Source organism: Rhizobium sp. PEPV16, assembly GCF_008919455.1.
Classification (GTDB): Bacteria; Pseudomonadota; Alphaproteobacteria; order Rhizobiales; family Rhizobiaceae; genus Rhizobium; species Rhizobium leguminosarum_Q.
Genome location: NZ_VSZV01000335.1, coordinates 1 through 52,422, shown reverse-complemented (window position 1 = coordinate 52,422; position 52,422 = coordinate 1). Strand labels below are relative to the sequence as shown.

The following is a 52,422-nucleotide window of genomic DNA, read 5'->3' as shown; positions in this document are numbered from 1 at the left end:
CATGAAACAGAGAGTATTGATCGTCGAAGATGAATTCCTGATCGCCCTGGATCTCGAGGCGACGGTGGAAGGCATGGGCATGCAGGTCGCGGGCCTTGCGAATGATCGCGAACAGGCGCTGCGGCTGGCGCCGCTGGCCGATATCGCCTTCGTCGACATCAATCTTGCCGACGGCCCGACGGGGCCTGAGATCGGTCGACAGCTGGCGCAAGAGCATGGCATTGCCGTCGTCTTCATGACCGGCAATCCCGAAGTGGTCGCCGATGGCGTCAAGGGCGCGGTCGGCGTGGTCCAGAAGCCGGTCATGCCTTCGGTTGTCGAACAGCTGGTGAAATACCTTGCCGCGCGCCGTGTCGGCATGTTCGCGGTCGTACCCTCACAAATGACGGTCTTTGCCTGATCGGACGGGCTCGATCGTAAGGGCCTGATCAGCCAGATATGGCTGCGAGCTGCGCCGGATGGCCGGCCTTTTCCGCCTCCAGCCTGCCATAGGCCTTGAGAAAGGTATGGACGGCGTTGCGCGCCGCATTTTCCAGTTCTTCATCGGTGGGCGTGCCGCCGAGAAGGATCATCATCTGCAGATCGGCATTGCCGAGCGCCACGAACTGCCTCGCGGCGACGTCGAAATCGTCGATGGCGAGCGCCCCCTTATGGGCAAGCCGTCCGAAAAGTGCGGAAAGTGCGGTGATCAGCTTGCCCGGCCCCTGCTGGCGCCAGCTTTCGAAGAGGTGCGGATATCGCTCGCCTTCGGTCTGCACCAGCTTGCGCAGGAATTTTCCGTCATGGTTGCAGATGCAGTTCTTGTTGAGGCGCACGGCAAACGCCGTCAGCTCGTCCTCCAGATTGTCGGCACGGTCCGGGAAGGTCGACAGCACGGAGAACAGCATGGCGTTGGCGCGGTTCATGACGTCTTCGACGACGGCGACGAACAGCGTTTCCTTCTCGCGATAGTGATTGTAGATCGTCTGGCGCGAGACACAGGCGACGGCGGCGATCTCGTCGATGCTGGCGCCGGCAAAACCCTGGCGGCAGAATACGTCGGCCGCGGCATCGAGGATCGACATGCGCTTGGCGCATTGTCCGCGCTGCGTATGCCCCGTCATCCGGACTGCCGGTGTCATGCGATCTTTCATGACAGCGAAGATAAGACGTCTTGACGTTTTAGACAATGGCGTCTAGTTTTACATCTGTGTCCAAATTTATTGACACTCCTGGTTCCGCCGCTGAGACATGAGCTCCCAACTTCGTCTTCGCGCGAACGATCATCATTGAACCCGCGCATCGGCCCGAAAATCGGAACCGATTTTCGGAAAGCACGATGCGTAGATTTAAAGTGTTGGAGCGTCCTTGTGCGTCCGAGAGGACGCACGGCGCTCTCAGAGCAATGCCGCGGAGCGACGATCCGGTATTTCCGCTGCGCTTTTATGAGAGATCACCATTATGACGGCTCCCTTCTTTCGCATTGCCCTCATTCTCGGCCTTCTGTCGGCCATCGGGCCTTTCGCCATCGACATGTATCTGCCTGCGCTGCCATCCATCGGACAGGACCTGCATGCTGATAACAACGTCACCCAGCTCACCCTTCTCGCCTTCTTCATCTCCTTTGCGCTCGCCCAGCTGGTCTATGGCCCGCTGTCGGATATGTGGGGCCGCAAGCTGCCGCTCTATCTTGGTATCGGCCTCTTTGCCGTCGCCTCGATCGGCTGTGCGCTGGCGACCGATATCGAAACGCTGATCGCCTTCCGTTTCGTTCAGGGTATCGGCGGTGCCGCCGGCATGGTCATTCCGCGCGCCATCGTCCGCGACATGCACACCGGGGTACAGGCCGCCCGCCTGATGTCGCTCTTGATGCTGGTCTTTTCGATCTCGCCGATCCTGGCGCCGCTGACGGGCAGCGCCGTCATCGAATTCTACGGCTGGCGCGGCGTATTCTGGGCCGTGACGATCGCAGCCTTCATCGGCCTCGTCCTGCTCGCCACCCAGCTTGACGAAACCCGTTCGGCAACCGAACGCAGCGGCAGCGGTCTGAAGAGCGCCATGGCCGCCTATCGCCTGCTGCTTGCCGACCGCAACTTCCTGACGCTGACCTTCATCGGCGGCCTCGGCATTTCCAGCTTCCTCGTCTATCTCGCCAACTCGCCCTTCGTGCTGATCCAGCATTACGGGCTGACGCCGACGCAATACAGTTTCGCCTTCTCGATCAATGCCGTGTCCTTCTTCGCGGTATCGCAGGCGACGGGTTGGCTTGGCGCGCGTTTCGGCCTCGTGCGCGTCATGCGGATTGCGGTCAGCGCTTTTGCCCTTGCCATGGTCGTCATGGCGGTGGTGATGGCCGCCGGCTTCAACCAGCTGCCTGTCCTGGCGACTTTCCTGTTCATCGGCTACGGCTTCCTCGGCCTCGTCATCCCGACGAGCGCGGTGCTCGCGCTCGAGGATCACGGCGAGATTGCCGGCACCGCCTCGTCGCTGATGGGCACGCTGCATTTCGTGATCGCCGCCGTCGCCATGGTCATATCGAGCGTCTTCTTCGACGGCACGGCCGTTCCGATGGCCGCCGGCATCGCACTTTGCGCCTTCTTGGCCTTCGTGCTGACCCAGGCAACGATCGGCCGCCGCGCCGCCGTCGCCGCCGCTGAATGATTAAAGACCGTACTCGGCTTCGGGTACGGTCACATCATCAGGGTTGCGGCTGCGAGAAAATGCCGCGCCCGATTGAATATCGGCTGGCCGCGCTATCTACCCGATCCCAAGCATGGTCATACCGGAGAATACTTATGGTCGACGAGAAGCGGCTGATCTCGAAAATCACCTGGAAGCTGATGCCGTTTCTCGGCATCCTTTATCTGATCGCCTATATCGATCGGCAGAACGTCAGTTTCGCCAAGCTGCAGATGGTCGATGCCCTTGGAATGAGCGAATATGCCTATGGTCTCGGCGCATCGCTCTTCTTCATCGGCTATTTTCTCTTCGAGGTGCCGAGCAACCTCTTCCTCGACAGGCTCGGCGCCCGTGTCTGGTTCGCGCGCATCCTCGTCTCCTGGGGTATCGTCACCATCGCGCTCGCCTTCACGCAGAACGCGACGATGTTCTATATCCTGCGCTTTCTGCTCGGTGTCTGCGAAGCCGGCTTCTTTCCCGGCGTCCTCTATCTGCTGACGCTATGGTTTCCGTCGACCTATCGCGGCAGGATGGTCGGGCTGTTCATGATCTTCAGCGCCATCGCTAATGCCGTCGGTGCGCCGCTCGGCGGTGTGCTGCTCGATCTCGACGGTCTCTACGGCTTTGCCGGCTGGGAGTGGGTCTTCCTGGCGACGGGCGTTCCGGCTGTGATCGCCGGCATCGTCACCTTCTTCTATCTCCCCGGCCGGCCTGAAAATGCAAGCTTCCTGAATGACGAGGAGAAGCAGTGGCTGGAACGGAGGCTCACTTCCGAAAACGCCGGCATGGGCGAGCATGCCGGAAACGGCTTCAAGGCGCTCATCGACCCGCGTGTCCTGCTGATGGCGCTCTGCTATATCGCCTTTCCGCTTTCGGCCTATGGCCTCAGCTATTGGCTGCCGACCATCGTAAAGGCCTTCGGCGTCAGCAACACGGTGAACGGTTTCCTCAACATCATTCCCTGGGTGCTGGTCGCGATCTCACTTTATGTCGTTCCCGCCATGGCCGACAAGGCGCAATCGAAGACGCCCTATATCGTCATTCCGGCTTTCATCGGCGCCGCCTGCCTGCTGCTCTCGGCGCTGATCCCGAACCACACTTTGCAATTCGCCTTCCTCTGCGTCGCCGCTGCCGGGATCTTCGCGCCCCAGCCGGTGTTCTGGAGCCTGCCCTCTCGGTTCCTGAAAGGCGCGGGGGCTGCGGCGGGCCTTGCCGCCATCAATTCGGTCGGAAATCTCGGCGGTTTCGTCGCCCAGAACGTCGTGCCCTGGATCAAGGAAGCGAGCGGCAGCACCATCGCGCCGATGTTCTTCCTGGCCGCCTGCCTTGCTGCCGGAGCCCTGCTGGTCTTCGTCGTCACGCGTCAGCTGTCGCACAGGGAGCATTCAGCGGCTCCGAGCCGGGTCTGATCAAAGCCGCCAAGACTATCTATGCGGCTTCAGGCCGTCAGCGTGAAGGCGTCGCTTTCGCCGGGAACGAGTTCCAGCGGCCATATCCTGTTGCGGGCGCCCTGCGGATAATGATCGGCATAGGCCGGCATGGTGGCGAGCAGGGTTTCGCCGAGCTGCGCGCCGAGATCGCGCAGCGACATGCGGAAGGAGGTCAGCGTTGGCTGCAGGAAATGCGTGCGCGGCTCCTCGCGGAAACCGACAACGGCGAGGTCGCGGCCTGGCACGATGCCGGCCTCGGCAAGCCGGCGGTAAAGCCCGATCGCCATCAGCTCGTGGATCAGGATGATCGCCGTCGGCCGCTCTTCGATCATCAGCAATTCGTGGCCGGCCTGATAACCGCCCTGTTCGCTCGACTTGACCCGGATGACGAGGGCCGGGTCGAAGGCAATACCGTGCCGTTTAAGCGCCTGGCGGTAGGCGTCGAGGAAGAGATAGCCGAGATTGATGTCGGAGGAGGGGGCGGCCACCGCGATCCGTCGGTGGCCTTTGGAAACCAGCCGGTCGACGCCGCGCGCCGCCACGCCCTCGAAATCGAGGTCCATCCAGGTGTAGCTGCCGCCTGACGCGCTACGGCCGAGCGCCACGAAGGGGATGCGGGCCTTTTCCAGAAGCTCGATGCGCCTATCGGTGCGCCGTGTCGCCGAGATGATCAGCGCGTCGACAAGCCGGCGCGCCACCATGCGCTTCAGATATTCATGGGGGTCCTCGTCATCGGGGCAGGGCAGCATGACGAGATCGAGCTTGTGGCGGGAAAAGACGCTCTGCAGCCCGTCGGTGACGCCAAGGAAGAAGTCGTCGCTGTTTTCGACCGTCTCGCGGCTCACTTCGAGCATCAGCCCGATGACGTTGGTCATGCCCTGGCGAAGGCTGCGGCCCGATTGATTGGCGACGTAACCGAGCTCTTCGGCGGCGGCGAGCACGCGCCGGCGCGTTTCGTCGTTGACGTCGGGCTTGCCGTTCAGTGCACGGGACACCGTTCCGATCGAAATGTCGAGATGCTCGGCGAGCTGGCGGATTCCCTTCATCTCAGGCGATGTTCCTCCCCATGCATGTCGCCCAAAAGTGTGCAGCGGTTTTGGGATAACGACATGCGTCAAATAAATAGTCAGCCCTTCTTGCCACAGGATGGCGCCTGCGAAAAGCCGTGGGAGAGGGTCAGGGTCTGAAGCTCTGGCGGATGACGAGCTCCGGAATGACGCGTTCGTAGCCCGGAAGCAAGCCCGGGTTTTCAAGCCGCCGCTCCATCAGCTCGACGGCGCGCTGCGCCATGGTCAACGGATCCTGGCGGAAGGTGGTCAGCCGGTAGCTCAGCCAGGAGGATTCCGGCACGTCGTCGAAGCCGATGACGGCGACGTCTTCGGGGATGCGCAGCCGCGCTTCCAGGCGCACGACATCCATCAGTCCGAAGGCAATCTGGTCGTTGGCGCAGAAAACGGCGTCTGGCTTTATTGTCTGCGAGAAGAGCGCGCGTGCGGCGGTGACGCCGCCGTCATAGTCGGAATCGCCGCCGCGTCCCACGACGACGGATGTGCCGAGCGATTCGGCTGTCGACAGGAAGGCGCTTTCGCGCTCGATGATGGAAGGCGTTCCGGTGTTGGAGCCGATGACCGCCAGCCGCCGTCTGCCGCTTTCGTAAAAGGCCGTCGCCGCCTTGCGGGAGGCCTCGGAGTTGCCGGCGCGCACATGGTCGGCATCGGGTTCCGAACGGCCGATCACCACGAGCGGCTGGCCATTTCGCTGTGCGAGTTCGAAGAAACTCGCCGGCGGCGAGCCGGACAGGATGATGATCGCCTCGGCACGATGACCGATCAGCATCTTCTGGGCGGCAAGCAGCTCGTCTTCCGTCTGGCCGGTATTGATTAGAATCGGGATGCTGCCGCGTTTGATCAGGCATGTGGCAAGCGCTGCGGCCAGATGCGCGCGAAAACCCACTTCCGGCCGGGTCGCGACGATGCCGACCAGGCGGCTCTGATTGGCAAGCACGCCGCGCGCCAGGTCGTTGACATGGTAGCCGAGCTCTTGCGCCGCCTGCAGCACCTTTTCGCGCGTTGCAGGCGCTACGCTGGTGCCCGGCGTGAAGGTACGCGAGACGGCGGAGCGCGAAACGCCCGCCAGTTGCGCCACCTGCTCGGCGCTGACGAAGCGCATGCGTTCTTTTTTTTGCGACTTGCCGCCGTTCACTGGACCATCATTCATCGGCTTTCAGCTATTGGTCGTCTCTAACAGCCGCATGACAGGCGGCCGAGGCAGCCAGAAATTTTTGCTATGGGAGTGACCGCAGGCTAACTGCATTGGCCGAGCAAAGAAAAACCGAGGCTTGCGGATGCAGCCTCGGTGATGGCGAAAATCAACGGCGACGACGAATGATCAGATCCGCGCCGATGGAAGGCGAGGTCCGCCCGCTACTCGCAGACCCGCACGGTTTCGATATGATAGCCGCCGTCATAGCGGTTGCGGACATCGCGGTCCTCATACCAGCATCTCGGCGCGGGTTCGACATAACGCGGACCATCGACGTAGCGAGGGCCGCTATTGGCGATCGCGCCACCGATCAGACCGCCGACGACGCCTGCGGCAACGCCACCAGCGATAGCCCGGCCCGTATCATCGTGGTGATGGCGATCACGCGCGGCAGCGGGCTGAATGGCCGATCCAACAAGGGCCGTTGCGATCAACAGGCTGCTAATAATTCTCTTCATAACATTCTCCTCAGTGGCACTCGTCCCCCGATAGGAAATAAATGCGGCAGCAAGGCGTTTGTTCGTTCAAACTTTGCGACAGGCATTAATGCATGTCGCCTGAGATCACGTCGCCGACTCCGCTGCCGTCGTCCCTTCCAGCACATCTTCGGGAATGTCGTCGAAGGAGGAATAGTTCAGATTGTAGAGCTTGGAATAGAGCTTGCCGTTCTTCATCAGCTGGCTGTGGTCGCCGCTTTCGATGATTTCGCCGTTCTGCAGCACGATGATGTGGTCCGCCTCGCGGATCGTCGCGAGGCGATGGGCGATGACGAGGCCGGTGCGGTTTTCGAGCAGCTTCACCAGCGCCTTCTGGATCAGCATCTCGGTATAGCTGTCGATATTGGCCGTCGCCTCGTCGAGCACGAGGATCTTCGCGTCCGCCACCAATGCGCGGGCAAAGCTCAAAAGCTGGCGCTGGCCGAGCGAAAGGTTGCCGCCGCGCTCGCCGAGAACGCTGTCGTAACCATTGGGCAGGCGCATCACGAAGTCATGCGCGCCGACGGCCTTTGCCGCCTCCATCACCTGTTCGCGCGTCGCCTCCAGCTTGTGGTAGCGGATGTTTTCGAAGACGGTGCCGGTAAAGAGGAAGGGTTCCTGCAGCACCATGGCGATCTGCGCTCCGAGCGAATCCTGCGTGAGGTCACGCACATCGTCGCCGCCGACCAGCACCTGGCCCTGCTGCACGTCGTAGAAGCGATGGATCAGCGACATGCAGCTCGATTTGCCGGACCCCGTCGGCCCGACCAGCGCCACCGTCTCGCCGGGATTGACCTTGAAGCTGACGTGCTTCAGCACCGGATGTTTCGGATTGTAGCCGAAGACGACGTCCTTGAATTCCACCGATCCGTCCATGTCGCGCGACAAGGCCTTGGCATCGGGCGCGTCCTTGATGTCGACTGGCACGTCGAGCACTTCGGTCAGCCGCTGGCCCGACGCCATGGCGCGCTGCATCACCGAATATTGCAGGGTCAGCGAACGGATCGGGTCGAAGAAGCGCTGGATGTAGAACAGGAAGGCGACGAGCACGCCGACATCGAGCGCCTGATTGAGAACGCGGGCGCCGCCGACGACAATGACGAGCGCCATCGCCACGCCGGTCAGGCTGTCGACGATCGGCACCATCACCTGCGCGTAGCGCGCCGCCGTCAGATGGGTCTTGAGGTTGGCATGCGCCTTGTCGTCGTAAAGCGTGAAGTTGACGCCCTGCCTGTCCATGCTCTGGACGGCACGCACGCCATGGATCGCTTCTGCAAGCGCACCATTCGCAACCGAATTGGTCTCGTGCGCGGCCATGAAGGATTTACGCGCCAGCGGCAGCCAGAACAGCCGGACGATAAAGAGCACCGGCAACACCGAGAGCGTCAGCAGTCCCAATTTGAAATCGAGATAGAGCATCACGAAGACGATGCCGAAGAGCAGCACGATGTCGCCGACTGACAGCACCGAGGTTTCGAGGAATTCCTGCATCGAGTTGACGTCGCCCTGCAAGCGCGACATCAGCCGGCCGACTTCGGTCTTGTCCATGAAGGACAGCGAGACGCGCTGGAGATGCGAAAACATCGCCTTGCGGATATCGAAGAGCACGTCTTCCGCGACGCCGCCGACCAGCGTCTCCTGCGCGTAGCTTGCCGCATAATTGATTGATATGGCGATGGTAAAGGCGACGATCGACCACACCAGGGCCGAATGGTTACCGCCCGGCGACATGCCATGGTCGATGGCATAGCGGATGATCAGCGGGATGGTGAGCTGCATCATCGTGAAAGTCAAAACCGCGACGACCGACCACAGGACCTGGCGGCGATAGGGGTGAACGAAAACCCAGATGCGCTTGACAATGTTGCCGTCGAAGGCCTTGCCGAACATCTCCTCCTCGACGCGATGCGAGCCGACCACCGCCCGCGGCGGGCGGCGTCCATCCTCGCGAACGTCGGGACGCTCGGTTTCCAGTTCCTCGGCCATGCCATTCCTCCCGCGGCCATCACGTCCGGTGGCCTGCACATTCAGTACTTGTCTTCTCTTCTCCCCAGCGGGGAGAAGGTGCCCGAAGGGCGGATGAGGGGGCCACACGGCACACCCTTATTTGCCCATCGCTTCCGCTCGGGGCACTCGTCGCTGCCGCTCCTCGCCCCCCATCGCCTCGCTTTGCTCGGCACTTCTCCCGCTGGGGAGAAGAGGGAGTAGGTCGCTAAGCGCTCAAGACCTCGTCGCCCGGCCGCACCTGCAGGTCGTATAGCGCCTTGTAGCGCCCGCCGAGCGAAAGCAGCGCTTCGTGCGTTCCGCGCTCGACGATCCGGCCGTCTTCGACGAACAGGATCTGGTCGGCATGCATCAGCGAACTCAGGCGGTGTGCGACAATGATCGTCACTCGGTCGGCGGCGTAGCGGCGCATGGCGCCGCGGATGCGCTGTTCGGTGGCGGCGTCGATTGCCGCCGTCGAATCGTCGAACACCATCACAGCCGGTTTCAGCATCAGCGCACGGGCGATCGAAAGACGCTGCCGCTGGCCGCCGGACAGCGAAACGCCGCGCTCGCCGACGACGGTGCCGTAACCTGTGGGCAGGCCGAGCACGTAATTGTGCAGCTGGGCGCTTTCGCTGGCGCGTTCGATCCGGCCTTCCTTCGCCCACGGGTCGCCATAGGCGATATTGTTCTCGATCGTCGTCGTGAACAGGAACGAATCCTGCTGCACGACGGCAACCGCCCGGCGCAGCGATTGCAGCGTCGCCTTGCGGATGTCCTGGCCGTCGATCGTGATCTTGCCGCCGCTGACGTCGTAGAAGCGCGGAATGAGGTGGGCGATCGTCGACTTGCCGCTGCCGGGAGGCCCGACGATGCCGATCGTCTGGCCGCGCCTGGCTTCGAAGGAGACATCGTCGAGCACGGTGCGCTTTTCCGAACCGGGATAGGCGAAGCTGACATTTTCGAAGCGCAGCACACCGTCCGTCACCGCCAATTGCTTGGCATCCGGCGCATCCTTGATCGCGATGTCGAGGTCGAGCAGGGCGAAGAGGCGCGAGCCGCAGGTGGAGGCGCGGGCAAAGGCATTGACCATCAGGCCGAGCTGGCGCACCGGCATCTGCAGGATGGTCATGAAGGTCAGGAACGAGGCCAGTGTGCCGACCGTGATTTCGCCCGACATCACCTTGCCGCCGCCGACCCAGAGCACCAGGCCCATCGCCGCGAAGAAGGAGAAGGTCATGGCGCTGGTGTTGGTCACGCGGATGCCGACGCGCTGATGCGCGAGCGCCAGCGCGCTCTTCGACGCCGCCTCGAATTTCGAAATCTCATGTTCGTGGGCGGCAAAGGCGCGCACGACGCGGATGCCGCCGAGATTCTCCTCCATGATGCGGGTCAGCACCGAAAGCCGCTCCTGCAGGTCGAGCCAGGTGGCGCGTAGCTTGAGCTGTGTCACCGAGGAGCGCCAGCCAACGAAGGGCACGAAACTCAGCGCCAGAAGGCCGAGCACGACATCGGTCGACAGCAGCATATAGGCGCCGATGCCGATCAGGATCGACAGCAGGATCATCCGGACGAGTGCCGTGGAAAAATACATGCGCACGCCTTCGAGATCGAGCAGGCCGACGGTAATCAGGTCACCGGAATGCACGGTGTCATGAAAGCTGAAGGAGAGCCGCTGGATCTTTTCGTAGCAGGCCAGCCGCAACTCGTAGCCGATGTGATGGCCGACGGCTTCGCTGTAATAGTTCTGAACCATGGTGAAGAGGCCGCGCAGCACGCTGGCGCCGAGCAGCAGCAGCGCCGTGGTTAGAAGCGCGTCCTGTGCCGCCTGGCCCGCCGCACCGCCGCTCATCGCCAGCTGCGTGTGGTCGACGGCCTGGCCGAGAAGGTGCGGGATCATCAGCTGGAAGGTGGAGGCCACAAGCGTGGCGCCGATCGCAAAGCCGGATTGCCAAGGGTGGCGGAAGGCCATCATGGTGATACGCACCAAGGTGAAGAGACCTCGGCCCCAGCCTGCCGCAGTTGCAAGCGCCATCGAAGCCGAAGGCTTCGTCGCGCGTATTAACGCATCGCTGCTCACGGTATTTTTTCCAATAGATGTGTGGTCGGACGCTGGCCCGAAAAGACGGCAAATCCATGAAGGGATTGATAGCACCTTCACTTTTGCCGATTCCATTTGGGGGTTCAAGTAAAGAATTCACCAGTTGGTTATTTTTACGTGAGGTCTCCTCGCATCCGGGCGGGAACAATCTGCGCGCGAACGGGTTGCAGCAGGCGAACGCCAACCGCCGACCGCTACCGGAGTGACCGATGCCGCTCAAAGCCCTCGCCCTCAACGCCACGCTGAAGACCAGCGACGCCAAGGACGCGTCCTCGACCGACCGGATGATCGGTCTCATCGACAAGGCGATGTCCGCACACGGGGTGGTGACCGAAGTGCTTCGGCTCGCCGATTTCAACGTCAAGCCGGGCGTCACCTCCGACGAAGGCGCCGGCGATGACTGGCCCGATATTCGCGCCAAGGTGCTGGACGCCGATATCCTGCTGATGGCGACGCCGATCTGGCTCGGTCAGCCATCCAGTGTCTGCAAGCGGGCGCTGGAGCGCATGGACGCCTTCCTCGAGGAGACCGACGATGAGGGCCGCATGGTCTCCTATGGCAGGGTTGCTGCCGTTGCCGTCGTCGGAAATGAGGACGGCGCCCACCATGTGTCGGCCGAGCTCTTCCAGGCGCTGAACGACGTCGGCTTCACCATTCCGGCCAATGCGGTCGCCTATTGGGTCGGCGAGGCAATGGGTTCCACCAATTTCGTCGATCTCGACAACGTGCCGAAGGTTGTGACGAAAGCCGTCGACATGCTGGCACGCAACACGGTGCATCTGGCAGGCCTGCTGAAGGCAAAACAATATCCGGGCGAGGGCAGCTGAGGTCGCTGCCGACCTGACTTTTTGAGATCAATTCGCAGTTCGGGGTGCAAAACCCGGCCACACTTCCACGGAACACTTCTAAATTGTGTTATATTTCAATAACTTGAAAAGATGTGGCAACAAACCTCTTGCCACCTGCGCCATTTAGCGCTTTCATACACTACCAGTTTGATAGACTATGGACGGGCGTGATTGCTCCCTAGTTCTCTTGCGGGGCCGCTGGTTCGGACCCCGATGCCGCGGCAGGTGTTTTGAATGGCCGCATGACCCTCATCAACGCGTGAACCGCTGTTTTATGCGTTGAAACCTCGATCGACCCACGGTGCGGATGAAGCCGCAAAGGAGTTGCGATGACGGTTCAGGGACTTTTTTCCGCGAGAGCCAATGCCGCGGCGCAGATATCAGCTGTGCCGCGCATTGCCATCGTCGGGCGCGGTTTTTCCGGCATGATGACGGCCATCGCGCTGATGAAGACGGTGCGCGCGCCCTTCCACCTGCAGCTGTTCGATCCGAATTCGTCCGTCAGCGGCGGGCAGGCGCTGGCCTCGGCCCACTCCTCGACGATCCTCAACACCCGCGTCCGCGATCTCTCGGTCTCGGTCGGCGACAACGACGATTTCAACGATTGGCTCTGCAGCAACGCCGCCTTCCGCGCCGCCGTACCGGCCGCCATTCCCGGATTCCGGCAGATCTTCGTGCCGAAGGAGATCTTCAGCGATTATGTCTACCAGCGCTTTTCGGAAGCACTCGCCGCGCGCAGGGATATCACGGTCCAGGTCTGCAACGATCCGGTCGTGGCGATCCGCAGGAGCCACGGCAACCGCTTCCTGCTCGAAAGCGCCAATCCCGCCAATCCGCTGTTCGACACCGTGATCCTCGCCACCGGCTACGGCCTGACGGCGCCGGATGCCGGCGGTGAGGAGGCTTCGCCGGTCAGGGCCCAGCGCCTCGTCGCGCGGCCGCATGCGGTGCTGCTCGGCAGCGGCATCCGCGTCGTCGACCAGCTGCTGCAGCTGCGCGATTCCGGTTACACGGGCCAGGTGACGATCATTTCAAGGCGCGGTTTCCTGCCCCAGAGTCATACGCCGAATTCCGCCGATCCGGTGTTCCCGGCCGAGACGCTGCCGCAGAGCCTGCCGGAGATCGTGCGCTTTATCCGTGAAGCCTGCCGCGAGGCGGAAGAATCAGGGCGAAGCTGGCAATCGGTGATGAACGGCCTCAGAAAACATGCCCGCTCGCTCTGGCGCTCGCTGCCGGCCCGCGACAAGCATCAGTTCAACCGCCATCTCAGGGCGATCTACGACAGCCATCGCAACCGCCTACCGGAGGCCATGCACCTGCGCCTGAAACGCGAGCTCGCCGAAGGCCGCACGGTGCTGCGCCGTGGCCGGGCCGGCCGCCGGGGCTTGAGCGGCCTGTTCTTCACGCCGGCCGGTTCCGCTGCCGAGGAGGTCATCCATGCCGAGCGCATCATCGATTGCCGCTGTCAGGCGCCTGATCTTTCAGCGCCGCTGATGCAGAGCCTGCTTTCCGCCGGGCTTGCCATGCCGGACGAGCTCTCGCTTGGCCTGGCGGTCAGTGCGCGCGGCGAGCCCTTTCTAGAGGACGGTTCGACGGTCGCCGGGCTCTTTGCCGTTGGCCCGCTCGGCCTCGGCAGCCTGCCCGATATCGATCTCGTCCCGGAGATCGTCTCGCAGGCCTATGCCGCTGCTGAGCGTGTCGGCGAGAGGTTCTACCCGCAGGTCAAGGCCGTCTGAAAATTTGAGGCTGTTTCTCGGAACCATCCATCCGCCGCGGCGTTATAAAGCGCTGGTGACTCAGAGGGGCCGATGGAAGCGTTGAATCGACATGATACGTCTCTTGACGAAGAGGGACGCTTTCGCCTTCTGGTCGATGCCATCACCGACTACGCCATCTATATGCTGAGCCCCGAAGGCATCGTCACCAGCTGGAATACCGGCGCCCAGCGCTTCAAAGGTTACAAGCCTTCCGAAATTCTTGGCGAGCATTTTTCCCGTTTCTATCTGGAGGAGGATCGCGCGGCGGGAGTGCCGGCGCGCGCGCTGGCCACGGCGGAGAAGCATGGCCGGTTTGAGGGAGAAGGCTGGCGCCGCCGCAAGGATGGCAGCCGCTTCTGGGCGCATGTGATCATCGATCCGATCCGCCGACCCTCCGGCGAGCTTATCGGCTATGCCAAGATCACCCGCGACCTGACCGAACGCAGGGCGGCCGAAAAGGCGATCCGCCAGAGCGAAGAACAGTTCCGCCGGCTCGTCCAGGGCGTCTCGGACTATGCGATCTACATGCTCGATCCCGAAGGCAATGTCAGCAGTTGGAATTTTGGCGCCGAGCGTATCAAGGGCTATCGGCCGCAAGAAATCATCGGCAGGCATTTCTCGACCTTCTATACCCCCGAGGACCGCGAAGCTGGCGTGCCGCAGACGGCGCTAGGCATTGCGCGCGCCGAGGGCCGGTTCGAGAGGGAAGGCTGGCGCGTCCGCAAAGACGGCACCCGTTTTTGGGCCAGCGTCGTCATCGACGTCATCCGCGACGACGAAGGCGATGTGCTCGGTTTCGCGAAGATCACCCGTGATATCACCGAGAAGATGGAGACCCAGCGGGCACTGGAGCAGGCTCGCGAAGAACTCTTCCAGTCGCAGAAAATGGAGGCGATCGGTCAATTGACCGGTGGCATCGCCCATGATTTCAACAATCTGCTGATGGCTGTGCTCGGCAGTCTCGAAATTCTCAAGAAACGCATGCCGCAAGATCTCTCGCTGACATCGCTGGTCGACAATGCCATGCAGGGCGCCCAGCGTGGCGCCGCCTTGACGCAGCGCATGCTTGCGTTTTCCCGCCGGCAGGAACTGCATATGGAGCCGATCGACGTCTCCGGCCTGGTCCGCGGCATGATGGATATGCTGAGCCGTTCGCTCGGCCCGCTCACCGTGATCGAGACCTCTTTCCCCGTCAGGCTGCCGACGATCCTGACCGATCCGAACCAGCTGGAGATGGCGATCCTGAACCTCGTCGTCAACGCCCGCGACGCCATGCCATCCGGCGGCCGGATCATGCTTCGCGCTTCCGAGGAATGGCTGCCATCAGGCAAGGGCCCGCTGTCGCCCGGCCGCTATGTCCGTATCGCGGTGATCGATGAAGGCGAGGGCATGGATGCCAAGACGCTGGAGCAGGCCATCACGCCGTTCTTCACCACCAAGGGTGTCGGCAAGGGCACCGGTCTTGGCCTTTCCATGGTGCAGGGCCTTGCGTCCCAGTCCGGCGGTCGCCTGATGATGAAGAGCAGCCTCGGCGAAGGCACGACGGCCGAATTGTGGTTTCCGGTCGCAAGTGTCGAACAGGCGACCGAGGCCGCTGCCGACCGGCAGCAACAGGAGGACAATGCAGCGCGCCGGCTGCGCATCGTCGCCGTCGATGATGATGGTCTGGTCCTGATGAATACGACACTGATGCTGGAGGATCTCGGCCATACCGTGTTCGAGGCGATGGCGGGTCCAGAGGCGCTCGACATCCTGCGCAAGCAGCAGGTCGACCTGGTGATCTGCGACCATGCCATGCCGCGCATGACGGGCGCGCAGCTCGCGGAAGCGATCCGCAGCGAATGGCCTGAGATGCCGATCATCCTCGCAACCGGTTACGCCGAGATCCCCGAAGGCGCCGGGATCGCCAATCTGCCCCGTCTCGGCAAGCCGTTCTCGCAGGCGCAGCTCGCCGATGCAATAAGCCGGGTCGCTTCATAAGGGGATCACTGCTGCATTATGCAGCAGCCCTCTCGCCGCGAAGGACGAAGACCAGCAATGCCAGCACCATCGCCGCCAGCCCGTACCAGGTGATCGCGTAGAGGAGATGGTTGTTGGGGAAAGCGATGATCGTCAGGCCGCCGACAGGCAGGCCTCCAGGATTGGCCGTGGCATCGGCATCGATGAAATAGGGCGCTGGCGCACTGACGCCGCGCTTTTCAGCGATCGCCGCGACATCGCGCGAATACCAGCGGTCGGCCGCGACGTCGTTGGATTGCAGCAGCGATCCCTTCGGCTCCGTCATCCGCATCAGCCCGGCGATCTCGACCGGGCCTGATGGTTGCCCCTCGCGCCGCGTGGCCGGGTCGCGCCTGTCGGTCGGCACGAAGCCGCGATTGACGAGGATTGATGTCCCGTCGGCAAGCGTCAGCGGCGCCATCACCCAATAACCCGGACCGAGCGCGGTCGAGGCATAGACCAGCGTTTCCTTGTCGTTCGCCAGCGTTCCGACCGCGGTCACCCGCCGATATTCGTCATCGGTGGCATTGACCTTGTCCCAGTCGGCGCGTGTCGGTGCCGGCATGGGTGCGGCATGCACACGCTGATCGACGCGGGCGACGAGATCGCGTTTCCAGGCAAGGCGCTCGACCTGCCAGGTGCCGAGTGCGGCGAGCGCCGCGGCAAGCAGCACCAGACAGACGGTGAAGGTCGCGCGTTTTACCCGATAATGCCGTCCAGCCGATTTTTCCGAGGGAGCCTGGGGGTGACGCTGCCGCCGCCCCTTCGTGACCGTCACGGCATGTTCTTCATCATCTCGGGGCTCATCGGCATCATGTTGGTGTTGAGATGATGCATGACCCAGAGCGAACCGGAGAGCGCGATGGCGACGATGATGAGGGTGAAGATCAGCGCCATGATCGTCCAGCCACCCTCGCTCCTGGTATTCATGTGCAGGAAAAACACCATATGGACGACGATCTGGATCGCGCCTAGGCCCATCACCAGCACCGCTGTCAATGCCGGGCTGTCGAAGACGCCTGACATGACCAGCCAGAAGGGAATGGCGGTCAGGATGACGGAAAGCACAAAGCCCGTCATGTAGCTGCGGAACGTGCCATGACCGGCCTGATGGCCGTGGCTGTGGCCGTGATGAGCCTCGTGGGCATCCTCATGGGCAGGTGCTTGCGGACTCATCCGAGAACTCCCAGCAGATAGACGAAGGAAAAGACGCCGATCCAGACGACGTCGAGGAAGTGCCAGAACATCGAAAGGCACATCAGGCGGCGGCGGTTGGCCTCGATCAGCCCATGCATCGACACCTGCACCATCAACGTCACCAGCCAGATGATGCCGAAGGTGACGTGCAGTCCGTGGGTGCCGACGAGCGTGAAGAAGGAGGAGAGGAAGGCGCTGCGCGTCGGCCCGGCGCCTTCGCGGATCAGGTGGATGAACTCGTAGAGTTCAAGCCCGATGAAGGCCGCGCCGAACAAGCCGGTCACACCGAGCCAGAACAGCGTTTCCGCCTTTGCGTTGCGCTCCATCTGCAGCATCGCGAAGCCGTAGGTGATCGAGGAGAAGAGCAGCATCGAGGTGTTGAGGGCAACGATCGGCAGATCGAAGAGATCGGCAGGCGAGGGGCCGGCGGCATAGTTGCGGCCGAGCACGCCATGCGTCGCGAACAGCACAGCGAAGATCAGGCAGTCGCTCATCAGATAGAGCCAGAAGCCGAGATTGGTGCTGTTCTCAGGATGATGGTCTTCCGTCAGGTAGAATTCAGGCTTTTCGGCCGTGTCGATAGTCTGATCGCTCATTGTCATCACACCTGCTCGGCAAGCAACGCGGTGCGCTTGCCTTCCGTTTCGGTCACCTCTTCGGCGGGGATGTGGAAATCACGTCTGTAGTTGAAGGTATGGCCGATCGCGACCACCAGCATGGCGACGAAGGAGACGACCACCAGCCACCACATATACCAGATCAGGCCGAAAGCGAGGGCGACGCTGATGGCCGACAGGATCGCGCCGGTGCCGGTATTCTTCGGCATATGGATCGGCCGGAAGCCTTCCAGCGGACGCGCATAACCGCGGTTCTTCATGTCGTACCAGCTGTCATGATCGTGCACCACCGGCGTGAAGGCGAAGTTGTAATCCGGCGGCGGCGAGGAGGTCGACCATTCCAGCGTGCGGCCGTCCCAGGGATCGCCGCTGTCGTCGCGCAATTCCTCGCGTTTCATGAAGCTGACGACGATCTGGATCAGGAAGGCGGCGATGCCAAGCGCGATCAGGCCGACGCCGAAGGCGGCGATGATGAACCAGATCTGCAGCGACGGATCCTCGAACTGGCTCACACGGCGGGTGACGCCCATCAGGCCGAGCACATAGAGCGGCATGAAGGCGAACCAGAAGCCGATCTGCCAGAACCAGAAGCTCATCTTGCCCCAGAAGGGATCGAGCTTGAAGCCGAATGCTTTCGGGAACCAGTAGTTCACGCCGGCGAACATGCCGAAGAGAACGCCGCCGATGATGACGTTGTGGAAGTGGGCGATGAGGAACAGCGAATTGTGCAGCACGAAGTCGGCCGGCGGCACGGCAAGCATGACGCCGGTCATGCCGCCGATGACGAAGGTCACCATGAAGCCGACCGTCCACAGCATCGGCACCTCAAAGCGGATGCGACCGCGATACATGGTGAAGAGCCAGTTGAAAATCTTCGCCCCGGTCGGGATGGAGATGATCATCGTGGTGATGCCGAAGAAGGAATTGACGCTGGCGCCCGAGCCCATCGTGAAGAAGTGGTGCAGCCAGACGATGTAGGAGAGAATCATGATCACGCACGTCGCGTAGACCATGGAGGCGTAGCCGAAGAGGCGTTTGCCGGAGAAGGTGGCGACGACTTCCGAGAAGATGCCGAAGGCCGGCAGCACGAGAATGTAGACTTCCGGATGACCCCAGATCCAGATGAGGTTGATGTACATCATCGGGTTGCCGCCGAGGTCATTGGTAAAGAAGTTCGTCCCCGCATAGCGGTCGAGCGACAGAAGCGCCAGCGTTGCCGTCAGGATCGGGAAGGAGGCGACGATCAGCACGTTGGTGCAGAGCGCCGTCCAGGTGAAGACCGGCATCTTCATGAAGGTCATGCCCGGCGCACGCATCTTGACGATGGTGGCGATCAGGTTGATGCCCGAAAGCGTCGTTCCGACACCGGCCACCTGCAGGCCCCAGATATAATAATCGACGCCGACGCCCGGACTGTAGGCTGCGCCCGACAGCGGCGGGTAGGCGAGCCAGCCAGTCTGGGCGAATTCGCCGATGAACAGCGACAGCATGATGATGATCGCGCCGGCGGTGGTCATCCAGAAAGAGAAATTGTTGAGGAAGGGGAAGGAGACGTCACGCGCGCCGATCTGCAGCGGCACCACGAAGTTCATCAGACCGGTGACGAAGGGCATCGCCACGAAGAAGATCATGATGACGCCGTGGGCGGTGAAGACCTGGTCGTAATGGTGCGGCGGCAGATAGCCCTCCGAGCCGTTGAAGGCGATCGCCTGCTGGACGCGCATCATGATCGCGTCGGAGAAGCCGCGCAGCAGCATGATGACGGCGAGGATCACATACATGATGCCGATCTTCTTGTGATCGACGCTGCAGATCCAGTCGCGCCAGAGCGGACCCCAGAACTTGAAATAGGTGATGATGCCGAGCACAGCGAGACCGCCGATGACGACGCCGATGAAGGTCACGACCAGGATCGGCTCGTGATAGGGGATGGCATCGAGGGTCAACCGGCCGAAGACGAACTTCAGGAGGTCAGGATTGGAAAACATGGAACAACCCGTTCATTATGTCTTGCGACGCAAAGCGCCAGGTTAATTGTTGTTGTTGAGCTGCGCCGGCGCCGGATCGGCGCCATTGCTCGTGCCGGGCATGGAATGACCCTCATGCTGCATGTCCATGCCGGGCATGTCGTGCTGCATGCTGTTGCCGTCGGTCCGCTCGGCAGGCTCACTGCGTGCCGGTGCCCCGGTCGCCGGCACGGTGGCGGCGGGCGCCACGATGCCTTCGTCGGCATGACGGTTGTCGTATTGCAGCTTCTCGCGGTTCTCGGCACTTTCCTTGCCGCCGCCGCCCATCATGTCGATATGCATCATCTCGTTCATGCACATCTTGCCCGGAGCGGCGCACATGTTGAGGATGGCGTTGTAAAGGTCGGCATCGGCGCCGGCATAATAACGCACTGGTTCCTTCTCGCTCGGCTTCTCGAGCTTGAGATAGGCGTCGCGGTTGAGCATCGTGCCCTGCTGCTTGACCTGCGCCACCCAGGCGTCAAAGCCCGCCTGGTCGAGGCCGTGGAACTTGAAGCGCATGTGCGAGAAGCCACTTCCGCTGTAATTGGCGGAGAAGCCCTCATATTCGCCTTGCTTGTTGATGACGGCGTGCAGCTTCGTCTCCATGCCGGGCATCGCATAGATCTGGCCGGCCAGGGCAGGGATGTAGAAGGAGTTCATCACCGAGGAGGCAGTGATCTTGAAATTGATCGGCATGTCGACCGGGGCAGCGAGTTCGTTGACGGTGGCAATGCCGAGTTCGGGATAGAAGAACAGCCACTTCCAGTCGAGCGCCACGACCTCGACGATCAGCGGCTTGGTATTGGCCGGAATGGCGCGCTCCGCATCGAGGCGGTCGAGCGGGCGATAGGGATCGAGCTTATGCGTGGAAATCCAGGTCACGGCGCCGAGCGCGATGATGATCGCAAGCGGCGCTGCCCAGATCACGATTTCGAGGCGGGTCGAATGGTGCCATTCCGGCGCGTAGGTTGCGGCCGTATTGGAGCGGCGGTAGCGCCAGGCGAAGAACAGCGTCAGGAAGATCACCGGGATGATGATCAAAAGCATCAGCACCGTCGAGATCACGATCAGATCGCGCTGTTGCGCGGCGATGTCGCCGGAGGGCGCCATGACCACCATGTTGCATCCTGCCAGGAAAAGCAGCGGCAAGACGGATAGAAGGCGGGAAAACTTCACCAGTTTTAGCACGTCTCTAAGCTCTTGTTGTTTCGTTCGTTCCGCGACTAACGCACTGAACCTGACAGCGACATGAGGTGTTTGGTCGCAGTGCAGCAATCATGCCGCACTGCGACACAAATCAGGGTGCACTACAGCTTTGGAATCCTGATGAAATCCAAGAAGGATTCTTTCGCCAGCGCATGTTTCAAATCAATATATCCGCAAGAGCCGGCCAAGCCAGCGTCCCCGGGAAAAATCGCGGTCCGGATCACGCTGTTTTTTCCGCCTAAGCCTCATTTTGAGCCGTGATGATGAACTATTTACGTCTTACGGACTTGATAAGCCTGCAGGTTTGATCAAGATCAGGCTGAGGCGCCTTGCCGAAAGCGCTTCAACGAGGGAGGCGTTTTATGGTTACAACATCGCATTACGGTCCGTCATCGTCGTCGCTGGAACGCGACGCGCGGCGCATTCACGACGACAAGCCGGTTTCGCCTGGTAGTATCGCCATCGGCGTGGTGATCGGCCGCATGTCGGAATTCTTCGATTTCTTCGTCTATGGCCTTGCCTCGGTTCTGGTCTTTCCACAGTTGATTTTTCCCTTCGCGCCGGACAGGCTGACGGGCACGCTCTATTCCTTCGCCATCTTCTCGCTTGCCTTCCTGGCTCGCCCCGTCGGCTCCGTCGTCTTCATGACGATCGACCGGCTGTACGGCCGGGGCACGAAGCTGACGATCGCGCTTTTCCTGCTTGGCGGTTCCACCGCCTCGATCGCCTTCCTGCCGGGTTACAACGAGATCGGCGTCTGGTCTATCGCCTTGCTGGCGCTCTTCCGCCTCGGCCAGGGCTTCGCGCTTGGCGGCGCCTGGGACGGCCTTGCCTCGCTGCTGGCGCTCAACGCGCCGGCCAAGCACCGCGGCTGGTATGCGATGATCCCGCAGCTCGGCGCGCCGATCGGCTTTGCGCTGGCCAGCACCCTGTTCGGTTATTTCGTCGCCAATCTTTCCAGTGAAGATTTCCTCTCCTGGGGCTGGCGTTATCCCTTCTTCGTCGCCTTCGCGATCAACGTCGTAGCGCTGTTTGCGCGTTTGCGGCTCGTCATGACCAAGGAATTCGGCACGCTGCTGGAGCAGCATGAGCTGGAAGCAGCCCCCATTCTCGACGTGCTGCGCGTTCACGGCCGCGACATTCTGATCGGCGCCTTCGTTCCGCTCGCAAGCTTCGCGATGTTCCACCTCGTCACCATTTTCCCACTCGGCTGGATGAGCCTTTACGGCAACCAGCCGATCGGCACCTTCATGGTGGTGCAGGTGATCGGCGCCGCGGTCGGCATCCTCACGATCATCGCCTCGGGCCTGATCGCCGACCGTATCGGGCGGCGCGCCCAGCTTGCCATCTGCGCCGTCATCATCGCCGTCTTCAGCTTCGTCGGGCCGAGCCTGATCGCATCCGGCAACAGCGGCCATGACGCTTTCGTCATCATCGGCTTCGGCGTGCTCGGCCTTTCCTTCGGCCAGGCGACGGGCTCGATCTCGTCCCGCTTCGGCCGCGGCTACCGCTATACCGGTGCCGCCTTCACGTCGGATCTGGCCTGGTTGATCGGCGCGGGTTTTGCGCCCCTGGTGGCGCTCAGCCTCTCCAGCCGCTTCGGCCTGACCTTCGTCGGTTACTACCTGCTGTCCGGCGCCATCTGCACGCTTGCAGCGCTTGCCTTCAGCAGGGCGCTGGAGCAGCGCGAATAGGACTTTGCGAGGAAGCCATGCCTGGGAGAGAAGTGGGACCGGATCGTGCCGAGGCTTTGCGGCGAACTCACGAGGCGGCGGCATACGAGGGATGGTTTCTCGAACGGGTCGAGGAAGCAATCCGGGAAGCCGATGATCCGAACGCTGTCTGGATCCCGCATGAAGTCATTAAGGGAGAGATGGCGCGCGAGCGTGCCGAGTTGCTTGCCTTGCTCAAGGATGAGGGCAAGTGAGGATCGTTTGGCCACCCAAATCCTATAGCTGAATCCTACTGCGCCATTTGCGGCTGCTTTGCCGCCCGGGCCGCGGTCAGCTCCGCCGTGGTGTGGTTCAGGCGGTCGGCCAGCACCCGCATGATTTCCACGGCCATCTCGGGGAAATCGCTGAGCAGCTTCAGGAAGTGCTCCTTGCTGATGCGCAGCACCTCTAGCGACGAGGTGGCGCGGACCGTTGCCGTGCGCGAGACATCGCAGAGGATGGCGATTTCGCCGACGATGGAATTGGGTTCGACGTCGGCGACCTTGATCTCGCCGGCCGGCGAAGCGACGACGATATCGGCGGTGCCAGAGAGGATGACATAGGCAGCATCACCGACGTCGCCCTGATGGAAGAGGTCCTGTCCGGCCTTGTAGGTCATGCGATCGGAGGTAAAGGCCAAAAGCTTGAGCTTTGCTGGCGCGATCCTTGAAAAGATCGGCACCCTTCGCAGCATTTCAACTTCGTCTCTCAACAGCATGAGCGTTTCAATCCCCTGACGCAGGGTCCGCGGGACCAAGCGTCTTCAAAACTCTGAGGCGCCCCGTCGGGAACGCCCATTATCGCCGCCCCTATAGAATATTACGATAACAGTTCCTTGAACATCCCGTTTTTCTCGGAAAGTTCCGGATAGTTTCCGGCTTCCGCCAATCCGCCGCGATCAAAGAGCAGTATCCGGTCGAACATCTCGGCCTGCCGGGCGTTGGAGAGCACCCAGATGATCGCCGGGCGATGGCCCTCTTCGTGCAGGCCCTCGATGATGTTGCGGGTGATTTGATCTTGAACGCGCTGGTCGAGCGCCGACAGCGGCCGGTTGAAGATGAAATAGTCCGAGCGCTTCAACAGCGCGCGGGCCAGGTTCAGCTTCTGGCGCTGCACCATGGTCAGGCGCTTGCCACCGGAGCCGACATCGAATTCGAGGCCGATCGACAGCACGTCGTCATAAAGGTCGAGCGCATCGAAGAGTTCGCCCATGATGCCGCGGATGCGGTCGGAAGCGTCGGCCTGCTGATAGGCGATACGGCCGAAGAGCACATTGTCCATCAGGCTTGCCGACGGAGTGAAACGCTCGGCGTCGTAGCGCTCGATCAGCTCGGCGAGATCGGCTGGAATATGCTCGTGGAACTGCTTGCGGGCGCTGACGATCTTGTCCATGAGCTCGTTCGGCAGCAAGCCGAAGCGATGGCGCGGCTCGATATAGGCAAAACTCAGCCGGATGATGGCCGAACGTTCTTCCGGCGTGGCGTCCTCGAAGCGGCGGCTTTGCAGCTTCTGCAGCAGCGCCTGGTAGGTCGGGATGTCGTCCGCCGTCATGAAGGTCAGCTGCTGGAAGAATGGATGGTCCGGCGGCAGGTCATGGAAGAGTTCCACGGCGTTTTCGGCGATCTCGAGGCCCATGGCGTAGAGATCGCTGCTGAGGCCGGTCTCACGGAAGAGCTGCTGGAAATAGGGATGCGCGGCCAGCCTGCGGTTGGTCATCAACGGCCGCTTCATCGTGCCGAAGAGCAGGTTCTCTCCGACCGTTGCCTGGGCGTTATAGGCATCGAAATCGAAAGGCACGACGATCGTGTCGAGCCCCTCGTCGCGCAGCCGGTCCCTGAGCGAGGCGCGTAGCGCCACGACGTGGTCGCCGAGCGCCACATGCACGTCGGTGTTGACGGTCGAGCGCAGCGCCAGATCGAGGATGTCCTGCGAGATCAGGACGGCGTCGAGCACTGGGCGGATCGCTTTCAGAATGTCCTCGGGCCCGCTGGCGCCGGCTGCCTTGTAGTCCACCCAGTCGCTGTTGAGGTCGAGCGTCGGATTGCCGGCCTTCTCCGCCTCGGCGGAATGCCATTTATACTCCAGCGCTTCGCGCTCGTCGTAAACCGGATCGGTCATCGGCGCATGTTTCAGGCCGTAGAGCAGATTGCTGGCGAGCGTGCCGTGGAAGAAGAAGGTGTCGGACGAGGCATAGGAGATCCGCCGGCCGGTGATCGATTCCGGCATGTCGAGGAGATCGCGGCCGTCGATGGTGATGCGGCCGGAGTCCGGCCAGACCATGCGGCCGAGCGCTTCGGCGAAGGCTTCCGCGCCGCTGCCGTTCGGCCCGACGATCGCCACCGTCTCGTTCGGCTTGATCTCGACGGAGACATGGTCGACGAGGCGGGCGCCGCTATCGTCGGAGAGCGACAGGTTGGTGACGACGAACGCGCCCGTCAGTGCACCGACCGGGGCGGTTGCGAGTTCCTGGATGCGGCTGTCGATCAGCGGCTCGACGTTGAACTGCTCATAGACCTGCTGGTATTTCACCTGCACGTCCTGGCGCATCTGGTCCCAGTCGATCAGTTCCTTCAGCGGGCCGGGCAAGTCCTTGTAGGCTGATATGACGGCGACGAGCTGGCCGATGTCGAGCCGGCCCTGCAGCGCCAGGTAGCCGCCGATCGCGTAAAACAGGAACGGCGTGACCTGAGCGAGGAAGTTGTTGATGAACTTCACCAGGAATTTCCACTGGTAAAGGTCGTAGCGGATCGAGAAAATCCGGCCGAGCCGCGAGGCGATGTCGGCGCGTTCGAGGTTCGACGTGTCGTTGCCGTGGATCGTGCCGATGCCCTCGACGATTTCGCCGACGCGGCCGGAGAGTTCGCGCGCCGTCAGCTGCCGCTGGCGGCCGAGTTCCAGCAGGCGCTTGCGCATGCGGGGAATGACGACCGCCTGAACGCCGACGATGCCGGCGGCGATCATGCCAAGCCAGAAATTCTGGACGATGATGAAGACGAGCGCCGTGATCGCCTGGCCGCCGAGAAGGGCAGGGGAGACGAAGGCGTCGCCGGTGAAGCCGCCCATCGGCTCCACCTCGTCCTTGATCATGGTGGCGATTTCGGCCGATTTCACCCGCTTGAAGTGAATGGGCGGGAAGCGCAGCACCCGGTCGATCAGCTCGAAGCGGATACGACGCAGCATGCGCTCGCCGAGCCGGCCCTTATAGGTGTTGATGTAGAACTTGAAGAGGCCGTTCAGCACCACCAGCGCCAGAAACACCAAGCTGAGGGCCATCAGCATCTGGAAGCGGTTGAGCTGCAACCCTTGAAAGAATTCGACATGGCCGATCAGCGGCAGGTCGTAGGCAATATGCATGAAGGTCTGCGTTGCGCCCGGACCTTCGAAGCCGTCACCTTGGATCGGTCCGTTGACGATCTGCTTCGGCAGGTCGAAGGATAGGAAGTAGGGCACCATCGATGCGGCGACGACAGCCAGAATCCACAGCTGCTGCAGCCGCGTGTTCTTCCAGATGTAGCGGGCGAGGCTTTTTTCCATGGCTAACCGTCAGCTTGCTGGGAAATTCCGGGGGCGCGATCCGGGCGCCGGGACGGGAAGGAATTTTGAGAACAGGATCATGCAGCCGGACCGCCGATATCGCAATGAAAACAAGGCGAAGCGACCGGCTGCAAAAATGCCGATTCTCGCCGGAACATTGCTTATATCACAGGAATTTTGGATTAGGCGAGGGATTCGGCAATCATGGAGCGAATGATGCCGGCGGTTTTCTCCGCCCCGTCGAGGTCGAGCAAGACCGGCCCCCGGCGCGGCGCCGCGAGCGCCTTTTCGACCGCCTCTTTCACATGGCCCGACGTCAGTCCGTTTTCCGGCAGGATATCGGCGAGGCCGAGCGCCTGCAGCCGTTCGGCGCGCACCGTCTGCTCGGTCTCGCCGCCGGCGACGAAGGGGATGAGGATCGCCCGGCATTCGGTGCGCAGCAGGTCGCCGACCGTATTGTAGCCTGCCTGCGAGATCGAGACTTTCGCACCGCGCAGCAGCGAGGGAAAATCCTTGCGGAAGCGCACCAGCGTCACATTCGGGGCCGCGTCCTCAGCCAGCGCGGCGAAATCGGCCTCCGGCAGGTTCGGGCCGGCGACCAGCAGCCAGCGAAGATTGTCCGGCAGCAACGTTGCCGCCTCTTTCGCCGCGCCGATCAGCGCGGCGCCGACCGCGCCGCCGCCCGCCGATGCGATGATGTCGAATGTCTCAGTCGGTTCCGGCGCCGGCGGGGCTGCGACGAGGCCGGTATAGCGCAGCCTGTCGGCGATCTCGGGTGTCAGCGGGAAGGTGTCCTCGAGCCTCACGAAACCGGGATCGCCGTGGACGAGCACGGCATCGAAATGGTCCTTGACCAGCGTGACGGTCTCCGCGTCGCGGCCGGCCTTGCGGTTTTCCTGCAGGATGTCGCGCACCGAGCTCAAGAGTTTCGGCCGCGGTTCGGCCTTTTCGATCGCCTCGAGCAGCGGCAGCAGTTCGAAGCGCATCTGTCGCCGGCCGAAGGGGAAGGCTTCGATGATGACGACATCCGGCCTTGCGGCATGGAAGGCGTCGAGCAGCAGCAGGCGGCGGGCATGGAGGAAATCCTCGCCGGCTGGCCGGCCATCGGCATCGGCGAGGCCGGAGAAACCGGCATTGCTGGCGACGACCGCCGGCAGGGCCACGGTCTTCACGCCCTCGCCCGGAAAGCCCGGCACCGGCAGGCCGCCGGTTACGACAGTGACGTCAAAACCGTCCGTCACCAAGGCATTGGCGATGCGGCTGGCGCGGGCTATATGGCCGATGCCGAGCAGATGCTGGACATAGAAGAAAATACGCGGTGTCGTCATGACGCCTTCTGCCATTCGGCCTCGAACAGGCCGGTGAGCTGTCTGATGCTGGAGTGATAGTCGAAATATTCGCGCACCTGGTTTTCGGCGGCATCGCCGAGGCGCTTGCGCAGCGCCGGGTCGCGGATCGCCGCTTCCAGCGCTCCGGCCAGCAGTGCCGGGTCCTCCGGCGGCACGACGAGGCCGTTTTCACCGTTCTTCAGGAGCTCCGGCACGCCGGATACGTCGGTCGAGAGACAGACGAGCCGCTGGCTGGAGGCTTCGACCAGGACGTTCGGCAAGCCGTCGCGGTCGCCGTTGGCGGCGATGCGGCAGGCAAGCGCGAAGAGGTCGGCGCGGCGGTAATGATCGAGCACGTCTTCCTGCGCCATGGCGCCCTTCCAGACGATGCGGCCGGAAATGCCGAGTTCGGTCGCCAGCGCTTTCAGTTTCGCAAGCTCCTCGCCGCCGCCGATATGGTCCATGCGCCAGTGAAGGTCGGCGGGCAAAAGCGCCAGCGCGCGCAGCAACACGTCGTAGCCCTTCTTCTCGACGGCGCGGCCGACGCTGAGGATGAAGGCCGGATCGTCGGGGTCGCTGCCGGTGCGGTCCGAACGCTCGCCGGCAAAATGGCCGAAGCGGGCGAGATCGAGACCGTGGTAACTCAGGTGCACGGCCTCCCTGCGTGATGTCAGCGTCCGCATATGGTCGTAGCCCGTCCTGGTGCAGGTGACGGTCCAGCGGGCGCTGCCGAGCTTTTCGTTCAGGTCCCAGTCTGGCGACGTCCATATGTCCTTGGCATGCGCCGAACAGGTCCAGGGCGTGCCCGTGAGGATGCTCGCATATTCCGTCACCGAGGCCGGCGTGTGGATGAAATGGGCATGCAGCCATTCGCCCTCGTCCGGCCATTCGCGCCCCAGCACCAGTGCCTGGCCGAGACGGCGGAAGCGATTGCGGGAGATGTCGCGCTTGAGATCGGCGAGGAAGCGTTTCATCAGCGCCTTGAAGCCGGGTTTAGAGAAACCGGCGATGAAGCCCTTCAGCACGCGGATCGGCTCCTCGTGCAGATATTCCGGGAGATAGACGACGCGCGCCCGGATCTCCTCATGCACGGGATGGCGCTTCCTGTCGGTCGGCCGGCGCATCGAAATCAGCGTCAGGTCGAAGCCGGCCTTTTCGAGGCCGAGCAGCTCCTGGGCGATGAAGGTTTCCGAAAGGCGGGGATAGCCTTTCAGCACGACGAGGATCTTGCGGCGTGGCGGCAAGGCTTTGCCCTATTCCGCGCCGACGAGGGAAAGGTGGCTGCCGCGGCCGTCGATCCACCGGCCGACGGTCTGCGAGATATGGTCCAGTCCTTCGAGACGCATATTGCCGCCGCTCTTCGACGGTGGCTGGCGGGAGGGCAGGCGCTTTAGCGCCTCGGCCATGATTGTGGGGTCGACCGACTGGTCCGGCAGCAGCATGTCGACGAGGCCGAGCTCGCTTGCCCGCTGGGCGCGCAGCAGCTGCTCCTCGCGCGGCTTGACACGCGGCACGATGAGGGCCGGTTTGTCGAAGGAGAGGATCTCGCAATAGGTGTTGTAGCCACCCATGGCGACGACGCCGGTGGCGCTGTCGATCAGCTCTTCCATGTGATTGTCGAACTCGATCACCTCGATATAGGGAATGGCTTCCCCCTTCTGCACCAGCTTGGAGCGCTCGGCGGCCGGCATATAGGGCCCGAGCACCACGAGCGCCTTCTGCGTCAGCGTCGGATCGGCCTCGTAGGCATTCATGACGTCGTGGACGAGATCGGAGCCGTCGCCGCCGCCGCCCGTGGTGACGAGGATGTAATTGTCCTTGCGGGCGTTGATCGAGGTCTTGCCCCTGGAGACGCTGCGCTGCAGGAAGCCGACGAAATCCATCTTCCGGCGCAGGCTGGCCGGCACGTCGAGGCCGATCAGCGGATCGTAGAAATCCGGCGGACCATAGACCCAGACACTGTCGTAATATTGGTCGATCTTCTGCATGATGCTGTTCTTCTTCCACTCGGCCTCGAGCAGATGCGGCGCGTCCATGATCTCGCGCAGGCCGAGAACCAGGACGGTGCCGCGGGCCTTGAGATAGGCGAGCGTATCCTCGACCTCGCCCTTCAGTCCCATCGGTTCCTTGTCGACGATGAAGATATCGGGCTGGAAGGTCTCGGCCGTGTGGCGAATGCTCGATTCGCGCATCTTCAGCGTCTCGTGCAGGTCGATATGGCTGGCGAGCGAGGTATATTCACCGTTGCGGAGCTTGATGACGCTCGGGATCTTCACGAAGTCGACACGGGCGCGATAGTCGAAGGCGCCGGCGATCGTGGCACCCGAAATGATCAGAATATTGAGGCCGCGATAATCCTCGACCAGCGCATGGGCGATGGCGCGGCAGCGGCGCAGATGGCCGAGACCGAAGGTATCGTGGCTGTACATGAGGATGCGCGCATCTTCGAGACGTCTGGACATGGGCATCCCTTCTGGGCTCAGCAACATAGTTAGTACCCCCACCGTCCGGAGGCCAAGAGGTGGGGGCGGTGCCGTGATGCGCCGCCGCGTTTCCTGCTATTTGTAGGGATCTGCCGCATCACGCAAGCCGTCTCCCAGAAAGTTGAACGCCAAAATGACGAGAACAACAGGAATGATCGGATAGAGCAGCCATGGATAGAAGGCGATGACGCTGACGCTTTTTGCCTCGGTCAGCAGAATGCCCCAGCTGGTGATCGGCGGACGAAGCCCAAGGCCGAGGAAGGAGAGCGCGGTCTCTCCAAGGATCATGCCGGGGATTGAAATCGTCGCCGACGCAATGAGATGTGACATGAAGCCCGGCACCAGATGGCGGCCGATGATGCGCGGCGTGCTGGCGCCCATCAGCTGTGCGGCCTGGACATAATCTTCCTCGCGCAGCGCCAGGAGTTTGGAGCGCACGGCACGCGCCAGACCCGTCCAGTCGATGATGCCGAGGATGACGGTGATGCCGAAATAGATGACGATCGGGCTCCACGTCACCGGCATGATGGCGGCCAGCGCCATCCACAGCGGCAGGCTCGGCAGCGATTGCAGCACCTCGATCAGGCGCTGGACGATGAGATCGAAAAAGCCGCCGCGATAACCGGCAAGGCCGCCGATGACGATGCCGAGCACGAAGCTGATCGAAATGCCGATCAGACCGATGGTCAGCGATATCCGCGCGCCGTAGAGGATGCGCGAGAGTACGTCGCGGCCGAGCCGGTCGGTGCCGAGCAGGAACATCTGGCCGCCGATCGCCGGGCAGACGAGATGATAGTTCGAGGCGACGAGGCCCCAGAATTTGTAGGCATCGCCGCGGCAGAAGAAACGGATCGGCTGCACGTCGTTCGGCCTGTCGGTATAGACGCGGTGCAGCGTGTCGAGATCGAGCGCCATGCTGCGGCCGTAGACGAAGGGACCGACGAAGCTGCCCTTGTCGAAGAGGTGGATCTGCTGCGGCGGCGCGTGGATGAAATCGACATTGCGCGTGTGCAGGCCATAAGGCGCCAGGAACTCGACGATCAGGATCATCAGGTAGACGACGGCGAGAAAGATGCCGGAGATCAAGGCGAGCCTGTGCTGCTTGAACTTCCACCACATCAGCTGCTTCTGCGAGGCGAGATGGATGCGCGATTGCGCCGCCGTCAAGTTTTCGGTCGCCTGGGGATCGAAGGGAGCGGTCGAGACGTAGTGCGGCAGCGGCGCGCCGGGTGCGGGAAGGGGCGACATTATTTGGTGCTCCTGCCTTGCAGACGGATACGGGGATCGAGGAAGCCGAGGGCGATGTCGGAGATCAGTACGCCGATGACGTTGAGGAAGGCCAGGAACATCAGGAAGGAGCCGGCGAGATACATGTCCTGGCTCTGCAGCGCCTTGATCAGCATCGGCCCGGTCGTTTCCAGCGACAGGACGATCGCCACGATTTCGGCGCCGGAAATGATCGACGGCAGGATCGAGCCGATATCGGCGACGAAGAAATTGAGCGCCATGCGCAGCGGATATTTGACCAAGGCCCGCATCGGATGCAGGCCCTTGGCCCGCGCGGTCGTCACATATTGCTTCTGCATCTCGTCGAGAAGATTGGCGCGCAGCCGCCGGATCATGCCGGCCGTCCCGGCAGTGCCGACGATGATAACGGGGATCCAAAGATGGCCGAGGATCGACTTCGCCTTTTCCCAGCTCATCGGCGCGTTGAGATATTGCTGGTCCATCAGATGGCCGATCGACAGACCGAACCAGACATTGGCGAAATACATCAGGATCAGCGCCAGCATGAAGTTCGGAATGGCGATGCCGAGCAGGCCGAGGAAGGTCAGCCCGTAATCACTCCAGCTGTACTGATGCGTCGCCGAATAAATGCCGATGGGAAAGGCGATCAGCCAGGTGAGCAGGATCGTCGTGAAGGAGACGAGCATCGTCAGCCACAGCCGTTCGCCGACCACGTCCGAGACCGGGAGCTGGTATTCGAAGGAATAGCCGAAATCGCCGTGCAGCATGCCGCCGACCCAATAGAAATAGCGCACGATTTCCGGCTTGTCGAAGCCGTATTGCTGGCGCATCTCTTCGATTTCCTGGAGATTGGCGGTCTCGCCGGAGGCCCGCAGCTCGGCGATCTGGCTCTCGAAGAAGTCGCCCGGCGGCAGCTCGATGATGGTGAAGACCAGCGCCGAAATGACGAAGAGCGTCGGCACCATGGCGGCGATGCGCCAGAGAATGTATCTGAGCACGCCTCAGGCCTCCTTGTACCAGAATGCATCCGGCATGTAGACGCCGAGATAGGAGGTGGGGTCGAAGCCGTAGAGCGCTCTGTCCGGCAGGTTCTGCAGCTTGGCGGCGCGAAGGATCGGCTGCGGCGTGCTGTTGATGAGGCCGATCGAGAAGACCTGCTGCGTATAGATCGACAGCATCCTGTGCCAGATCACCTGGCGTTCCTCGAACTTCGCCGTCGAGCCCCATTGGCTGAGCAGGTTGACCAGCTCGGCTGCCTCCGGCAGGTCGGGTGCGACCCCCTCCTGGCCGGCGGAGAGGTAATGCATGCCCCAGAGCGGCCATTGCAACTGATCGTCGAGTGTGGGCGCAAGGCCGGCCGGCGACATGTCGGCCGTCGGCACGCCATTGTCGAGGCCGTACCAGATCGACATCATGATCGAACCGCTCATAGCGCGATTGCGGAAGACATCGCGCTGCGAGGTCCGGGTATAGAGCGCCAGGCCGATATTGGCCCAGTGATCTCGCACCAGTTCCAGCACGTCGGTGTCCAGATTGCTCTCGCCGGCGGTCTCGACGGTGATCTCGGCGCGACGCCCGTCCGGCAGCAGCCGAATGCCGTCGTCGCCGCGTTTGGTCAAGCCGAGTTCGTCGAGCAGGCGGTTGGCCTCGTCGGGATCGAACTTCACGAAGGCATCGGCATATTCCTGCTTGAAGAGCGGGCTATCGGGCAGGACGGTATCGGCGCTCGGCGTTCCCAGACCGTAAAAAGCGACCATGTTAATCTCGTGCCGGTTTATCGCCAACGACAGCGCCCGGCGCAGGCGCACGTCGCGGAACAGGCCGCGCCACACCTCGTCGGCACAGTTGAGGTTCGGCAAGAGCGTGATGCGCGAGCCGCGCGCCAGCTTCCAGAGATTGACCTTCACCGGGAAGCGCTTCTCGGCCTCCTTCAGGAAAGTGTAGTCGTTGAAATCGATGCCGGTCGCCTGCAGGTCGGCTTCGCCGGCCCCGGCCTTGGCGGCGATGATCGACGAGGAGGAGACGTTGAGGACGAAACGGTCGAGATAAGGTAGCTGCCTGCCGGTTTCGTCGACGCGGTGGAAGAACGGGTTGCGCTCGAAGACGAATTGCTCGGCCGGCAGTGGCGTCGTGTTGCGCCAGGGATCGAGCGTCGGCAGGTTCGGATTCTCAGGACGGTACGAGCGCGCCATCTTGATGTGCAGGTCCTGCCACTTCTTGACGCGGCTGGCCTTCATCATCTGTTCCATCTTCGCTTCGTCGGACTGAAATTTCTTGTGGAACTGCTTCAGGTAATGCGCCGGCCCGACGATGACGAGCGGCAAGGGCCCCGCCAGGGTCGGCAGGAACATCGGGTTGGGCTTTTCCCAGGTGTAGCGCACCGTCAGCGGATCGAGCATCTCGAAGCGCGGCAGGCTGCCATGCGGACGAAGCTCCAGCGCGCCGCCGCCCGGCGTCAGCTTCTCGTTCAGGATGACGTCTTCCCACCAATAGCGGAAATCGTCGGCTGTGAACGGCTGGCCGTCTGACCATTTATGACCTTCGCGCAGCGTGAAAGTGAAGACCCTCTCGTCCTCGGCGTGGAAATCGGCCAGAATATCCGGCTGGAACTGCAGGTGCTTGTCATAGCCGACCAGACGGGCATAGCCGTAAATCGTCATGAACCGGATGTCGCGCTGGCCGCCGATGATGGTGCGCACCGTGCCGCCATAGGTGCCGGGCTGCAGCCCCATCTCCTTCAGGTTGACGATGCGTGGGCGAGCGGGAATGCGCTCGGCCATCGGCGGCAGGCTGCCTGATGCCAACCGCTCCTTCAGGAATTCCGGCTCGCTGTCTTGTCCGGCGCGAAGCACCGCGGGTGCGATCGCAGCACCGACAAGGCCGCCGAGAAAGATGCGACGCGTCACCATCAGCGCAACTCCTTGGCATCGGCGCCTTTGCGGGCGCGCACCAGATGGCCGTCGCCGAGGTCGGCATAGGCAAGTTCGGAAGCGTCGTCATGCTCGGCGGTGAAGGTCGCGCCCCAGTTCTGCTTGTCGGCGGCGCCGTTTTCCCTGAGCGCCTTGAAATCGAGCGGCCGGTCGAGATCGGGAAAGGGGACGGCGGCGAGCAGCGATTTCGTATAGGGGTGCACCGGATCGCGCAGGATGATCTCGCGCGGCGCAATCTCGACGATGCGGCCCTTGCACATCACCGCGATGCGGTCGGCCATGTAATCGACGACGGCGAGATTGTGCGAAATGAATAGATAGGTAAGCCCCAGTTCCTTCTGCAAGTCCTTCAACAGGTTGAGGATCTGCGCTTGCACGGAGACGTCGAGCGCCGAGACCGGCTCATCGAGGATGACGAGCTTCGGGCCGAGCGCGAGTGCGCGCGCGATGCCGATGCGCTGACGCTGGCCGCCTGAAAAACTGTGCGGGTAACGGCTGAGATAACGCTTGTCGAGGCCGATTGCCGCCATCAACCCTTCGACCTTGCGCTTGCGCTCGTCACTGTCGCCGCGGTCATGGATCTCGAGTGGTTCACTCAGGATGTTGCGCACCGTCATGCGTGGCGAGAGCGAGGAGACCGGGTCCTGGAACACCATCTGGATCTTGGTCCGCATGTCCTGCAGTTCTGAGCCTTTGACGGAGAGGACGTCGACGACCTCCTTGCCGTCATTGAACACCACCGCGCCGCTGTCCGGCGTGATGGCGCGCATCAGGATCTTGCTGAGCGTCGTCTTGCCGCAGCCGGACTCGCCCACCAGGCCGAGACATTCGCCGCGGCGGATGTCGAAGCTGACGTCGTCGACGGCGCGCAGGACGGTGGCTTCGTGCTTGCCGAAGAAACTGCGCTTGCGCGTCTTGTAGGTCTTCGAGAGATTGGCGACGGAAAGCAGGATGCCCGGCGCCTCTGCCTGGAGAGGCTTTTTCTTGCCAACCAGGGACTCGAGATTGACCGTTACATCGCGCAGCGCTTTCAGCCGCTCGCCCGGTTTCATGTCAAAATGCGGAACGGCGGCCATCAGGCCCTTGAGATAGGGATGCTGCGGATTGCGGAAGATATCCTCGACGGGTCCTGCTTCCATGATCTCGCCGTGGTAGATGACGACAACCTCGTCGGCCATGTTGGCGACGATGCCGAGATCGTGGGTAATCAGCAGCATCGCCATGCCGAGCTTCGCCTGCAGCTCGCGGAGCAGTTCCAGGATCTGCGCCTGGATCGTCACGTCGAGCGCGGTCGTCGGCTCGTCGGCAATCAATAGCGCCGGTTTGCAGATCAGCGCCATGGCGATCATCGCGCGCTGCCGCATGCCGCCGGACAGTTCGAACGGATACATGTCGTAGGTGCGATGTGGGTTAGAGAAGCCGACCAGGCCGAGCATCTCCTCGGTCTTCTCACGGGCTTCCTGCTTGTCGGCTTCGGTATGGATCAGCAGCACTTCGCTGATCTGATTGCCGATCGTATGCAGCGGCGAGAGCGAGGTCATCGGCTCCTGGAAGATCGTCGCCATGCGCCGGCCGCGCAGATCGCGCATTTCCTCGCTGTCGCGCGGAAAGGACAGGATATCAGTTGTGCTGCCGTCGAGCGGATCGGTGAAAAGGATGCTGCCCGAGGCCTTGGCCGGATTGGGCAGGATGCCCATGATCGACTGGCTGATTACCGATTTTCCCGAGCCGGATTCACCGACGAGAGCGGTGACCTTGCCCGGAAGAATGCGAAGATTTGCTTGTTTTACGACGCGTAGCCGGTCACCGAAAACCGAGAAGGAGACGTCGAGATTTTCAATACGCAACAGATCCGCTGCAGACGCCATACCAATGAAATTCCCCAGTCTTCTATGTTCCCGTTAAGGCACACTATCGTACCGTAAACAGGGTGTCTAGCTGATGACAATCATAGATAAACCAGCATGCCCCGCCGAAGTTCCCCGGGCGAGACGCGCAGATTATGACAGGGGTTGCACGCGCTTACTGGATGAACTTCTCCATGCTGGTGCGCTCGACATGTTTCTTTGCATCGCGATGCAGGAGAATGACCTGCTCGGCTTCTGAAAGTCCATTCTGCACGGCCTCGCGGAAGCTCTCGTCGACGTTGATTGCCGGCGCCGGCGCGCGCGGCTGCAGCACGGTCACCTTCTGGCGGATGCCGCGCAGCTTCTCTTCGCCGAGCGTCGTCCATTCGCCGCCGCAATAGCCGGCGAAGGCCTGGCTGGCGACGACCTCGCGGCCGTATTTCTTGGTCAGGATCTGCAGACGTTGCACCTCGTTGACCGCCGAGCCGAAGGCGGAGAAGGTCAGGCGGTCCTTGAGGCCGACATTGCCGAACATGACGTTGCCGACATGCAGGCCGATGCCGTAGCCGATCCTGGTCAAGCCCTTCTGCTCGCGGTCCCTGTTGAGTTCGGCAACCCGCGCCTGCGCCTGATGGACGGCCGAAAGAGCTGCCTCGCAGGCAATTTTCGATGGGTCCTTGTGACGTCCGCAAGGATAGACGGCGAGGAAGCCGTCGCCGAGGAAACTCAGGATCTCGCCGCCGTTACGATTGAACGGGGCGGCGATCGCGTCGAAGAACTGGTTCAGCGTGTCGATATAGGCCTGCCGGCCTTCCTTTTCGGCATACATGGTGGATTCGCGCATGTCGCCCATGACCAGCGCCGCGCGGATCGTCTCACCGTCGCCGCGGCGGATTTGGCCATTCAGCACCCGCTTGCCGGCGTCGCCGCCGAGATAGGTGGTCAGCATGTTGTTGGCGGGCTTGCCGAGTACCGCCCTCTTGGCGGCGACCGCCAGATGGTTCTGCATCCTCAGCAGCGCATCGATCATGTCGTCGGAAAAGCCGGTGTTATGGTCCGTCGACCAGGAACCCATCATGCCCTGCACGGAACCATCGCCGAAGGGCTGCACGAAGGCGAGATAGTCGGTGATGCTGTCCTTGCGCAGGTCCTCGAAAATCGGAAATTCGTTCGGCCCATCCTGCATCAGCCGGCGGCGGATGTGCTGCAGATTGTTGTCGAGCAGGTAATAATAAGGGCTCTGCAGGAAGCGGTCCGGCTTCTGCCCGGCGGGCATGCGAAAGCCCTCGATGGTGACGCCGCTGGCGCGCCGCCAGGTGAAGCTCAGCGCATCGTAGAGCGGATGCAACATCGAGAAAGAAAGATGCACGCGCGCAAGCGGCAGGCCTGCAGCCGTTAGCCTTTCGCAGAAACCGCGGACGATGTTTTCAAGCTCGTCTCCGGCCAGCGAAGAGTTCGTCAGCCATTCAGCGACCCGGTCCAACAGGATGGAGGACACGCTGGATTCGATCGTGCTCATTCTTGGTATGATCCTCATAAGGCACGCCATCCCCAAGAGTCAAAAGTCCCTCGGCCGGCACATTTTCATGCGCAGGTCACAAGGAAATCAGGATGTACGAGCGGTATTATTGTGTCAACGGATCTGCCGAAAGCCCGGCAGCGGCGCCCCTCAGCTCCCCATATCGGGAGATCGGACGGGTTGTCCTTTCCAGGTGGTTCATTATCAAAAGTCAAAATAGGGATGCTGCAAATGCGAAACAATGGGATGCGCATTTTTTTGTGCGCTCAAGTTGCAGCAAAGCCCGTCGCCGAGTCATTTCGGCCACACCCGGATAAGCATCGCAAGGGGTTGCGGCCCTATTTTCTGCTCCTGTCGTCAGCGGAGAAAAGCAGCCCGGGTTTAATTTGCCTGGAGCATGCATTAGATCAGCCTTCTCTTCCCCGTTTGAAAGATTCCGCCTTGGCCATCTCCACCTTCGATACGCTTTTGCAGAAGATCGAAACCCGCGCGGCGCGTGCCGGCATCATCGGCCTTGGCTATGTCGGCCTGCCGCTGGCGATGGCGGTGGCGCGCAGCGGCTTTGCGGTCACCGGCTTCGACATCGATCCCTCCAAGATGGTGGCTCTCGATGCCTGCCGCTCCTATATCGACGCGGTGAGCGACGAGGCGCTTTCTGCCGAGATCGATGCGGGCCGCTTCAAGGCGACGACCGATTTCGCCGGCCTTGCCGAGTGCGACGTCGTCATCATCTGCGTGCCGACGCCGCTCACCAAGCATCGCGATCCCGATCTTTCCTTCGTCGAGGCGACGTCGCGCTCCATCGCCGCGCATTTGCGCCCCGGTCAGCTCGTCGTGCTGGAATCGACCACTTATCCCGGCACGACCGATGACGTGGTGAAGGTCATTCTCGAAGACACGGGGCTGAAGTCCGGCTCGGACTTTTTCGTCGGCTTCTCGCCGGAGCGCGAGGATCCCGGCAATCAGCATTATCATACCGCCACGATTCCCAAGGTCGTCGCCGGCGACGGGGCCGAGGCGCTGGCGCTAATGAAGGCCTTCTATGGTGCGGCGGTATCGTCCGTCGTTCCGGTCTCTTCGAATGCGACGGCCGAGGCGGTGAAGCTCACCGAAAACATCTTCCGCTCGGTCAACATCGCCCTCGTCAACGAGCTGAAGACCGTCTATGCGGCGATGGGCATCGACGTCTGGGAAGTGATCGAAGCGGCCAAGACCAAGCCCTTCGGCTACATGCCCTTCTATCCCGGCCCCGGCCTCGGCGGCCATTGTATCCCGATCGATCCCTTCTATCTCACCTGGAAATCGCGCGAGTACGAGCTGCCAACCCGCTTCATCGAGCTTGCCGGCGAGATCAATTCGGCAATGCCGCGTTATGTCGTCGGCAAGCTCGCCGAAGCCCTCGACATCCGTGCCGGCAAGGCATTGAGCCGCAGCAGGGTGCTGGTGCTCGGGCTCGCCTACAAGAAGAACGTCGCGGATATCCGCGAGAGCCCGTCGCTGCGGCTGATCGAGATCATCGAGGAGCGTGGCGGACACGCAGATTACCATGATCCCTTCGTCGCCGAGATTCCGCCGACGCGCGAATACCAGGCGCTGAAAGGCCGCAAGTCGGTGACGCTGACGCCTGATACCATTGCCGGCTACGATGCGGTGCTGGTCGCGACCGACCACGATCGGGTCGATTATGCGGCGCTCGCAAAAAGCGCCTCGCTCATTGTCGACACCCGCAACGTCTTCAACCGGCTCGGCCTCTCGGCCGATCACGTCATAAAGGCGTGACGGAAACGTCACTGCATAAGTCTGCTATTCGGCAGCGACCCTCACCGAGATGGCGGGCGGGCTGATGGCCCGTACTTGACATTCCAGCAATCTGTACATATATCCGTACACTTGGTAACTAGGAGAGGATGTCGAATGGCCCATGTTCGTTTGACGGAGTTCCGGCAAAACATTGCAACCTATTTTGATCAAGTCCTCTCTTCTCGGGCTCCTCTGCTTGTGACCCGTCAAGGCTCGGAAGCAATGGTCCTGGTTGCCGAAGGCGAGTACGAGAGTATGCAAGAGACGCTACACCTGCTCTCGACGCCTGCTAATTCTGCCCGGCTACGCGAAAGTATAGGACAGCTTCGAAAGGGGCAGGTGATAGAGAGCGATCCAACTCTCTGACATGAAATTGCTATGGACCCCTAATTCCTGGGAAGAGTACGAATACTGGCAGAAAAACGACCAGAAGATGGTCGAGAAAATCAACGAACTCCTGAAGGATACAAAAAGGTCAACCTTTAAAGGTCTGGGCAAGCCAGAGCCACTGAAGGGCGATCTATCCGGATTTTGGTCAAGGCGCATACTCGGAGAGCATCGGCTCGTCTACTGCGTCACTGGCAAGGGTGCCAACCAGCAGCTGGAAATCATCCAGTGCCGATTTCACTACGAAAAATAGGTTCTTGCGCAGTGCAGTTGATCGCGACGTGCGAAAGCTTGCGCGATCATAGTGTTAAATCATGCTCGGCGCTGTAGAAAGCGATTTGCCGGTCATCCGGCTCGCGGCCACCGCATAACCGCCGGCCGCACCGTCGATGAAATGCATATGGTCGCGCGAAATTGGCGTCGGCACGAAGCAGGTCATCAGCGCCGAGGCCTGCCGATGCAGGCCGTAGCGGACAATGCCCTTGGCCCGCGCCGCTTCCAGTAGCGTCTCGATCCGTTTCAGATGTTCGGCGTCGACGTCGATCGTCATCTTCAGCCCATCATCGAACTTGCGAAAATCGGAATTGCCGGCGACGTCGCGCTTGTAGCGGCGGGCGTCGAAGCGGCCGAACGGAATGCCGAGCTTGTAGCAGACGACCGTGATGGCGAGCTGCAGGAAGATGATGAGTTTCTGCCGCAGTCGTCGGCCTGCCGGCGCGGTGGCCTTGGCTTCGCGGTTGATGCCGTGCAGCGAGAAGGCAAGGTTCGGACCATCAACTGGCACCGGATGGCTGTCCCGGTTCTGCTCGGTGGTGATGGCGACGATGCCGTTGACGAGGTCCCGGAATTCCTGCCCTGGCCGGCCTTCGCCGGGAACCGCGATGATCGAGACGATCTCGCCGTGCCTGGCCTCGATCGGGCTCCAGCGGCAGGAAAGGCCGGTGAGATCGGGGCGCGTTCCGGCAGGTGCGCGGTCAACGCCGTACCGGCCGAGCTTCATCTGTTTTTCGGCCCAGCTGGTGCCGCCGCCCCAGAACATCGCATAGGTGACATAAGGGCTTGCGGAGTAACGTGCGACGCGGACGTCCAGGCCCTCGGCGCGGGTGTCGGCGACCGGCACGATGGCGATGCGCAGCGTCAGGCCCAAATCCTCCTCGACCCAGACCTGCACGGCGGCAAGGGCGTCGCGCGCCTGCTTTTCCAGCGAACCCGGCAGCGCAATCAGCGCGCCGTCGCCGCCGAAGACGAAGGGATAATCGCCCTTGCCGACGGAATTTAGCACCGCCGATATGACGCTGGCGCCCGCCATGTTGACGTCCTTGTAACGGCCGGCGGCGATCGCCGGCGTCGAGCCGACGATGTCGGCCAGCGCCAGCACCCATCCGTCCGGCAGCGGCCGGTAGTTGCCCGGATCGGTCACGCCCTCGAAAGCGCTGAAGAGCGGCAGGGCGGCAAAGAAGTCTTCGTCGGTCACGGTTGTCATTCCCATTCAGCTTAGCACAGACCCATGTCGCTGCTGCAACGCCAATTCCCATTTACGGCAATCGACTTGGCAAGGTTCCATGTGTTAGCACGCGCTCACGATTTTTCATCACGGATACGGATTAGATGAGCCGCCTCGACAGCTTCATTCGCCGATTGACGGCTCAACGCGACATTTTGAACTCGATCATCGATCTGGTGGGGGAAACGCCAGGCCCGGTGCTGGAGTTCGGCCTCGGCAACGGGCGCACCTATGATCACCTGCGCGAGAACTTTCCCGGCCGGCGCATCGTCGCTTTCGACTGGGAAGTCCGTTCCTATTCGGCCTCGACACCAGCGGCAGAAGATATGGTGACCGGCAATATCCACGAGTCCGGCCAGGCCTTCGTCGGCATCGGTGCAGCCCTTGCCCATGCCGATATCGGCACCGGCCATGACGAGATCGACGCGGTGACGCTGACCTGGCTGCCGCAACTGATAGCCGGCGTGCTCGCCCATAACGGCATCGCCGTCAGCGGGCTGCCGCTGGAGCATCCCGAGCTGGTGGCGCTGCCGCTGCCGGACGGCATCAAGGAAGGCCGTTATTTCCTCTACCGAAGGACGTAAAGGATAGCATCGGCAGCAGTACAAAGTGCTACAGCGCCGCGCGTCTGAAAGACGCGCGGCGCTATCGTGTTTCGGTTACGCCACCAGACCCTTGGTCAGTTCCAGCGCCTGCCGTTCGAACAGCCGGCGATAGATACCGTTATTGAGCCGGATCAGCGCCTGGTGGTCGCCTTCTTCGACAATATTTCCCTTGTCGAAGACCAGCAGCCGGTCCAGTGCTCGCACCGTGGACAGCCGGTGGGCGATGACCAGCGTCGTGCGGCCGTTCATCAGGCGCTCCATCGCCTGCTGGATCTGCACTTCGCTCTCGCTGTCGAGGCTCGACGTCGCCTCGTCCAGGATCAGCACCGGCGCATCAGCCAGGAAGGCACGGGCAATGGCGACACGCTGCCGCTCGCCGCCCGACAGCTTGACGCCGCGTTCCCCGACCATCGTCTCATAGCCCTTGGGAAGCTCCATGATGAAGTCGTGGGCACTGGCCTGTTTTGCCGCCTGCTCGATCTCGCGTCGCGAGGCGTTCGGCCGGGAATAGGCGATGTTTTCCGCCAGCGTGCGGTGGAACAGGATGGGCTCCTGCTGCACGATGGCGATCTGGCCGCGCAGGCTTGATTGTTTGACCGCCGCGATATCCTGTCCGTCGATGCGGATTTCGCCCGAGTTCACGTCATAGAGCCGCTGGATGAGCTTGACGAAGGTCGTCTTGCCGGAGCCCGAATGCCCGACCAGGCCCACGCGCTCACCCGGCTTGATGGTGACCGAAAAGTCCTCATAAAGCGGGGTGGGATGCGCCCCATACTGGAAAGTGACACGATCGAAGACGATCTCGCCCTCGCCAATTTTGATCGGCTTGGCGTTGGGCTTGTCTTCGATACCGAGCGGCATCTTGTCGAGCAGCACCAGTTCTTCCATGTCGTTGACGGCACGCTGCAGATTGCGGATGTCCTGGCCGACATTGCGCAGATAGCCTTGCAGAACGAAGAACATGGCCAGCACGAAGGTGATGTCGCCAGGCGTCGCCAACCCCTGCTGCCACATGACAAGGCCCGTTCCCAGAATACCTGCCTGCATGGAAACCATCATGAAGCCCTGGATCGTGCCGCTCAAGGTGCCGCGCTTCCATGTCCGTCGCGTCCGGCTGTCCCATTTGGTCAGCACGTGGCGCAAGCGTCCCTCTTCGCGGTTTTCAGCGCCGAAGGCCTTGACCACCGAATTGCAGCTGATGGCATCTGCCAGCGCACCACCAAGCTTGGTGTCCCAGGCATTGGCAAGCCGTGCCGCCGGCGACACGAAGCCCATGGAAAGCGCCACGGTCACGCCGATATAAATCAGCGACCCCGCAGCCACGATCAGGCCCATGATTGGCCAGTAGCTGCCGAGCACGATGCTGGCGCCCACCAGCATGACGATGGACGGCAGCAGGGCGACCAGCAGCAAGTCGTTGAGCTGGTCGAGCGCCCACATGCCGCGGGTGATCTTGCGCACCGTCGAGCCGGCAAAGCTGTTGGCGTGCCAGTCGGTCGAGAACCGCTGCACCTTGTGGAAACCGTTATTGACCACATCCGCCATGGTGCGCAGCGTCAGCCGGATGATGCCGTTGAAGATGAACCAGCGCAGCACCACGCTGGTGAGGCCGAGTGTCACGACGATGGCGAAGGCGCGCAGAGCACCATCAGCCGCATTGCTGCCGGCAATGGCATCGACGATCCGGCCGGAAAACACCGGCACCATGACTTCAGCCAGGGTGCTGACGACCACCAGCACAATAATAATGGCCACCAATAGAGGCCGATGGGTCCAATGATGGAAAACAAAGCCCAGCACATGGCGATAGGCATCGGCGCGGAAATCGAGCTTCTTGCGAGTCATTTTAATCGCTCGGCGCCGTGTTCAGCAACCGGTCCTCAAAAATAGAGAGTTGGATGGCACAGCCCAAGCGGGAGACGAAATAATCCCGTTGGATCAATCGGGCTGTGAATTAAGGGAAAACCGCATGTCGGGCGCGCGAGGCGGGCCGCGAATGGAAATGACCTAGCGTCGGAACATTCCGTGCGGGAAGGTTTCGATGATTGCTGGTGTCATGCAACGCCTCCCTTATGTTCGAACTAAAGCGGTGAGCGTTTTGTACCGAAGCAATTCGCCATTGCCAAGCGGATATTTGCAACCTTACGGAAAGTGATGCGGAAACGACACACCCTGTGAGCCGCGACCGCTCAGGAGGCGCAGGAATAGGATGTGGCCGGGCGGGTGGCCAGTTTCGCCTCGAAGTCGGCCGCGATTTTGTCCAGCGTCACGCCGCCCAGCCGCTGGAGGAGCAGGGCCTGGGCCTCCTTCATAGCGTCGCCGAGAGCGACATTCACCGCCTGTTCCACCAGGCATTGCGGCTGGTCGTCGGCCGGGCCGATGGCGAAGAGATGCGGTTCCCCGATGGCGTTATAGACGTCGAGCAGGGTGATGTCAGACAAGGGACGCACCAGCGTCCAACCGCCGCCATGGCCTTTTTCGGAGCGGACGTAGCCCTGTTCGCGAAGGCCGGCCATGGTGCGGCGGACTACGACGGGATTGGTGTTCAGCATTTTCGCGATCATTCCGGAGGTCGCCGAATGCTGGTGCTTATCCATGTGGATCAGCACGTGCAGCATGCGTGAAAGGCGGCTGTCATTGCGCATGGGTCTCTTCCTGTCGATCGGACGGGTCATTATCGCAAAGGGATCGTAACAAGACAAGTAACATGATGCTTGACGACGTTGGTTCATGTAACTTATGTTGAGTCATGAGTTCGATATCAAGGGAGAGTTCCATGTCGTTCGAAGCCATCGTCATCGGCGGGAATTTTGCCGGCCTTTCGGCCGCCATGCAGCTGGCCAGGGCGCGGCGGCGGGTTCTGCTCGTCGATGCCGGTGCGCCGCGCAATCGGTTTTCCGAAGCCTCGCACGGGTTCCTCGGCCAGGACGGCCAGACGCCGGCGGCGATCATGCAGGAGGGAAAACGGCAGCTTTCGCTGTATCCGACCATCACCATCCGCGAGGGGAAAGTCGTCCGGGCGCAGAGCGATGGGGACGCGTTCATTATCGGCACCGAAGACGGCGGCGAAGAACGAGCCGCGCGCATCGTGCTCGCAACCGGCGTCAGCGACACGCTGCCCGAAATCCCCGGTCTGCAGGAGCGATGGGGCCGCTCGGCGCTGCACTGCCCCTATTGCCACGGTTTTGAGGTCAGCGGCGGCAAGCTCGGCGTTCTCGCAAACCATCCGCATTCGGCGCATTCCGCCATGATGATTCCGGACTGGGGACAGACGACCTATTTCGCCCAGGCGTTGTTCGAGCCCGACGAAGAGCAATTGGTAAAGCTGACGGCCCGTGGCGTCCGGATCGAACGGAGCCCTATCGTCGAATTGTTGGGCGACAATCCGAAGCTTGAGGCGGTTCGCCTCGCCGATGGCCGCGTTGTACCACTCGATGCCGTCTTCGTCGCACCGAAAACGGCGATGGCGAGCCCGGTTGCCGAACAGCTCGGCTGCACCTTCGACGACGGCCCGTTCGGGCCGGTCATCCGCACCGGTGATAACAAGGAAACCACCATCAAGGGCGTCTTTGCTGCCGGGGATGCGGCAAGCGCCATGCATAATGCCACACTCGCCTCCGCCGCCGGCGTGCTCGCCGGCGTGCATTGCCATCAATCGCTTGTCATGCAGTCGGCCGCTTAGGGCAGAAACGGCAAGTTAAACGGGTTGATTCTTCCCCAGCAGGTCGGGGGGCCTTCGTGCCCCACCTCGCAGTCCTCGAAAACAGATATCATGAGCATGCGCGAACAAGCGCGAAGAAACTGGTTTGAAGCGACCCACACCGCCCACATTACCCGCCTCCTCGCCCTGAGTGTTCTGCTCCCTGCGATATATGCGGCGCACGCATATTTCCCTTGGGCGTGCGCTCAAGGAGACATCTAATGCGTCTTCGATAAACGCGGAGTCGGTTTGAGGAGTTATGCGAGAGACAGCGCGCTTTACGGACTCAGCTTCCAACGTCAATCGCCGACGACATATCCATCACCGCCGCGACAATGGCACGTCTCAACCATATATGCCTGGGCGCGTCTTGCTGGCGCGCGTGCCAGGCGAGGCTCATCGTGAAGCTCCCAAGATCGAGGGGCGGCGGCAACGATACGAAGCGCCTCATGTTGGCGGCCGCTCGTGCCAGGCTCGATGGCAGGGTCATGATGAGGTCCGAGCGAGCGGCGATCTCGACCGCTGCGAAGAAGTTCGGCACGCGCAGCTTCACTCGTCGCGTTCGCCCCATACGCGCAAGCACCTCATCGACAGGTGCAAGCCCGACGCCGGTAACACTCACCACGATATGCTCAAGCGCCAGAAAGCGGTCGAGCGTGAGTTTTTCGGTGAGCGCAGGATGATGCGCCCGCATGAGCGTCACGAGTTCTTCGTCATAGAGGCCGCGTCGACGAATGCCGGCTGGCGCGTCGTCGATCAGCGCCACCATCGCATCCGCCACGCCGTGCTCCAGCGCTTCGATCCCGTTCGTGCCCGGCGCGACGATATCGAGATCGAGGGACGGTGCCTCGCGGGCAAGGCGGGCGAGCAAATGCGGCGTGAGCGCGGCGGCCTGGAGATCGGGCATAAGCAGCCGGATTCGACCCGTCGCCGTCGCGGGATCGAACGAGTTCGCTTCCAACAGTTCTCCTACGCCTGCCAGTATCCTGCGCAGCGCCGGATGCACCTCTTCAGCACGAGAGCTGAGGACGTAGCCACCCGGCCCATCGACCAGCAGCACATCCGAAAACAGCGTGCGCAATCGGCCTAAAGCACGGCTCGCGGCCGGCTGACTCATGCCGAGCCGGTCGGCGGCCCGTGTGACGTTTTTCTCATCCAGCAGCGCCTCAAGCGCCACCAATAGGTTCAGATCAATCCGGCGTAAATTCACTTTGCGCATGCTGAGTATATACATCATGCATTGGACGCATGACAACTTCGCGCCTATTGGTTCCTCTATCGAGAACTGATGGAGTGGCAATCATGTATGTTGTACTTGGAGCAAACGGGCGGGCCGGCGGCGAGGTAGCGCGCGCCCTTATCGAAGTCGGCGAGGCCGTGCGTGTCGTCCTGCGTTGCAAGGAGCAGGGTGAAAAATGGACAGCCCTCGGCGCTGAGGTGGCCGTCGCGAGCATCGAGGATGCCGAGGCGATGGCCGAGGCGCTGAAGGGCGCGTCGGGAGCATTCCTACTCAATCCGCCGCCGGTGAGCGATGATCCCTATGCACGCACTGAAGAACTTGGCGCGGCGCTGACCGATGCAATACGGCGGGCGCGTCTGCCGAAGGCCGTTGTCCTGTCGTCCATCGGAGCGCAGCATGTCTCCGGCACTGGCGTCATCGCCACCCTCAACCGGTTCGAGGAGCTACTTGACGGGGTGGCGCCGGCGACCGCCTTCCTGCGGTCGGGCTATTTTGTCGAGGCCTGGGGCGAGGTGGCGGAAGCTGTCATGTCGCAAAGCGTGCTGCCGACCTTTCTCGAACCTTCCCAGAGAATTCCGATGGTGAGCACAATCGATGTCGGGCGCGCCGCGGCAATCGTGTTGCGCGAGGAATGGACCGGGAAACGGATCGTTGAGTTGAGCGGACCGGAAGACTGGAGCGCTGGCGATGTGGCGTCGGCCTTCGCGGAGGTTCTCGGCCGCCCGGTGGTGCCGGTGCTTGTTCCGCCGGGGCGCCGCGCCGCGCTGCTCGTCGAGGAAGGCCTTCCCCCCGAGGTGGCCAGCGCGCTTCTCGGCATGTATGAGGGAATCGCCAACGGCCTGTTCATGCACCAGAACGACAGCGAACGCCGGCGCGGCACGACTTCTCTGGCGACAGCGATAGAGCGCATTGCCGCGACGGTTGAACCAGCCGGCGGCGGCCGGATATGATCGGAATAAGTCGAATCTGCTATGGCAGGAACAGCACGTTGTACTGATCGAACTCCCCCGGCAGGTCGCGGACCTTCATCTCCACCTCGCGGTCCTCGAAGAGGGTGAGGCAATCCTCGTAGAAGCCGGACAGCGTGGATATGAAGGCTTTCGTTCCTTCCGGGCCGTAGAAGAGCGGTGTGAACTCCATGTAGAGCGGCACGCGGCGGGCAAGCAGCGGCTGCATCGACCGGCAAGCGACCGGCTCGTAGCCTTCGATATCCATCCAGACGAGGCCGATTGAGGCCGGGTCGACCGAAAGACCGGCAAGGATCTCGGAAACCGGCTTCACCGGCACGCTGATCTTCCTGTCGCTCGGGGCTTGGCGGATGGCGCTGCTCTTGCCGTGATTGTTGAGGTTGAGGAAAAAGTCGATCTCGCCTTCGTGCTCGCCGGCGGCGCAGTTGACGAGGCGGACCTTCTCCTCCAGCCGATTCTGGCGAATATTGAGGGCAAGGAGCGGGAAATTGCGCGGATCGGGCTCGATGCTGATGATCTTGATGTAGGTGTCGCTGAGGGCGAAATAGACGGTCTGGGTGCCGATATTGCCGCCGATCTCGAGCAGTGTCGCGTCCTTTCGCAAGAGGCCGCGCTCGCGCAGGATGACGATCAGCCGGTCGACGGCCTCGCGCTCGAAATGGCCCTTCCGGAACACCTTGCGGCCGATATAGTCGGCGGGAGAGAAGGTCATCAGGTGGTCGCCTGCATCGACCGTCATCGAGACAACGCGCGGGCCGATATTCTCGATCAGTAGGCGGCGGCCGAAGCGGGTGTCGAAGAAGCGCGAAGCGGCGGCATTGCGCGCCTTACGCAGCCGGCGGCTCCAGTATTTGGCGGTCAACCAGGGCTTGCCGGGCATCAGGTTTTTCCTTCGAGCGGTTCTGCCGCTTTCTCTCTCGGAATGACGTAGACTTTCAAGGGCAGGGCCCGGCCGCGCACGCTGATTTCACGGCTTTCGATGCCGGAAAGATCAGCACCGGAAAGGTTCGCCACCGGTTCGGAGATGACGATCGCCGCCTCGAATTCCTTGGCAGCGCTTTCCAACCGGCTCGCAACATTCACGGTGTCGCCGATCGCCGTCATGCTGCGCACCCGGCCGTATCCCATCGTGCCGACGACGGCCGGGCCGGTGTGAATGCCGATCGCGATGCGCAGCGGCAGCGCCAGTTCGTCGGCCAGCTCGGCGGCGAGTTTCTCGATCTCGGCGACGATCACTGCTGCCGCGTTGAGCGCCTGGCGGCAGGCTTCCTCCGGCGCCGTGTTGAGCCCGAAGAGCGCCATGGCGCCGTCGCCGATGAACTTGTCGAGCCGACCGCCGGACTGCTCCACCGCCTTGCCGATGATGGCGAAATAGCGGTTCAGCAGGAAGACGACGTCGAAGGGCAGGCGAGTTTCCGTCAGCGTGGTGAAATGGCGGATATCGACGAAGAGCACGGCGATCTCGCGCTCGCGCCCGGGGCTGGTCTCCTGGCTGTTGGCGGGAAGCGCCGCCTCGATCGCCGGCACGAGAAGCGGCGCGACGGCAACGTCACGGTTCGGACGAAGCTGGCAGGCGAGCCGGACATCGGGGCCGGCATTGATGCGCTTCAGTGTCGTCTGTTCCATCTTGTCGGGGATCGGCAGGCTCTCGTAATCGCCAAGGATCTGCACCCGGCAGGTGGAGCACTGGCCCTTGCCGCCGCAGACGGCATAATGCGGCAGGCCGCCGAGCCGGCTCGCTTCCAGCACTGAGAAGCCGCGCGGCACACGAATCACCTCGCCGCCCGGATAATGCACGGCGACCTGGTCGAGCCGCTCTTTCAGCTTGCGCCGGGCGCGGGCGACGACGACGATGAGTAGCGAAGCCGAGAAAGCGCCGTAGAGCCCGGCGCGGATCATGGCGACCTGCCGGCGAACTTCCGGGTTCGAGGCGTAACGGGTGTTGACGCCCTCCTTGTAAGCGCTGACGGTCATTGACCGCTGGTAGGAAGGGTCGGCGAGCGTCCGGCCCATTTCGACGAAGCCGAGCAGCGCGAGAACCGGCACGAGGATGGCGAGCGCCAGCATGAGCGGTGCGAAGTCCGGATACCAGGAGCGGTAGCGCAGCCAGAAATGAATGCCGATGCAGCCGTGGATCCAGACGGCGACGACGGCGAGCGCCTGCCGCGCGCCGTTCGCCGGATTCCGGATCCAGAGCATGCTGACGACCGTCTCGTAGTCGTCTATGTAGCCGTAGAACTCGTGGGCGATGCGCGTGCCGATGACATGATCAAGGAGAAGCAGCGGGATCATCAGGCCGAGCACGATCTGCGCCATTTCCCCCTTCGGCATGACGAGGCTGCGACGCATGTAGATGGCGCGCAGCACCAGCGCGATATGGATGAGAACCGACGAATAGAAGACGGCGGTCCCCAGGGGATTGCGCCAGATCGCCAGGAAGAGATGGGCGGCTTTATCGGCGGCGGCGACGGAAATCAGGCCGATCGCGTGGTTCGACAAATGCAGCAGGACGAAGATAAAAATGACGAGGCCGGAACCAAGCCTCGCCTTTCTGATCGTACGCTCCGAAAAAATCTCTGTGGCCGAGACCGTCGTCATTCATTCCCGTTCTTGTCGATGTAACCGCACGCCCATAGAGATTGGGAAAGAGGCGGAATTGCTTCTATCGCGATCACATTCCATATGCTTATGCGCAAGTTTTCGGCAAAGGGACAATAGCGGGATTATCCCGACAGGCGCGAAAGTTGTAAACAGTGTGTCTTACCTGAGGTGTCCCAATGCGGGTGGCTTTCTACGCGCCGATGAAATCGCCGAACCATCCGGTGCCCTCAGGCGACCGGCTGATGGCGCGGCTGTTGATCCGGGCGCTGGAGCTTGGTGGGCATCAGGTCGACGTCGCCTCCGAATTCCGCACTTATGTGTCTACACCGGAAGCGGCAGCGGCGCTCGAACCAGCCATCGGCGCTGAGCTGGAGCGGCTGCGGCTGACATGGAAATCTGGGCCGCGGCCGGAGCTCTGGTTCTGCTATCACCCCTATTACAAATCGCCCGATCCGTTCGGGCCTGTTATCTCTGCCGAATTCGCCATTCCCTATATCACCGCAGAAGCCTCCTATGCGGCAAAACGCGACCGGACCGGCTGGGCCACTGCCCAGAAGCTCGTGGGCGAGGCGATCATGCGGGCGGCGGTCAATATCAGCTTCACCGAACGCGATCAGGCTGGGCTTGCAGCCGCCTTTCCGCAAGCGCGGCTTGCCGGGCTGAAACCCTTCATCGACACGGCGCTCTTCGAAAAGGCGTCGCCGGTGCCCAATCCGTGCCGGCTGATGACGGTCGCGATGATGCGGGCCGGCGACAAGATGGAAAGTTATGCGATGCTTGCGAAAGCATTGCGGCTGATCGAAGACCGGCCCTGGTCCCTTGCCGTCATCGGCGATGGGCCGATGCGCCAAGAGGTGCAGGCGCTGTTTGCCGACTTTCCCGGTCGCATCGAATGGCTGGGCGAGCGCAATGCCGCCCAGATCGCCGCATTGCTCGGACGCGGCGACCTCTATGTCTGGCCCGGATGCGGCGAGGCCTATGGTCTTGCCTATCTGGAGGCCCAGGCCGCCGGCCTCCCTGTCGTCGCGCAGGAAACGGCAGGCGTGCCTGATGTGGTCGAGGCTGGTGTGACCGGCCTGCTGACGCCGGATGGCGATGTCGCCGCCTATGCCGTGGCCGTGGCTGCCCTGCTTGACGACAGGCAGAGGCGCGACGCCATGGGGCAGGCGGCGCGGCGCTTGGTGCTTGGGCAACGCTCACTTGCGATGGCGGCGCAGGTATTGAACGGAATTTTGCGCGACAGCGCAGCAACAGGAGTGACGCGATGACCGACCGGATAGCCTGGGCCCCCCTGCACCGCGAGCTTGACCGCTGGCAGGCCGCCGGCCGCGTGGCGCGCTTGTGGCTGCGGGACGACGACGCCGTCGAGCCGACGCCTGATCTGGAGACGCTGCTGGCGCTGACTGGCGAATGCGGGGTGCCGCTAGCGCTTGCCGTCATTCCCGGCCTGACCGGCGAGGCCTTGGCCGCGCGGTTGGCGGAGGAGGCTGGCGTCGCTGTCGCCGTGCATGGCTGGTGTCATACGAACCACGCGGGGCCGGAGCGGAAGAAGCAGGAACTCGGCGGCGAGCGGCCGGCGGATGTCGTGCTCGGCGAGTTGGGTGAAGGGTTCCGGCTGCTGCAGCGGCTGCATCCGGCCCGCTTCCTGCCGGTGCTGGTGCCGCCGTGGAACCGGATCGATACGGCCCTTATCCCGGCGCTGCCCGGCCTCGGATTTGCTGCCCTTTCAGTCTATGGGCGGGCAAAGCAGGATCGGCCGATGCCGCTGCTCAACACCCATGTCGACATCATCGACTGGCACGGCACGCGCGGCGGACGGCGCGCGGCGGAACTGGTGACCGAGTTGGTGGCGGAGCTTGACGACCGGTTTGCCGGCAGCGACGAGCCTATCGGCGTGCTCACGCACCATCTGGTGCATGACGCGGCCGCATGGGATTTTTTGTCAGCCTTGTTTGCGACTACCGGGCGGCATCCCGCCGTCCGCTGGTCCCGGGCGTCGACACTTCTCAAGGCTCAGGCGCGTGAACCCGTTCAAGGAACTCGCGCATGAGCGCGACGACGCCATCGAGATGCGTCTCGAGCAGCCAGTGCCCGCCGCCGAGCAGATGGAGTTCGGCATCCGGCAGATCGCGCAGATAGGCCCGCGCCGATTTTTCCGGCATGTAGTGGTCGTTGGGACCCCAGACGATCAAGGTGGGCGGCCGGTATTCGCGCAAGTATTTGCGGTGTTCAGGAAACCAGGCCCGGTTCTCCTTCAGTCCGGCGATCAGGTCTATGGCAACTTCCTTGCGCCGCGGCGTGATCAGCGACCAATGCAGCTTCCAGAGATCGGGAGGGATCGTATCGGCCAGGGGAGGCGGCAGATCGTTGAGGAATTCCTCCTTGAAATTCTCCTCGCTGATCGCCTCCGCCAGCACCCTCCTCATCTCCGATCTCGGAAGCGTCCATGTCGCCTCGATATCCGCATATTT

The 52,422-nt window shown here is 62.2% G+C and carries 43 protein-coding genes and 1 pseudogene; 16 read left to right on the top strand and 28 right to left on the bottom strand.

Annotation, left to right across the window (positions count from 1 at the left end; translation table 11 throughout):
• The first annotated feature begins 1 nt into the window (after window position 1).
• The gene (locus tag FY112_RS24530; RefSeq protein ID WP_017957787.1) at window positions 2-400 is read left to right on the top strand and encodes a response regulator; all 399 of its coding nucleotides are present in this window, start codon (window positions 2-4) and stop codon (window positions 398-400) included.
• A 28-nt stretch (window positions 401-428) separates the two neighbouring features.
• Here the strand turns inward: FY112_RS24530 and FY112_RS24525 are convergent, their stop codons facing one another.
• Window positions 429-1,169, bottom strand: a complete 741-nt coding sequence (locus tag FY112_RS24525; protein WP_151519465.1) for a TetR/AcrR family transcriptional regulator C-terminal domain-containing protein — start codon at window positions 1,167-1,169, stop codon at window positions 429-431.
• 271 nt (window positions 1,170-1,440) lie between these two features.
• Here FY112_RS24525 and FY112_RS24515 point away from each other — a divergent pair, with 271 nt between their 5' ends.
• Together FY112_RS24515 and FY112_RS24510 are read left to right on the top strand one after the other, a co-directional pair.
• Window positions 1,441-2,640 carry a multidrug effflux MFS transporter gene (locus FY112_RS24515; RefSeq protein WP_017957789.1) on the top strand — a complete coding sequence of 400 codons (1,200 nt, stop codon included), beginning with the start codon at window positions 1,441-1,443 and terminating at the stop codon, window positions 2,638-2,640.
• A gap of 134 nt (window positions 2,641-2,774) precedes the next feature.
• Complete coding sequence (locus tag FY112_RS24510; protein ID WP_151519464.1) at window positions 2,775-4,067, top strand: MFS transporter; 1,293 nt, start codon at window positions 2,775-2,777, stop codon at window positions 4,065-4,067.
• A gap of 29 nt (window positions 4,068-4,096) precedes the next feature.
• Here FY112_RS24510 and FY112_RS24505 read toward each other — a convergent pair whose 3' ends face one another.
• The 5 genes from FY112_RS24505 to FY112_RS24485 form a co-directional block, all read right to left on the bottom strand.
• A complete protein-coding gene (locus FY112_RS24505) occupies window positions 4,097-5,134 on the bottom strand; it encodes a LacI family DNA-binding transcriptional regulator (protein ID WP_094088510.1) in 1,038 nt (345 codons plus the stop codon).
• A gap of 130 nt (window positions 5,135-5,264) precedes the next feature.
• Window positions 5,265-6,305 (bottom strand): LacI family DNA-binding transcriptional regulator, encoded by a 1,041-nt coding sequence (locus FY112_RS24500; RefSeq protein WP_151519463.1) that lies wholly within the window; start codon window positions 6,303-6,305, stop codon window positions 5,265-5,267.
• 206 nt (window positions 6,306-6,511) lie between these two features.
• Window positions 6,512-6,808, bottom strand: a complete 297-nt coding sequence (locus tag FY112_RS24495; RefSeq protein ID WP_017957793.1) for a hypothetical protein — start codon at window positions 6,806-6,808, stop codon at window positions 6,512-6,514.
• A gap of 105 nt (window positions 6,809-6,913) precedes the next feature.
• Window positions 6,914-8,812: an ABC transporter ATP-binding protein gene (locus FY112_RS24490; protein WP_151519462.1), complete on the bottom strand. Its 1,899-nt coding sequence runs from the start codon at window positions 8,810-8,812 to the stop codon at window positions 6,914-6,916.
• 226 nt (window positions 8,813-9,038) lie between these two features.
• The gene (locus tag FY112_RS24485; RefSeq protein ID WP_181018276.1) at window positions 9,039-11,000 is read right to left on the bottom strand and encodes an ABC transporter ATP-binding protein; all 1,962 of its coding nucleotides are present in this window, start codon (window positions 10,998-11,000) and stop codon (window positions 9,039-9,041) included.
• A gap of 122 nt (window positions 11,001-11,122) precedes the next feature.
• Here FY112_RS24485 and FY112_RS24480 point away from each other — a divergent pair, with 122 nt between their 5' ends.
• The 3 genes from FY112_RS24480 (at window position 11,123) to FY112_RS24470 (ending at window position 15,498) form a co-directional block, all read left to right on the top strand.
• On the top strand, window positions 11,123-11,740 hold the full coding sequence (locus tag FY112_RS24480; RefSeq protein WP_017957796.1) for an NAD(P)H-dependent oxidoreductase: 618 nt from the start codon (window positions 11,123-11,125) through the stop codon (window positions 11,738-11,740).
• A gap of 350 nt (window positions 11,741-12,090) precedes the next feature.
• Window positions 12,091-13,497 carry an FAD/NAD(P)-binding protein gene (locus tag FY112_RS24475; protein WP_017957797.1) on the top strand — a complete coding sequence of 469 codons (1,407 nt, stop codon included), beginning with the start codon at window positions 12,091-12,093 and terminating at the stop codon, window positions 13,495-13,497.
• Window positions 13,498-13,569: 72 nt separating this feature from the next.
• Entirely contained in the window at window positions 13,570-15,498 is a 1,929-nt protein-coding gene (locus FY112_RS24470) for a PAS domain-containing sensor histidine kinase (RefSeq protein WP_151519461.1), read from the top strand.
• A 16-nt stretch (window positions 15,499-15,514) separates the two neighbouring features.
• On the opposite strand, the gene FY112_RS24465 is transcribed toward FY112_RS24470, so the two are convergent.
• Genes FY112_RS24465 through cyoA form a run of 5 tightly spaced genes read right to left on the bottom strand, consistent with a single transcriptional unit; the run spans window position 15,515 to window position 20,515 of the window.
• On the bottom strand, window positions 15,515-16,294 hold the full coding sequence (locus tag FY112_RS24465; protein ID WP_151519460.1) for an SURF1 family protein: 780 nt from the start codon (window positions 16,292-16,294) through the stop codon (window positions 15,515-15,517).
• Window positions 16,291-16,692 carry a cytochrome o ubiquinol oxidase subunit IV gene (gene cyoD, locus FY112_RS24460; protein ID WP_151519459.1) on the bottom strand — a complete coding sequence of 134 codons (402 nt, stop codon included), beginning with the start codon at window positions 16,690-16,692 and terminating at the stop codon, window positions 16,291-16,293. Before cyoD ends, FY112_RS24465 begins: the two co-directional genes overlap by 4 nt.
• Window positions 16,689-17,309 carry a cytochrome o ubiquinol oxidase subunit III gene (gene cyoC / locus FY112_RS24455; RefSeq protein ID WP_026158359.1) on the bottom strand — a complete coding sequence of 207 codons (621 nt, stop codon included), beginning with the start codon at window positions 17,307-17,309 and terminating at the stop codon, window positions 16,689-16,691. Before cyoC ends, cyoD begins: the two co-directional genes overlap by 4 nt.
• A 5-nt stretch (window positions 17,310-17,314) precedes the next feature.
• On the bottom strand, window positions 17,315-19,318 hold the full coding sequence (gene cyoB, locus FY112_RS24450) for a cytochrome o ubiquinol oxidase subunit I (protein WP_151519458.1): 2,004 nt from the start codon (window positions 19,316-19,318) through the stop codon (window positions 17,315-17,317).
• A 42-nt stretch (window positions 19,319-19,360) separates the two neighbouring features.
• A complete protein-coding gene (gene cyoA, locus FY112_RS24445; RefSeq protein ID WP_280760015.1) occupies window positions 19,361-20,515 on the bottom strand; it encodes a ubiquinol oxidase subunit II in 1,155 nt (384 codons plus the stop codon).
• A 392-nt stretch (window positions 20,516-20,907) separates the two neighbouring features.
• On the opposite strand from cyoA, the gene FY112_RS24440 reads away from it, so the two are divergent.
• On the top strand, window positions 20,908-22,239 hold the full coding sequence (locus tag FY112_RS24440) for an MFS transporter (protein WP_017957805.1): 1,332 nt from the start codon (window positions 20,908-20,910) through the stop codon (window positions 22,237-22,239).
• A 38-nt stretch (window positions 22,240-22,277) separates the two neighbouring features.
• Window positions 22,278-22,472 (top strand): annotated as a pseudogene (locus FY112_RS24435) (hypothetical protein); the annotation flags it as partial.
• A 35-nt stretch (window positions 22,473-22,507) separates the two neighbouring features.
• On the opposite strand, the gene FY112_RS24430 reads toward FY112_RS24435, so the two are convergent.
• The 10 genes from FY112_RS24430 to FY112_RS24385 all read right to left on the bottom strand — a co-directional run bounded on the left by FY112_RS24430 (window position 22,508) and on the right by FY112_RS24385 (window position 37,146).
• Window positions 22,508-22,975 carry a cyclic nucleotide-binding domain-containing protein gene (locus FY112_RS24430; RefSeq protein WP_017957806.1) on the bottom strand — a complete coding sequence of 156 codons (468 nt, stop codon included), beginning with the start codon at window positions 22,973-22,975 and terminating at the stop codon, window positions 22,508-22,510.
• Between the two features lie 101 nt (window positions 22,976-23,076).
• Window positions 23,077-25,791: an ABC transporter transmembrane domain-containing protein gene (locus tag FY112_RS24425; protein WP_065283922.1), complete on the bottom strand. Its 2,715-nt coding sequence runs from the start codon at window positions 25,789-25,791 to the stop codon at window positions 23,077-23,079.
• A 182-nt stretch (window positions 25,792-25,973) separates the two neighbouring features.
• A complete protein-coding gene (locus FY112_RS24420; RefSeq protein ID WP_151519457.1) occupies window positions 25,974-27,119 on the bottom strand; it encodes a glycosyltransferase in 1,146 nt (381 codons plus the stop codon).
• Window positions 27,116-28,363 (bottom strand): glycosyltransferase, encoded by a 1,248-nt coding sequence (locus FY112_RS24415; RefSeq protein ID WP_151519456.1) that lies wholly within the window; start codon window positions 28,361-28,363, stop codon window positions 27,116-27,118. The genes FY112_RS24420 and FY112_RS24415 overlap by 4 nt, the downstream gene beginning before the upstream one ends.
• A 9-nt stretch (window positions 28,364-28,372) precedes the next feature.
• On the bottom strand, window positions 28,373-29,581 hold the full coding sequence (locus FY112_RS24410) for a glycosyltransferase family protein (protein WP_017957810.1): 1,209 nt from the start codon (window positions 29,579-29,581) through the stop codon (window positions 28,373-28,375).
• 96 nt (window positions 29,582-29,677) lie between these two features.
• The gene (locus tag FY112_RS24405) at window positions 29,678-30,850 is read right to left on the bottom strand and encodes an ABC transporter permease (RefSeq protein WP_168276394.1); all 1,173 of its coding nucleotides are present in this window, start codon (window positions 30,848-30,850) and stop codon (window positions 29,678-29,680) included.
• A complete protein-coding gene (locus tag FY112_RS24400) occupies window positions 30,850-31,848 on the bottom strand; it encodes an ABC transporter permease (protein ID WP_017957812.1) in 999 nt (332 codons plus the stop codon). Before FY112_RS24400 ends, FY112_RS24405 begins: the two co-directional genes overlap by 1 nt.
• Window positions 31,849-31,851: 3 nt before the next feature.
• The gene (locus FY112_RS24395; RefSeq protein ID WP_151519455.1) at window positions 31,852-33,759 is read right to left on the bottom strand and encodes an ABC transporter substrate-binding protein; all 1,908 of its coding nucleotides are present in this window, start codon (window positions 33,757-33,759) and stop codon (window positions 31,852-31,854) included.
• Window positions 33,759-35,648, bottom strand: a complete 1,890-nt coding sequence (locus FY112_RS24390) for an ABC transporter ATP-binding protein (protein WP_017957814.1) — start codon at window positions 35,646-35,648, stop codon at window positions 33,759-33,761. The genes FY112_RS24395 and FY112_RS24390 overlap by 1 nt, the downstream gene beginning before the upstream one ends.
• Window positions 35,649-35,802: 154 nt before the next feature.
• A complete protein-coding gene (locus tag FY112_RS24385; RefSeq protein ID WP_151519454.1) occupies window positions 35,803-37,146 on the bottom strand; it encodes an adenylate/guanylate cyclase domain-containing protein in 1,344 nt (447 codons plus the stop codon).
• Window positions 37,147-37,587: 441 nt separating this feature from the next.
• On the opposite strand from FY112_RS24385, the gene FY112_RS24380 reads away from it, so the two are divergent.
• From FY112_RS24380 to FY112_RS24370, 3 genes are all read left to right on the top strand, one after another.
• Window positions 37,588-38,925 carry a nucleotide sugar dehydrogenase gene (locus FY112_RS24380; RefSeq protein ID WP_151519453.1) on the top strand — a complete coding sequence of 446 codons (1,338 nt, stop codon included), beginning with the start codon at window positions 37,588-37,590 and terminating at the stop codon, window positions 38,923-38,925.
• Window positions 38,926-39,060: 135 nt separating this feature from the next.
• Window positions 39,061-39,312 carry a type II toxin-antitoxin system prevent-host-death family antitoxin gene (locus tag FY112_RS24375; protein ID WP_017957817.1) on the top strand — a complete coding sequence of 84 codons (252 nt, stop codon included), beginning with the start codon at window positions 39,061-39,063 and terminating at the stop codon, window positions 39,310-39,312.
• A 1-nt stretch (window position 39,313) separates the two neighbouring features.
• Window positions 39,314-39,586 carry a Txe/YoeB family addiction module toxin gene (locus FY112_RS24370; protein WP_151519452.1) on the top strand — a complete coding sequence of 91 codons (273 nt, stop codon included), beginning with the start codon at window positions 39,314-39,316 and terminating at the stop codon, window positions 39,584-39,586.
• A 54-nt stretch (window positions 39,587-39,640) separates the two neighbouring features.
• On the opposite strand, the gene FY112_RS24365 is transcribed toward FY112_RS24370, so the two are convergent.
• Window positions 39,641-40,816 carry a DUF3095 domain-containing protein gene (locus tag FY112_RS24365; protein ID WP_131719810.1) on the bottom strand — a complete coding sequence of 392 codons (1,176 nt, stop codon included), beginning with the start codon at window positions 40,814-40,816 and terminating at the stop codon, window positions 39,641-39,643.
• Between the two features lie 125 nt (window positions 40,817-40,941).
• Between FY112_RS24365 and FY112_RS24360 the strand changes: the two genes are divergently transcribed.
• Window positions 40,942-41,421 carry a class I SAM-dependent methyltransferase gene (locus FY112_RS24360; RefSeq protein ID WP_094088497.1) on the top strand — a complete coding sequence of 160 codons (480 nt, stop codon included), beginning with the start codon at window positions 40,942-40,944 and terminating at the stop codon, window positions 41,419-41,421.
• A gap of 75 nt (window positions 41,422-41,496) precedes the next feature.
• Here FY112_RS24360 and FY112_RS24355 read toward each other — a convergent pair whose 3' ends face one another.
• Both FY112_RS24355 and FY112_RS24350 read right to left on the bottom strand, forming a co-directional pair.
• Entirely contained in the window at window positions 41,497-43,287 is a 1,791-nt protein-coding gene (locus FY112_RS24355) for an ABC transporter ATP-binding protein (RefSeq protein ID WP_131719812.1), read from the bottom strand.
• A 344-nt stretch (window positions 43,288-43,631) separates the two neighbouring features.
• A complete protein-coding gene (locus FY112_RS24350) occupies window positions 43,632-44,087 on the bottom strand; it encodes an Rrf2 family transcriptional regulator (protein ID WP_017957822.1) in 456 nt (151 codons plus the stop codon).
• A gap of 131 nt (window positions 44,088-44,218) precedes the next feature.
• Here FY112_RS24350 and FY112_RS24345 point away from each other — a divergent pair, with 131 nt between their 5' ends.
• Complete coding sequence (locus FY112_RS24345) at window positions 44,219-45,124, top strand: NAD(P)/FAD-dependent oxidoreductase (protein ID WP_017957823.1); 906 nt, start codon at window positions 44,219-44,221, stop codon at window positions 45,122-45,124.
• A gap of 304 nt (window positions 45,125-45,428) precedes the next feature.
• Here FY112_RS24345 and FY112_RS24340 read toward each other — a convergent pair whose 3' ends face one another.
• On the bottom strand, window positions 45,429-46,361 hold the full coding sequence (locus FY112_RS24340) for a LysR family transcriptional regulator (RefSeq protein WP_026158364.1): 933 nt from the start codon (window positions 46,359-46,361) through the stop codon (window positions 45,429-45,431).
• Between the two features lie 83 nt (window positions 46,362-46,444).
• Here FY112_RS24340 and FY112_RS24335 point away from each other — a divergent pair, with 83 nt between their 5' ends.
• Window positions 46,445-47,332 (top strand): NmrA family NAD(P)-binding protein, encoded by an 888-nt coding sequence (locus tag FY112_RS24335; RefSeq protein ID WP_017957826.1) that lies wholly within the window; start codon window positions 46,445-46,447, stop codon window positions 47,330-47,332.
• A 19-nt stretch (window positions 47,333-47,351) separates the two neighbouring features.
• Here FY112_RS24335 and FY112_RS24330 read toward each other — a convergent pair whose 3' ends face one another.
• Both FY112_RS24330 and FY112_RS24325 read right to left on the bottom strand, forming a co-directional pair.
• Window positions 47,352-48,230 carry an FkbM family methyltransferase gene (locus tag FY112_RS24330; protein ID WP_151519450.1) on the bottom strand — a complete coding sequence of 293 codons (879 nt, stop codon included), beginning with the start codon at window positions 48,228-48,230 and terminating at the stop codon, window positions 47,352-47,354.
• Window positions 48,230-49,948, bottom strand: a complete 1,719-nt coding sequence (locus tag FY112_RS24325; RefSeq protein WP_017957828.1) for an adenylate/guanylate cyclase domain-containing protein — start codon at window positions 49,946-49,948, stop codon at window positions 48,230-48,232. The genes FY112_RS24330 and FY112_RS24325 overlap by 1 nt, the downstream gene beginning before the upstream one ends.
• Window positions 49,949-50,127: 179 nt before the next feature.
• Between FY112_RS24325 and FY112_RS24320 the strand changes: the two genes are divergently transcribed.
• Window positions 50,128-51,219, top strand: coding sequence for a glycosyltransferase family 4 protein (locus FY112_RS24320; RefSeq protein WP_017957829.1), 1,092 nt, complete (start codon window positions 50,128-50,130; stop codon window positions 51,217-51,219).
• Window positions 51,216-52,001 carry a polysaccharide deacetylase family protein gene (locus tag FY112_RS24315; protein WP_017957830.1) on the top strand — a complete coding sequence of 262 codons (786 nt, stop codon included), beginning with the start codon at window positions 51,216-51,218 and terminating at the stop codon, window positions 51,999-52,001. Before FY112_RS24320 ends, FY112_RS24315 begins: the two co-directional genes overlap by 4 nt.
• Here FY112_RS24315 and FY112_RS24310 read toward each other — a convergent pair.
• On the bottom strand, window positions 51,958-52,422 hold a 465-nt coding region (locus FY112_RS24310; protein WP_181018274.1), incomplete at its 5' end, for an alpha/beta hydrolase. The two genes, FY112_RS24315 and FY112_RS24310, sit on opposite strands and share 44 nt — an antisense overlap.

Coding starts and splice junctions, on each gene's coding strand:
- FY112_RS24410 (WP_017957810.1), bottom strand. CDS start 29,581: ATGTCCAGACGTCTCGAAGATGCGCGCATCCTCATGTACAGCCACGAT.
- FY112_RS24530 (WP_017957787.1), top strand. CDS start 2: ATGAAACAGAGAGTATTGATCGTCGAAGATGAATTCCTGATCGCCCTG.
- FY112_RS24505 (WP_094088510.1), bottom strand. CDS start 5,134: ATGAAGGGAATCCGCCAGCTCGCCGAGCATCTCGACATTTCGATCGGA.
- cyoB (WP_151519458.1), bottom strand. CDS start 19,318: ATGTTTTCCAATCCTGACCTCCTGAAGTTCGTCTTCGGCCGGTTGACC.
- FY112_RS24350 (WP_017957822.1), bottom strand. CDS start 44,087: ATGCGCAATGACAGCCGCCTTTCACGCATGCTGCACGTGCTGATCCAC.
- FY112_RS24430 (WP_017957806.1), bottom strand. CDS start 22,975: ATGCTGTTGAGAGACGAAGTTGAAATGCTGCGAAGGGTGCCGATCTTT.
- FY112_RS24490 (WP_151519462.1), bottom strand. CDS start 8,812: ATGGCCGAGGAACTGGAAACCGAGCGTCCCGACGTTCGCGAGGATGGA.
- FY112_RS24385 (WP_151519454.1), bottom strand. CDS start 37,146: ATGAGCACGATCGAATCCAGCGTGTCCTCCATCCTGTTGGACCGGGTC.
- FY112_RS24420 (WP_151519457.1), bottom strand. CDS start 27,119: ATGACGACACCGCGTATTTTCTTCTATGTCCAGCATCTGCTCGGCATC.
- FY112_RS24500 (WP_151519463.1), bottom strand. CDS start 6,305: ATGAATGATGGTCCAGTGAACGGCGGCAAGTCGCAAAAAAAAGAACGC.
- FY112_RS24345 (WP_017957823.1), top strand. CDS start 44,219: ATGTCGTTCGAAGCCATCGTCATCGGCGGGAATTTTGCCGGCCTTTCG.
- FY112_RS24355 (WP_131719812.1), bottom strand. CDS start 43,287: ATGACTCGCAAGAAGCTCGATTTCCGCGCCGATGCCTATCGCCATGTG.
- FY112_RS24425 (WP_065283922.1), bottom strand. CDS start 25,791: ATGGAAAAAAGCCTCGCCCGCTACATCTGGAAGAACACGCGGCTGCAG.
- FY112_RS24470 (WP_151519461.1), top strand. CDS start 13,570: ATGGAAGCGTTGAATCGACATGATACGTCTCTTGACGAAGAGGGACGC.
- FY112_RS24475 (WP_017957797.1), top strand. CDS start 12,091: ATGACGGTTCAGGGACTTTTTTCCGCGAGAGCCAATGCCGCGGCGCAG.
- FY112_RS24480 (WP_017957796.1), top strand. CDS start 11,123: ATGCCGCTCAAAGCCCTCGCCCTCAACGCCACGCTGAAGACCAGCGAC.
- FY112_RS24375 (WP_017957817.1), top strand. CDS start 39,061: ATGGCCCATGTTCGTTTGACGGAGTTCCGGCAAAACATTGCAACCTAT.
- FY112_RS24330 (WP_151519450.1), bottom strand. CDS start 48,230: ATGCCCGGCAAGCCCTGGTTGACCGCCAAATACTGGAGCCGCCGGCTG.
- FY112_RS24515 (WP_017957789.1), top strand. CDS start 1,441: ATGACGGCTCCCTTCTTTCGCATTGCCCTCATTCTCGGCCTTCTGTCG.
- FY112_RS24495 (WP_017957793.1), bottom strand. CDS start 6,808: ATGAAGAGAATTATTAGCAGCCTGTTGATCGCAACGGCCCTTGTTGGA.
- cyoC (WP_026158359.1), bottom strand. CDS start 17,309: ATGAGCGATCAGACTATCGACACGGCCGAAAAGCCTGAATTCTACCTG.
- FY112_RS24340 (WP_026158364.1), bottom strand. CDS start 46,361: ATGCGCAAAGTGAATTTACGCCGGATTGATCTGAACCTATTGGTGGCG.
- FY112_RS24315 (WP_017957830.1), top strand. CDS start 51,216: ATGACCGACCGGATAGCCTGGGCCCCCCTGCACCGCGAGCTTGACCGC.
- FY112_RS24510 (WP_151519464.1), top strand. CDS start 2,775: ATGGTCGACGAGAAGCGGCTGATCTCGAAAATCACCTGGAAGCTGATG.
- FY112_RS24325 (WP_017957828.1), bottom strand. CDS start 49,948: ATGACGACGGTCTCGGCCACAGAGATTTTTTCGGAGCGTACGATCAGA.
- FY112_RS24395 (WP_151519455.1), bottom strand. CDS start 33,759: ATGGTGACGCGTCGCATCTTTCTCGGCGGCCTTGTCGGTGCTGCGATC.
- FY112_RS24440 (WP_017957805.1), top strand. CDS start 20,908: ATGGTTACAACATCGCATTACGGTCCGTCATCGTCGTCGCTGGAACGC.
- FY112_RS24360 (WP_094088497.1), top strand. CDS start 40,942: ATGAGCCGCCTCGACAGCTTCATTCGCCGATTGACGGCTCAACGCGAC.
- FY112_RS24370 (WP_151519452.1), top strand. CDS start 39,314: ATGAAATTGCTATGGACCCCTAATTCCTGGGAAGAGTACGAATACTGG.
- FY112_RS24405 (WP_168276394.1), bottom strand. CDS start 30,850: ATGTCGCCCCTTCCCGCACCCGGCGCGCCGCTGCCGCACTACGTCTCG.
- cyoD (WP_151519459.1), bottom strand. CDS start 16,692: ATGAGTCCGCAAGCACCTGCCCATGAGGATGCCCACGAGGCTCATCAC.
- FY112_RS24390 (WP_017957814.1), bottom strand. CDS start 35,648: ATGGCGTCTGCAGCGGATCTGTTGCGTATTGAAAATCTCGACGTCTCC.
- FY112_RS24320 (WP_017957829.1), top strand. CDS start 50,128: ATGCGGGTGGCTTTCTACGCGCCGATGAAATCGCCGAACCATCCGGTG.
- FY112_RS24335 (WP_017957826.1), top strand. CDS start 46,445: ATGTATGTTGTACTTGGAGCAAACGGGCGGGCCGGCGGCGAGGTAGCG.
- FY112_RS24365 (WP_131719810.1), bottom strand. CDS start 40,816: ATGACAACCGTGACCGACGAAGACTTCTTTGCCGCCCTGCCGCTCTTC.